Below are 57,671 nucleotides of genomic sequence, written 5' to 3'. Positions count from 1 at the left end.
TAAAAATACTTCATATCTTCATCGATTTTCAATATTAATATCCCATTTCGTAATTTTGCTGTTTTTATTAAATGGAATTTATCAAACTCTTCGGTATCGTCATTTTTCATTTTTATAAACCTTGCCATTAATTTATCTGTGACACGATCTAATTCCCTGTAAATATTTCTTTTATGAATGTTTAAGGTCTTACTTAAATCGGTCGCTAAAAATTGATATTCTTTTAAATCAACATCATCTTTTGTTATCATACTTGCGAGCAATCTAATTAATTTTTGTTCCAATACTGTAAATGAATAAGACGCTTCAATCAATTTATTGCTCTGATATATCCAATTATTATTTGCTTTTGTTAAATCTGTTATCATTTCCCAATCCCCTCCCCACAGGAACTATAACATTTCAATAATTGAGTTGTCAACAACTTTTCATAAAACGAGTTGCACATTCGTAAATAGGTTGCCTTTCAAAATGATTTTGTTCGTAAATAAGTTGCCTTTCAAAAGGACTTATTCGTAAATAAGTTGCCTTTATTCGTAAATAGGTTGCCTTTCGCATACTCGAACATAGTAGTATCAACGACTTGAAGAGTGCCTAAAAGTATTAAAACCTTGTTGTTTATTTAAAACTATCTAGTACAACAACTGTTGTTTAGAATTAGTAGTTAACATATAACTATATTTTTTATATAATTAAGTTTAAGTTGTTCGTAAATAGGTTGCCTTTCACATATGATTTACTATAATTAAATCATCACCTGCGGAGCTGAAACATGTCCTTAAATGTTTATTATGGTTAAGTAGTTGATATTATTAATACTCATTTAGGTTATAGCGGAAAGACTCGTTTATTTGCCATATAAGCTCATTTGGTTGTTTGGTGTTAGTTTGTACCTTTGCGTGAATTTAAAGTGTTACAATTACCATAAAGCATATAAAAACACTATTGTAATAGTTTTAACATAAAAAAATAGAGCCAGTAATTAAACTGCTCCATCGATGAGCATCTCAAATGGTGGGTAAGGAAAAGATTTATTTTAATAAGGAGCTATTTGAAATTGTAAAAGGATTAAATATATACTGAAGTTATCAATTCAGCTCCTCTGGAGATGATTTAACTAAGCTCGTATTTGTAATTTTAACGGTAATGTATTCGTTCTTGGTTACGTGACCGTGAACGTACCCGTACACGTGTCATAGTATGCATCTATATCTGTAGAAGTATCAGTGTTTTCAATGATATGGCAACGTATTAAATGAATAAGGTAAATTATATTAAGAAGAATATTCCAAAAGTTTTAAAACTTTATTATAACTCAAATAATAAGTATTATTTTTGCTATTGCTGGAGGCGTATATTTACAATGTGATCGGATGTTTGAGAATGGTATACAACTAGTTTTGGGGATTGGTTTATTAACATTATTTTATATAGTTATAATGACATTTTTTTTAAAGACAAATTGGATAAATCATCTCCTGCGGAGCTGCACTATTAGTTTTTGTTCCTTATTATTTAGTTTATTCTCCTATAATCATATTTCGAAATCCATTTTATTTCAACACTCATTCCAATCCAAATGATTTTTGCGCTGGACTTTTGGGTCTAGTTATGATGGTATGCGTGTATATAAGTGTAGTAATGGCAAGTACAATTGGCACTGTACTCCGAGTAGCTTATGATGTCCGAATGAAAGATATTTAAAATAGTTCACGTGCATAGAAAAATTCAGATATGATAATTAAGAGGTGACGCCACATTATTTAGTGGAACATCACTTTAACGACATTTCAGAAGGAGATGATTTAATACTCGACCGTAGGGAGATTTTGTTCTTCCTACCCCTATTATAAGGAGGTTTTTCTATGACTGAAACAATATTTATAGGTTTAGTTGTTCTAATTATATATATAATAAACTCAAAACATACTCCCATCATTGTAAAAAACAATGTAAAATCATTTTTAATACAAACAATTTTTAGTCTGGTAGCAATTATGATTGTCTGGTATATACACGGTGAGATATATGAGTGTAATAGTTCAATTATTATTTATGCCACACAGGGATTTCCTGACTATTGGGGCTTATACAATCCTTACTATACTGAATGTATAATTAGAGTTCTATTTATGATTTTATATCTTGTGTTTGGTATGTCATTAACTAAAGAAGAGTCTAAAATCAAAAATTTTTTATCTGTTTTTATATGTTATTTAGTACTTATTATAATAAATCAAGTAGTATCTTCGCAATATTTTGAAAATATATATGTTTGGATACCATATATATTTATTAGTTCCTCTGCACATGATGCACTTAAAACAGCAACACCACTAATATCTCATACTGTTTTTTACGTTATTTTATTTATGCCTACTTTATTTATATTGTTAGGGCCTAAAGTAAAAAGTTTATATTATAAGAAATTTATAATAAAACATAAAATAAATCTAAAGTTTTGTACTTGTTAATAGTACAAAACTTTAGATTTATTAATAATACCTCAGATCTGAAGGCAATGATTTAAATGTAATAAATCCAGTGACAATACTGTGAACGTACTTGGTAGCGGTCACGTAACCAAGTACGTTCTTTATATGGTGTTAGTATAATATTGTAGACACGGAAAGCCGAACACATTAAAATATAAATAAGATAAGGATGTGTTTATAATGGCAAGAGGTCAAAAACAATATACAGATGAATTTAAAAACACAATAGTAGAGCTATATAACTCTGGAAAAAGCTTAGCAGAGTTAAGCAGTGAATATGCCCTTTCAAAATCAACGGTAACAGGTTGGATAAATAAAAATAAGCCAATAGCTGTGGATAAAAATATAACTTTAACTGCAGAAGGATACAAAAACTTATTAAAGAAAAATGCTAAGCTTGAAGAAGAAGTTGAAATATTAAAAAAAGCAATGGGTATATTCGCAAGGAAATAACTACTGTATTTGAATTCATTACTAACAACAAAAAATATCATGATATCAAACTAATGTGTGAGGTTTTAGGTGTTGCACGAAGCTCTTATTACAATTATTTACACAAGAAACCAAGCAAGCGAGAAATTGAAAACAAGAATATAGAAAAAGAAATTATAAATATCCACAGCACAAGCAAAAATCGATATGGGGCTCCTAAAATAAATAAATCACTAAATGCACTGGGGATAACTATTAGTTTAAAAAGAACACAAAGATTGATGAAAAAATTGGGGATAAGATCTTTAATAGTAAAAAAATATAGACCAACTTCATCTAAAAATAAAATAATAGAGCAGGAAAACATTTTAAAGAGAGATTTTACAGCTACTACAGTTAATGAAAAGTGGGTAACAGATATCACTTACATCCATACTATTAAAGATGGTTGGTGCTATTTAGCATCAGTCATGGATCTTTATAGCAGAAAAATAATAGGTCACGCTATGGCTAAATTCATTGATACTACATTAGCCCTACAAGCTGTTAAAAATGGTATACAGCTACAAAAACCAACTAAGCCTCTAATACTTCATAGCGATTTGGGATGCCAATATACAAGCTTCGCTTTTAAAGAATATATAGAGAGCACTAAAATTATTAAACACTCATTTAGTGCCAAAGGTTGCCCATATGATAATGCTTGCATTGAGTCATTTCATGCCTCATTGAAAAAAGAAGAAGTTTACCATGTTAAATATTTTGATTATGATGCTGCAAGATTAGGAATATTTGAATATATAGAAGCTTGGTACAATATAAAAAGGATACATAGTAGTATTGGATATATTACTCCTCAACAGTGTGAAGATTTGGCTAAAAAGGCTTCATAAAAAGTTCGACTTTTTATGTCTAAGATATTGACATAGATCCAATATGAGGACGGTAACGGTCACGTCTACGTGTACGTTACCGTCCTCATATATTTATAGTTCTTTTCAATGATTACCTGAAACGTCGTTAAAATAACAGTTTATAACCAGAGCCTTACCTCGTTACAACTTATTTTTTCACAACCTTCATAAGCATATCCATAGCCATTCTAAATATTTCCGATTCTTTTATTCTCTTCCCTTTGTTTTTCTTTGTCAGTTGTTTTGACAGATCCTTTACGAAATCCGCTTGATCTTTTCTTAAATAAGCTACACATCTTACAAATTGTTCATTGCTACTAAGTAATGAATCTAGCACCGAGTTCGTACCTGAAACTGGGTTCGTATCCGGTTCTGTGTCTGTACTTGGCGACGTGACCGTGAACGTACCCGTTGACGTGTCCGTGAGTGTGTTCACATTCGTAGAATTATCAGGATTTTCAATGCTTTGAACGTCAATTGTACTTGTGAAAAATGCATCTACACCTTGTCCTTTTTTTACTCCTTGTGTTTGCATTGCATTTACTTTTTTCATCTTATCAGCTAGACTTACTTTTCGACTTCCCATGCTATAACCTCCTTAGCTAATTCTTGATAGGAAACAGATCCTTCAAATTTTCGATCATAGGTCATAATGGGTTGTCCTGCGAGCACCGCATCTGGAAATTTTATTGATTTTTTTATCATGGAATGGAAAACAGGATAGCTTTTTCGCAGTTCTTCAACTACATCTTTGTGGTGTGTTGTTCTGTTATCATATAAAGTTATTAGTATTGCCATTAAGGCAAGTTTTTTGTTTAGTTTTTTAACCTTAGCCATTGTTTTTTCAAGCAAATTAAATCCACGTAATGCAAGATACTCAGGTGCCATAGGTACAATTACAACATCACATGCAACTAATGCATTAATAGTTAGTAATCCAAGTGAAGGGGGGCAATCGATTAATACATAGTCGAAATCTTCTCTTACTGGGTCAAGTGCCTCGCGAAGTTTAAATTCGCGACCTACTTCAGATACAAGCTCCATTTCTGCTGCAGAAAGATCTATAGTGGATGGTACGAAGTAGAGAAGTTCATTAAATAAAATTAGTTTTTTTATATCCATATCATCAATCAATGCATTGTAAATTGTTTTTTCTAAATTCTCCGGCTCAAGACCTATTGAAATTGTTAAACTGGCTTGTGGATCCAGGTCAATCATTAATACTTTCTTGCCAAGCTGAGTAAGTGCTACTCCTAAATTTAATGTGGACGTAGTCTTACCAACTCCACCTTTTTGATTACTCACTGCGATAATTTGCGCCATCATATATTCCCTCCTTCTACTTCCTTTTTTATACCTTCTTTAATATATGTAACCACTTGTGCGGACCTGCTCCGTTCGCTTTTTTTTGCCAATTCTTTCAACTGTTTTTCAAGTTCTATACTCAAAACGACAGGTACAATAACATGAGTGTCTTTATTTATTGCCATTGTAGCACCTCCAATTATCGTTAGTATATCATGGTTATTAACTGTTAACAACTATAATTTTAAAACACTGAAGGCTTAGATTTAATGACATTTCAGAAGGGAAGTTGTTAAATAAAATTATTAATTTTTATAAAAAAATTTAATCAAAACTATCTTAAATTTACACAATTAAGCCCATTATAAAATACTATATGGTAACTTTCAATGAATAATTAATATAATATATGTATACAATATATATACACTGTATTTACAAAAATAGCTTTTTGTTATACAATGTGTATAATGTAATGAAAGGAGTGATACTATGGCTCTAAAAACAGTTAATATTCGCATTGATGAAGAATTAAAGAAACAAGCAGAAATCCTTTTTTCAGATTTTGGTATGAATATGACAACTGCATTTACTATTTTTGCAAAAGCAGTTGTTAGAGAACGAAAAATACCTTTTGAAATTGCTGCAAGTGATCCTTTTTATAATGAATCTAATATGGCACACTTGAAAAAATCTATCAATCAACTCAATCAAGGAAAAGGTACAATACACGATATTATTGAGGTAGAAAATGAAGAAAGTATGGTCTGATGAAGCTTGGAGTGATTATGTTGATTGGCAGTCACAGGATAAAAAAACATTAAAGAAAATTAATCAACTTCTTAAAGATATAGATTGCAACGGATATACTGGTATTGGAAAACCTGAACCATTAAAATATGAGTTACAGGGTTTTTGGAGTAGAAAAATTGATGGTGAGAACCGTTTGGTATACCGCATTGAAGATGAACAGATTGAAATAGCTCAATGTAAGACACACTATGAAAAATAAGGGTTTTTAGCAATTTAAAGAAGACTAGGCATAGATTAAATAATATGCCGTGTCTTCTTTTTTTAAAACTTTATTTCAAAACTACAGTTGTTTCATAGTTGTACAGATAAGATTGTGCCTGAAAAGAAATTAACGAGTAAATAAATTATAGGTAATGACATTATTATATAAAAAATAAAGTGAAAGTAGCACAAGTGTAATTGAGTTACTTTCATATTGAGGCTTTAGAATGGATAGAGCCTATCAGGGGGTTAATATGGCAAACAAAGAATTAGCTTTATACATAATGGATCAATTAGAAGGATTGGAAGATATAAAATCTATACCTATGATGGGTGGTTACTTGTTTTATTATAAAGGTAGAATATTTGGTGGAATCTACGGAACAGGCTTTATGGCGAAAATTACTAAAGCAAGTAAACATTATATGCCTGATAGCATTTCAGAAAGTCCATACGATGGAGCAAAGCCAATGTGCATGTAGATATTGCCGATAATAGTGAGATATTAAAACAAATGGTAGTAGCTATGTATGAAGAATTACCCGAACCAAAAGCAAAAAAGAAAAAGATAAAAAAATAAAAGATGAGGATTCCAGATTTACAACTTCATAGCATAAAATAAGCTCTGGAATACACCTAAGCTGAAGCTAGTTAAGAATTTAATTAAGATTTAACTAAATTTAATTAAGATTAGTTAAGCAGTTAATTATATAGTAAAAGAACCACAAAGCAATCGTAGGCATTTAAACACTGTTAACAAATTTATTAGCAGTGTGATTTTCAGTGTTATTTTTTATGTGCCAAATATGAATTGAATATTGAAAGTATCTGTAATGTTAACAATAATATACACGTGACCGTAACCGTGGCCGTACACGTACACGTGTCTTTGTATGTATCTATATCTGTACAATCATCAGTGTTTTCAATGATATGGTCATGATTGAAGAAATTTAGTTCCTTACGAATGACCTTAATAAGGCGTTGGAGGACACTTTAGAATTTAACAAGGATTTATATGCCTCTTACCTGAAAGTGAAATTAGAAGTCAAACTAGACAATCAGAAAAGGCATGGGGAAAAGAAATTAAAACAAAAGGATGTTTTCACTATCAAAAGGTTATATTTAAAAATTCAACGACATTTCAGAAGGAAAGTCTCCCATTTTTATAACTAGGTAACTCGCACTAACAAATAAAAAACTTCAGTGGGGGATAACAATTGAGAATTGGTATCTATTCCAGAGATTCACAAAGGGGTAAATATCCTTCTGAAGTCGTCAATGTAGCTTCTGCGAAGCTATTGCAGCGACCCAGGAGATAATTTAATAGAATTTATCTAAGTATAACCTTTTGATAGTGAGGTTCTTAATTTATTGGAAATAAAGAGAACAAACCCATATTTCATTTTATAAATATGCGTATCAAAATCACTATTAGGTTTGTTAATTAATTCGATAAATCTATTAAAATTATTAAGAAATAACAACCTCATATCTTGTTGTTGTTTTATATATATTTAATAACAACAGTTTTAAATACTTTTACGCATACCTCTAGGCACTGATACAACTGGGGTTGATCACCCCAACTATAACCAAATGATAGTGAAAGGTAACCAAATGATAGTGAAATGGCATTTAAGTATAACTAAAAGATAGTGAAGTATAACCTTTTGATAGTGAACTATAACCAAAAGATAGTGAAGTATAACTTGTTTTTTTTTGGTTATTGATAATTTTTTAAAAAAGGATTATTATTCTTAGGGGGGGTGTTCTAAAATGGCAAATGAACTACAAAATGTAAACAATAATTGGGTATATCAAAGTAACAGACTTGTTGAATCCTCCTACACTTTAACGGTGGTAGAACAAAAATTAATAAGACTACTTGCAAGTATGATAAATAAAGATGACGATGATATTAAAGAATATGAGTTTAAGACTAAGGATTTAATTAAGGTGTTAAATACCAGTGATAGTAGGTTCTATAGGGATATTGATAGTATTACAGATTTACTTATGCAAAGAATTATTAAAATAAAAAATGTAGATACTTCTGAATTTATAAAATATCATTGGGTAGACACTGCTAAATATGTAAATGGCATATTAAAACTTAAAATAAATAAAGACTTAAAACCATTTTATCTAGGACTGGATTGCTATACAAAATATCAGTTGAGAAATATAATGCAATTTAAAAGTACTTATTCTTTTAGATTATATGAACTGTTTAAGCAATATGAGAGCATAGGTCATAGAATAATAACTATAGAGGGTTTAAGAGATTCATTAAATATTAACAAGAATCAGTACCCCAAATATGCTAATTTAAAACAAAAAGTAATCAATGTGGCAGTAAAAGAAATTAATGAAAACACTGATTTGCTTGTTGATTATACTGAGATAAAACAAGTTAGAAAAATTGTAAGTATTCAATTTTCAATCATAAAAAAAGATAATGCTGAAAGTGAAATTGCTGCAACGTGCGTTGTTCCCATTTTTTTTAATGATAATAACATAGAGTTAGTAAGACGAGTTATAAGTCAGGAAATTACAGAGTTAGAAGCTCAGCGAATACTTGATGCTGCCAATTTGGATATTGAGAAAATAAAAGAAAAGTATAATATTATAAGTCAATTAAGCACCGTAAATAACGTAGTTGGGGCGATGATAACAGCATTAAAAGAGAATTGGACAACTACAAGCAAATCAAAAGTAAGTATCTTTAATGACTATGATCAAAGAGATTACAACTTTGATGAATTGGAAAAGAAACTACTAGGGTGGCAATAAGACTGACATACGAATCATGTTTAAAATGCATACAAGCTATTTTAAGCACCTTTTGAACAAAACACATAGAGAAACACTTAATTATTTTAAAATTGAATACAGCGCATTTAAGAGCATTTTAAGGGGGTATATTAATTGTGATATATCTTTTTTGTTATATAGGAAAAAGCTTGCGGAAAACTTCTATGTGCAAAAAACGCAAGGGGACCTTCTTAATGGAAATTCACATTTCAAACTCTTATTTGGAGTAATACAGGAGATGCTTTAATAAGCTATATAGGTTATTAAGTGTTCATTGATACTAATTAATCTAGCACCGAGTACGTACTTGGTTACGTGACCGTGAACGTACCTGTAGACGTTACCGTGTACGTGTATGTACCAAATAAATGGTTATTTGTGGTACTTTAACAAAAAAATAAAATGAGAATAAATTAGAAAATTTCTAAAAATATAACTATTTTTTTGTTTAAATCTGATAATTGAGAGCGATATTAAAAAAAAATTAGAAAAAATCGAAATAAGTTGTGACAAAGTGGAAACACTTATATAATATAAAGTATAAAAAAGATATAAAAAGGAGAATGTAAAATGTTAATTATGTTTAGAGCTAAGAACTTTAATTCTTTTAAGAATGATGTAATCTTAGATTTAAGAAAAACAAAATATAAAGAGCATCTTGGACATACATTTAAGTGTGATGAATTTGAATTGTTAAAAACAGTTGCAATTTATGGAGCCAATGCAAGTGGAAAGTCAAACTTAATAAGTGCATTATCAAGCTTTGAAATATTTATCAAAAGACAATTTTTTAATAGTAAAGATAGTATAGACGATAATGATTTGGAAGATAGTCCTGAAAATAATAAAAGTAAAGTAAGTATAAGACCGTTTTTATTATCTGATTCTATGGATAAGGAAATAGAATTTGAAATCATATTTAAGCATAAAGGTTTTTTAGTTCAATATGGATATTCATTTGAAGATTCTAAAATATGTACTGAATGGCTACTTATTAATAATGAACAAGTTTTTGAAAGAAAAAAAGATAGTTTAGAAATAGAGTTTGGAAATAAATATAAGGATATGCTTAAGGATTATACTAGAGTAAGGGAAGATAGACTATATATATCTATTCTTGATTATTTTGCAACCGATGAAGAAATTAGAGAAAAAATAGATATTTTTAAAGATTATTTTAATAGTAAATTTAATATTTATTTTGAATTAATAGTTGAAACAACAATTAAGGGAAGAGTAGGTTTTTTATCATTAACAAATGATTTTATAAAAAACGATGAATTAAGAAAAAAGGTTTCTGAATATGTTAGAAGGATAGATACTGGCATAAAAGAATTTATCATTGATAAAGAGATTGTAATTAATAAACGTACGGGAGAACAAAAGGAAAAACTTATTCCAAAAGCAGTTCACAACGTTTATGATTTAGAAGGAAATATAGTAAGTGAAAAGATTTTAGAATTAGAATATGAATCAGCTGGAACGTTGAGATTTCTATCAATTATCCAGCAAGTAGTAAAGATGTTTGATAGGGGTGGTGTTTTTATAGTGGATGAATTGTCTGCAAGGTTACACCCACTAGTGTCAAAATTTATAATAGATATTTTTCAATCTAAATTGAATATTAATAATGCTCAGTTAGTATTTACTACCCATGATATATCTTTGATGAATAAGGATCAATTTAGAAGGGATGAGATAGTACTTATAGATAAAAATGCAAAGGGCGAATCCTCCGTTTATACTCTTGCAGATTTAGGAGTAAGGTCAGATGCTTCTTTTGATAAAGATTATTTTAAGGGTAAATTTGGAGCAATTCCAATTGTGCAATATGTAATTGATTCACAAGAGGAGAATTAAAATGGCTAGAGTACGATTAAATCTATATTTACAAAGAGACGTAGAAACGAAAAAGCCATATCTGGGTAAAGTAATACTTTTTTGTGAAGGTACTACCGAATATAATTATTTTGACTATTTTGCTAAGATAATAAGAGCAAATGATGTTAAATATTCTCATATTGAACTAGAGCTTAGCACCGCGGGTGACAATGCACAAACAGTTTTAAATCATGCTAATGATTTTCTTAAACAAGAATGTAATAGTTTTAAATATATTAACTATGATAAATATTTAGTGTTTGACTGCGATGATCCTCCAAATATTAAAGAAGTTATTAGGGCTATGAAAGAATCAGATCATTCATATATATTATTACTTAGCAGTCTATTATTTGAAACTTGGTTATTAATGCACTTTGAAATAGTAGATGGTCCATTAAGAAAGAAAAAGATCTATGAAAAACTAGCGGATATATTGAGTTACGATAAATATGAAAAACATAAATCATCACCAGGGATGATTAGGAAAATTATTGGAAATTGCGATAGTGTAAGAAATGCAATTATAAATGCTAAAGAATTAGAGCGGATATATAGTTCCCAAAAGTATAATTATGAAGAGAATATTACTAGCATGAATCCATATACTACCGTTCACCAATTAGTAGAAAAACTAATTGAAATTGATTAAAATTGATGAGAATGTATACCACATATAGTATACATTGGTATTTATAAAAAAGATTCCACTAAGTTAATTATTAGTGAAATCTTTTTTATTATGCTATGGCAACTTCCTTGCCAGTTAAGCTGCTACCTAGATATGGAATGTCGTAAACTTTTGATTTACATCGTAACAGCCACAACACAGTAGTTCCATTTTGCCTTACAGGCCATTGAAATGGTGAATACTGTCTTGGCATGGAATATATAAGAGAGATGCAGCATTAACTAATTTCTTTATTATTCAAAATAAAATCTAGTATTAGTAATTAGAATAAGACCAAATGGAGTATGGGGCGTAACTTTGACCTTATTATTAATAAGGTTTTTATCGTATTATTAACAAATACCTATTTTAATTTTTTTCATATAATTGATGGAAATTATAGTATAATTAACCATATGCATTATTTACAAGAACACCATAAATCGAAAGGGGGTTAATATGGCAAACAAAGAATTAGCTTTATACATAATGGATCAATTAGAAGGATTGGAAGATATAAAATCTATACCTATGATGGGTGGTTACTTGTTTTATTATAAAGGTAGAATATTTGGTGGAATCTACGGAACAGGCTTTATGGCGAAAATTACTAAAGCAAGTAAACATTATATGCCTGATAGCATTTCAGAAAGTCCATACGATGGATCAAAGCCAATGTTGCATGTAGATATTGCCGATAATAGTGAGATATTAAAACAAATGGTAGTAACTATGTATGAGGAATTACCCGAACCAAAACCAAAAAAGAAAAAGATAAAAAAATAAAAGATGAGAATTCCAGAAATGAGTAGTTTTAGTTGTTGTGGTACTGAATGCAGTTGCATATACTGCTAAAAGCAAGGAAGAAGTATGTGAGGTCATTGAACTGGCAAGAAGGTCAGGAGCGAAAATCGAAAAAGAGCCACAGGATTTATTTTGGGGAGGATATCATGCCTATTTTTCTGATCCTGACGGATACTATTGGGAAGTTGCATGGGGACCTAATTTTACATTTGATAAAAATGATATGTTGGAGTTTTAGTAATACATATTTTTCAAATATTTCGTCTCAACTAACCCCATATCTAATGATATGGGGTTAATTTATTAAGTGTATATTGATATTCTGAAAGTAACACAATACCAATTGAGTTACATTCACTTTGAGGATATTGCTCATTTAAAAAGAATTTTAAATATGCTTAATTTATGGAAATTATGGTATGATTATATATATTATTAGTCGGGATTGTAAAATATTGTGTAACTAATGAATAACTACAAAATATATTTTGTACAGGTTGTTTACAAACCCAGTATAATTTTTTTATTATACTGGGTTTTTTACATGCAATTATGCGATAGCATTTTGAGTTATGGATAAATTTAAAATAACAACTATCTTCTTAGTTAGAAAATCAAAAAACAGTAAAGATAGCAGGCTAGCTATCTTTTTCATATTCTGCACTGCTGCTGTAAGCAGACACTGCTCTTGCACATTTTCTAATCCACGCATATGGCAATAGCGAAGCCCATGCAGTTGTTTTGAATCTGCGAAGCTTCGCTCTATAGTTTCTTTTCTTCTTCTATATATATTTCTGCCTTTATCTGTTCTGGTGAACTTTACAACATCTTCTTTATACGTTTCCCAAACATGTCTTCTAATAGTTTTAAACTTGCTTTTTGCAGAAAAGCATTGAGCTCTATTTGGACATATCTCGCAATATTTTGCATTACCAACATATTCTTTATATCCTTCTCTTGTTGTCGTTTTATAATGTAAAGCCCTTAAGTCAGGGCATACGTAAATGTCCTGCTCTTTAACATATTGGAATTTATTTTTTGTGTACATTCCTTTTGTATGTGGAGACCTACGGTATCCCATTACAGATTTTAATTCCCTCTCATATAGTTCTTTACATATAAGATTTGTAGCATAACCAGCATCTGCACCAACATATTTTGTATTAAAATTAAACTTTTTTATTTGCACATCTAATCTATCGATATAAGGATCAACATCATTTATGTTTCCAGGAGTAACATACACATCAGTAATTATATTATGTCTGCTATCGACAGTTCTGTGATCTAAATATGAGAAGCCTTCCGGCTTGCCATCTCTCATCATATATCCACTGTCGGGGTCGGTTGTGCTAACTTTAGTTTCTTTTATTTTGGTAACAGGTTCTTTTTCTTTTAAAGGTTTTTTACCATGGTTTATTCTATCTTCTTCCACTGCTTTATTAAGTTCAGATACATATTCTTTCGGCGTTTTTTCAACTTCAATTTTCACAAGCTTTCGCTTATTAGCATTTGCTTTTAGGTGTGTAGAATCTGTGTAAAGTATTTTACCGGTTACCATCTTAAGATTTATAGCCTTAAATACTACTTCGTCAAATATTTTTTGAAACACATCTGTACCTTTAAACCGTCTACGTCTATTTTGGCTAATTGTTGAATGATCTGGAATAGGATCAGTAAGACTTAGTCCCAGAAACCATCTATAAGCCACATTTACTTCAATGTCCTTTACAAGTTGTCGTTCAGATTTTATTCCAAATAGGTACCCAATAAACAGCATTTTAAAAAGTATAACAGGATCTACGCCAGGTCTTCCATTATCTAAGCAGTAATATTTTTTAGTCAGTTCTCTTATAAAAGAGAAATCCATGTATTTATCTATATTTCTCAGAATATGGTCTTTAGGAACTAAATCTTCCAAATACACCATTTCTAGTTTTTGTTGTGTGAAGTTCTTTTCATTAATCATAATAATGCCCTCCGAATTATAAAGTTTGTATACTATATATATTCGACATCGATGTCCTAAAATCCTTTTTGAATATGAAAAAAACACTCCAATTTTAAAGAGGCCACTGAAAAACTATATGAAAAATCGTCATCTAATTAAAGATGGCGATTTTTTTATATAAAAAACTAAAAAACAAAAAGGAATTTTAAAAGATATGTCGAATTAGTATAGTAGAATAAAATAAAAGGGGCTAAACTATTATGCTAAAAGGACAATTGGAAATAAAAATAAATACATACCATAGCTTATATTCGTTAATTATTCCGAAAGATAACATTTTAAAGCAAATTAATGACCTTGTTGACTTTTCATTTGTTTATGACGAATTGATGATTAACTATAGTTCATCTATGGGTAGAGGTGCTATTAACCCCATAATGCTATTTAAATATTTACTTTTGAAAGTAATATATGAATTGTCTGATGAAGATGTTGTTGAAAGAACTCTTTATGACATGTCCTTTAAATATTTTCTAAATTTAGCCCCAGAAGAAACAAATTTAATAAACTCAAGTACACTAACTAAATTTAGAAAGCTTCGCCTTAAAGACATGAATTTATTGGATTTATTAATAAACAAGACTGTAGAACTTGCTATAAAAGAGGGAGTTTTAAAAAGTAAAGCAATAATAGTTGATGCTACGCATACCAAGTCACGTTATAACCAAAAGTCAGCAAGCGAGGAATTATTGAAACGTGCAAAAAACTTAAGAAAAACATTGTACGGAGTACATCCTGGTATTAAAGAAGAGTTACCTAATAAAGTTACAACTGGAGTACTTGAAGATATTCTTGAGTACTGCAAATTATTAATTGATACCATAAACGAGAAGCCAGAAACTGCAGCAAATCCAGCTGTGAAAACTAAATTAAACTACTTAATGGAAGCTATTAATGATGACTTAGAAAATCTAAAAATATCAAAAGATGAGGATGCAAAAGTGGGGCATAAAACTGAGGATAGTTCTTTTTTTGGATATAAATCACACCTTGCTATGAGTGAAGAACGTTTAATTACAGCAGCTGTTATTACAACTGGCGAAAAAAGTGATGGAAAGGAGCTCATAACCTTAATAGAAAAAAGCCGTGAGGCTGGTATAGATGTAAATGAAGTAATTGGAGATACAGCTTATTCTGAAAAGAAAAACCTAGAATATACAAAAGAAAATAAAATTGCATTAATTTCAAGACTAAATCCTGTAATTTCACAAGGAATGCGAAAAAAAGAAGATGAATTTGAGTTTAATAAAGATGCTGGTTTATTTGTATGTCCGGCAGGTCATATGGCTATTAAAAAAGCAAAACAGGGAAAGAAGAATGTTGGTAAAAATCAAGTGCTAACCTACTATTTTAATGTAGAAAAGTGTAAAAATTGTGTTCATAAAGATGGGTGTTATAAAGAAGGCGCTAAATCTAAAACTTATTCAGTTTCAATAAAGTCAAATACTCACAAAGATCAAATAGAGTTCGAAAAAAGTGAATATTTTAAAAAACGAGCTAGGGAACGTTATATGATAGAGGCTAAAAACAGTGAACTTAAGCACCAACATAGCTATGATGTAGCAATATCGTCAGGCTTAATTAGTATGCAAATTCAAGGTGCATTATCAATCTTCACTGTGAATCTAAAGAGAATAATTAAGTTGAAAAGCATGAAATAGGGCTTTTAAAACTTAATTATAAAATAAAAAGCATGAGATATCCAAAATATGAATATCTCATGCTTTTTATTTTCAAGCTTGAAAACTCTACTAAATAAAGAGTGCTTTTTTCAGCGGCCTCATTTTAAATTAGAGTGTTTTACATTTTATGTTTGTCAACGGTCTGTACAAAATATATTTTGTAGTTATCAAAGGGAGGTATCAATAATGAAAATAGTTTTTATGGGAACTCCTGATTTTGCAGTTCCCTCATTGAAGAAAATGATAGAGAAATATAATGTAAGTGCGATTGTAACACAACCTGATAAACCAAGTGGAAGAGGGAAAAAGGTAGCAATTTCACCAATCAAAGAGGTCGGACTATCGAATCAAATTCCAATTTTTCAGCCCGAAAAAATAAAAACAGACTCTGTAATTATTGATAAATTAAAAGAAATTAAACCTGATTTTATTATTGTTGTAGCATATGGTCAAATCATAACTAAGCATATACTTGATATACCAAGACTCGGATGTATTTGTCTACATGCATCTCTCCTCCCAATGTATAGGGGGTCAGCACCAATAAATTGGAGTTTAATAAATGGGGAAATAACAACTGGAAATACAACTATACTAATGGATACTGGTATAGATACGGGTGATATGCTTATGAGAAGTGAGTTTGACATATCTGAATCTATGACAGCAGGAGAATTGTACAACTTATTAAAAATAAACGGTGCTGAACTGTTAGAGGAAACAATAAATGGAATTATCACAGGTAAAATTTGTGGGGTAAAACAACAGAGTGATGGAAGTTCTTATGTACAGATGTTAAACAAGCAAATGGCAAAGATTAATTGGAATGACAGTAGTATTAACATACATAATTTAATAAGAGGATTGAGTTATTGGCCATATAAAAATATAAACTCATGGCCAACTGCTCATACTTATTATAAAGATATTCCAATTAAAATATTCAAATCCAAGTCATTAGAGGCAAATATTATTAAACCACCTGGTTATATCATAGATGCAAATAATGAAGGAATTACAGTCGCTACCAATAACGGTATTCTGATTATAGAAATATTACAGGTTCCAGGGGGGAAACCTCTTGAGGTAAAAGAATTTTTAAAAGGAAATAAAATAGAAAAAGGCATTGTATTATCATAATCATAATTGATTAATAGTCTATATAGGACTACAATATTATGATTATTGGTTCGTAATATGAATAGGTTTGGATTCAGATGTTGAGCCGATAAAAACTATCACCTTAAGTATATACTTAAAAGATGATAGCCACTAAAATTGCTCAATTTCTGAAACAAGCTATAGAACGATGCCGCGTTAGCACTGCTATGGGGATTCAATCTTCTCCCTCTTTCTGAAATTAGCTTTAACATTAAGGTTATTAACTGTAATTTCCAGAAATGTATCTGCACTCCTTTTAAATTTTGATTATTTTCTAAAAATAGACGTACTTTCCCCCTCCCCTAAATAGAGCTTTCACGGAAACTCCTTAGCTCCTGTGATTACTCATTTTTAGTATCATTAATTTTTGTTGATTCCCCCACTTTTTTTGCATAAAACACTTGACAAGCCTGTAAAATTTTGCGGTCCTCCTCTTAAAGACATGTTTTAATAGGAGGATTATTTTATGCTTAAAAATTGGAGCTCTCATGCTGATTATCAGCAATTTATTATTTTAAATCTCTCATGTTTCTACAAAGCTTTTCCTAAAAAAATTATAGAACTTGAACCTTCTATCTCTAAGTTGTATTGCTTAGACTTAGATATTCTTAGAGAGATATTAAAACCTTATTATTCTAATATTGGTAGACCTGCAACTCTTCAACCTGAGATATTTCGTTCATTTTCTTTAATGCTTTTTCAAAAGGAAACAAGCATTACCAACTGGGTTAAAAAGATTCATGCCTGTGAGTTACTTGCAACCTGTATAGGCTGCACTAAAAATAATGTCCCATCACTTGGTGCTCATTATGATTTTATCTCTAGATTATGGCTTTCAAATCTGTCTACCGACAGGGTAAACCTAAAAAAAATATATTCGTATAAGAAGAAACCCTCTAAAATTAAGGCACCCGGGAAAAATAAAAAGCTTCCTAATAAAAAAACTGGTGTTGTTAAGAGAATTTCAGATTTTTTTGAAGCTGGTCGCTCATTTTCCCTAAGAGCCGAAAGGCTGCTTCAAAAAATATTCTCATTAGTTGCTGTAGAACCCTCTTTTAATCTTAACTTAATAGAAAAAGATAACCTTACAGTTGGCGGCGATGGTACTTGTGTTCACTGTAAGTCTTCTTACTATGGTTCTAAAGTTTGTGACTGCCGTGAAAATGGAATTTACGATTGCAAATGCCCTCGTAGACTTTCTGACATAAATGCTAATTGGGGTTGGGACAGCCATGAAAATCGTTGGTTTTATGGCTACACTCTCTATGCTTTATCTGTCTATAATAAAAAATATAAGATAGATCTACCTATTTATCTACGATTTGTAGAGGCAAGCAGACACGACAGTGTCACTGGAATAGTAGCATTAGCTGAATTTAGAGAACTGTTACCGCAGTTCACTATATCAAATTATGTTCTTGACTCAGCTAATGATAACTACCCTACATATGAATTATGTTCTAAATGGAACATTAATCCCTTTATTGATCTGAACTCCAAAAACAAAGGAAATTCAAAATATCCAGTTACTCTAGATATTAATGAAAAAGGATTTCCTATCTGTATTGGTGGCCATGAAATGGTCTATAACGGTTATGAAAAAAGTCGTTCACGCCTTAAATGGCGTTGCCCTTTAGTTTTAAAAAAGGTTGCTAGTTGCTCTTGCTGTGAACAGTGCTCACCTTCACCTTATGGGCGAGTAATCTACACTAAACCATCATGGGATTTGCGGTTGTTTACTCCTGTGCCTCGCGGCTCAAAACAATGGAAAACTATTTATAAAACTAGAACCTGCTCAGAACGTATAAACAATCGTATTCTAAATGATTATAAAATTCATACTTTACGAATACATGGTAAAAAACGTTATTCATTTATGACTATGATTGCTGGAATTAATATTCATCTAGATGCAAGACTTAAAGTTTCAGGTTTTAGTATTTTAAATTTATTAGAGTAGCTGTTTGACAATTAAGTACTTTTTTCTGAAAATTCCTGCATCGTGTAGGCTTGTTTGCTATACCTATTTTTATTCCTAACTGCTCTCTGAACATAAAATTTATAGCACTATAATGACTCTATACATAATTAAGTTTTACATATTAGTTTCCGTGACTACTCAAATAAACACTTTATGCTATTCTATTTGTTTCTCCTGGCGGAGAATAGTTTTGGCGAATTAACTTCTCTTTTGTCATCATTTTACCTTTACCACAGCATGAACAAATATTTATATCTATTCCTGTGAGCTTAAGAAGAAGCTCCGCTGCATTTAATTTAACCTCTGAGTCTTGTTTTTTACTTTGTACTCCACCTATAAGCTCTTTGCATTTTTGAAGCTTGGTTGACCTATTTCTGTTACTTAATATCCCGTAGTGTCTAATTTTAACAAACTTTCTTGGCAAAACATGCATTAGAAATCTTCTAATAAATTCATCTACTGTTAGAGTCATAAACTTTTCCTTGTTATGCTCTTTATAATCTCTCCACTTGAAAGTGACATAGCCATTTTCTAAATTTACAATCCTATGATTAGATATAGCTACTCTATGAGTGTATCTTCCAAAATATTCAAGCACGTACTCCGCACTACCAAAAGGAGGTCTACAATAAACAATCCATTCTTTTTTATATAACTTATCTATGAAACCCTGAAATATATGTTTTTCTGTTAATTCCTCAATACCAGTTGTGTATTTAAGGGCATTACTATAATATGCTCTTTTAAGGTAAAATAAAAATTTACCTCTAAATTTTCTTGAAAGCACTTTAACTGGGATAAAAAAATCTTTCTTCGAGTTTATCCATCGGTTACCATCTAAAGTTAACCCACCACTTGGAACTATACAATGTATATGTGGATGGTTCATTAAGTTCTGACCCCAAGTATGTAAAATTGCCATAAACCCAATTTCGGCTCCTAAATATTTTTTATCTCTTGAAAGTTCAAGCAGTGTTTCTGAAACAGCTTTAAAGAGAATAGAATACATCTCCTTTTGGTTAGTTAGAGTTATATAGTTAAGTTGCTCAGGTATAGTGAAAACAATATGAAAATACCCTACGGGTAATAAATCTTCTTTTCTTTTTTCAAGCCATCTTTCCTTAGCTAAAGTTTGGCACTTAGGACAATGCCTATCTCGACAAGAATTATAAGAAATTCTCATGTGACCACATTCATCACACTCATCTACATGACCACCAAGCTCCGCTGTTCTACAGGCTTCAATAGAAATCATAGTCTTTTGAATATGTAGTGGAAGCTTATGATTTCTTCTGTATTCATCACCATATTTATTAAATATATCTTGAATTTCAATCATCCTGTTCACCTTTATTATCTAAGAGTATATCCAATGGACTCCTTATATTAAGTAAATCCATTCTCCTAAGATGTAAATAAATAGTGGAGTTATTCGAGTATGTCCTAAAAGCCTTTGAATATAACAAATATCTGTACCAGCATCTAGCAAATGAGTTGCAAAACTGTGACGAAGGGTATGAACCGTTGCATTCTTAGTAATTCCAGTTTTTTTTATAGACTTCTCCAACATTTTTTCAACACTACGTGATGTTATTGCATCTGTACGACCCCTTCCAGAAAATAAAAATTCTTTAGGGTGATATTTTTTCCAATACTCTCTAAGAATTTCAAGATTTGAGTTTGATAACAATGAATATCTATCTTTTTTACCTTTACCTTGTCTTATTAATATTTGCATATTTCCACTATCAATATCTGTTACTTTTAAATTACAAACTTCACTAACCCTTAATCCTGCGGAGTAAACTGTCATAAGAATTGTTTTATGCTTAAGGTTTTCAGTAACATCAAAAATGGATTTAACTTCCTCAGGGGACAAAACAGCAGGTAATTTTGTTGGTTGTTTGACTCTTGCTAGCTTATCCATATTCCAGTATCTATTAAGAATTTTTGTATAAAAAAATTTTAAACTTGCATTAATATAATTAACTGTACCTTCACTTAATCTTTTTTTCATGATACAATAATGCAGATAGTCACGTATTTCTTTTTCTCTTAAAAGCTCTGGTGATTTGTTGTAAAATTTAGCGAAACTACTGACGTTATTGATATAATTTTTTATTGTACTTGGGCTATAACCACGTAGTTCCATATCCATTTTCATTCTTTTTCTTAATTCTGACATAAATAATAACACTTCCTCATTTTTTATTTCAACAATAAAAGTTTAAAGGAAGTGTACATTATAATAAAGAAGTATCTTAGTCAAATAGGATACTTCTTTCTATTTTATTTAAGCAAAAATTAAATTAATGTAATTAGCACTCGTCTACCACCGTTTTTAGCGGTTTAGTTCTTTTCATATATTTCGTTGCAAGTAACCCCCTATCTAATGATGTGGGGTCTAATATATTTAGATTATATTAATATTTTGAAAGTAACACAATATTAATTGTGTTACAGGTTGTTTACAAACCCAGTATAATTTTTTTATTATACTGGGTTTTTTACATGCAATTATGCGATAGCATTTTGAGTTATGGATAAATTTAAAATAACAACTATCTTCTTAGTTAGAAAATCAAAAAACAGTAAAGATAGCAGGCTAGCTATCTTTTTCATATTCTGCACTGCTGCTGTAAGCAGACACTGCTCTTGCACATTTTCTAATCCACGCATATGGCAATAGCGAAGCCCATGCAGTTGTTTTGAATCTGCGAAGCTTCGCTCTATAGTTTCTTTTCTTCTTCTATATATATTTCTGCCTTTATCTGTTCTGGTGAACTTTACAACATCTTCTTTATACGTTTCCCAAACATGTCTTCTAATAGTTTTAAACTTGCTTTTTGCAGAAAAGCATTGAGCTCTATTTGGACATATCTCGCAATATTTTGCATTACCAACATATTCTTTATATCCTTCTCTTGTTGTCGTTTTATAATGTAAAGCCCTTAAGTCAGGGCATACGTAAATGTCCTGCTCTTTAACATATTGGAATTTATTTTTTGTGTACATTCCTTTTGTATGTGGAGACCTACGGTATCCCATTACAGATTTTAATTCCCTCTCATATAGTTCTTTACATATAAGATTTGTAGCATAACCAGCATCTGCACCAACATATTTTGTATTAAAATTAAACTTTTTTATTTGCACATCTAATCTATCGATATAAGGATCAACATCATTTATGTTTCCAGGAGTAACATACACATCAGTAATTATATTATGTCTGCTATCGACAGTTCTGTGATCTAAATATGAGAAGCCTTCCGGCTTGCCATCTCTCATCATATATCCACTGTCGGGGTCGGTTGTGCTAACTTTAGTTTCTTTTATTTTGGTAACAGGTTCTTTTTCCTTTAAAGGTTTTTTACCATGGTTTATTCTATCTTCTTCCACTGCTTTATTAAGTTCAGCTACATATTCTTTCGGCGTTTTTTCAACTTCAATTTTCACAAGCTTTCGCTTATTAGCATTTGCTTTTAGGTGTGTAGAGTCTGTGTAAAGTATTTTACCGGTTACCATCTTAAGATTTATAGCCTTAAATACTACTTCGTCAAATATTTTTTGAAACACATCTGTACCTTTAAACCGTCTACGTCTATTTTGGCTAATTGTTGAATGATCTGGAATAGGATCAGTAAGACTTAGTCCTAGAAACCATCTATAAGCCACATTTACTTCAATGTCCTTTACAAGTTGTCGTTCAGATTTTATTCCAAATAAGTACCCAATAAACAGCATTTTAAAAAGTATAATAGGATCTACGCCAGGTCTTCCATTATCTAAGCAGTAATATTTTTTAGTCAGTTCTCTTATAAAAGAGAAATCCATGTATTTATCTATATTTCTCAGAATATGGTCTTTAGGAACTAAATCTTCCAAATACACCATTTCTAGTTTTTGTTGTGTGAAGTTCTTTTCATTAATCATAATAATGCCCTCCGAATTATAAAGTTTGTATACTATATATATTCGACATCGATGTCCTAAAATCCTTTTTGAATATGAAAAAAACACTCCAATTTTAAATTAGAGTGTTTTACATTTTATGTTTGTCAACGGTCTGAAGTAAACCCATATCATTAGATATGGGTTTACTCTATTAAGCTAGTATTGATATTCTGAATGTAACACAATGCTAATTGAGTTACTTTCACATTGAGGCTTACTACTGATTTTTTAAATTGTAAATATATTTAATTTATGGTAATTATGTTATAGTTAAATATATATTTTATGATGAACTTGTAGATTATTGCGTTTTAGATAATAAAATAATAATTAATCGTATTGGAGGTACAATGGGAAAAGTGAGAGGTAGTTGGAGTAAAAAACAAACAGATGAAAAAGTGCTGTCTGTACTTAGCAATGGTAGCTGGAGTAAAAAACAATGGAGTAAAAAACAAACAGATCAAAAAGTGCTGTCTGTACTTAGCAATATTTGTTCTATAAGCATAATAATATTTGCATGTACGCAGATTTTAGGTATTTGGAAAATTGAAACAAATGTATTTGAGCCATTGGTGGGTGTGTCAATGTTAATTCAAGTCATTCAGAATTGGAAGAAAAATAAAGAGGTTGCTAAAGTTAGTTTATTTGCTGCGATACTTGCTTTGGGGGTTTCAATTTTTAAATTTGTAATAAGATAAAATCAAATTTGTAAAATGGATTGGATTAGCGAAAGTAACACAAATGTAATTGTGTTACTTTCACATTGAGCCTATAGGCTAGATGTGCATAAACAACAAATGCCGTGAAATTTTATTATTTCACGGCATTTGTTGTTTACTTATTATGTTGAGTGTTTTTAATTTTGTTTATATCCAATTTAAGGTATAATATGATTTTGCCTTGACCTTTGTATACTCGGGGGTTGTGTAGTAACGGAACAGAAAACCGGTATAAGAACCGAAAATAATGATATCCATATTTTTCGAATTTAAAATCTCCAATATTACACAATGTACTTATTTAACTTTTCTTTTCCTAACTTCTCGAATTAGTGTTGACTTACTTATTCTAGTTATCTCTGTAACTTCTGTATATGAATTGTTTTTTAGCATCTCAATCGCATTATTTATTTGTTTTGATGTATATAGCTTAGGTCTACCTTCTTTAAATCCTTCTTTAGTTTTTGCAATTGCTTTACCTGTTTGGGTACGTTCAATAATTGTGTAACGCTCCATCTCGGCAACTGCTAATAGTGTAGTTAAAAAAAATTTACCCATACTTGTATTCTCTAGCAATCCAACATTAATTACATGGATAGATATTCCTTTATTAAATAGATCTTGAACTATGCTAATGCCTTCTACAGTATTTCTAGCCAATCTGTCTAGTTTAGTAACTACTAAGGTATCCCCCTGTTTTAAATCCTCTATCAATTTATTGAATATAGGTCTATCAGTTGTAGTACCTGTGTACTGTTCTACTCTTATTTCCGCACCATTATATCTATCTAGTATATCCCTCGTCTGAACCTCTATGGAATGACCTTCTTTTAATTGTTTTTTTGTACTTACCCTTGCATAACCTAGTATCACAATTTATAACTCCATTTTAGCATATCGTTTTGACTGTAAGTTTTGACACCGTCCAATCCTTTGATTATACGTAAGTGTTTTATAGGTGTCAATACTGTTAAGTTATGACATTAAGATTTTATACATTTTCTTATATATTAGAGTTATAGCCACTATTTAATATTAAAAATAAAAAGAGCAGAAATTTCTTCTCTTGATGTTGCACAATAAAACAAGATAGCGAAATAATTTTGTTGTGTATTACCTCATATTCTTACCAAATTAAATACTTTAAAATTGAAAAGCATATCACTGCAATAACACTCGAACCAATTGCTGATATTACAATCCCCTTTAAGAAACCGATAAAATGGAATTTATAATCTTTGTACAATTTATTTCATTCACTACCAGGAAGTACAATAAACTTCGGCTGCCAAGTACAAAAAATAAACCAATCCATCACGATTAAATCAAATAGATTCCAACACATGCACAGTATAAGTATATGTTCAAAAATTATCCAATAACTGACTGAATTCAAGTCATATGTATAAATCCCACTCCAAAATATAAAAGCTACGATTAAAATCATCGTTATCGTTTCAAACATATAGGCAGCTTTTTTATTTGTAAATGGAGGAAGTTTAATAACCTCTTGTAGTTTTTTAGGATAATCATGTAGAAATAAATGAGGCCATTTTATTTCAATAAATGTAACCATACTGCACCACATAATTGACCAAATTAATCCATGTATCAATGCTGCTTCCAAATTCACTAACATACATCGCCTTTCATCTTCACATTATATAATCTTTAGTTGGGCTAGTTAATATAATAACTTAAAAATTCAAGAGGTATTAGTAAATATAGAAAACTTCAAGGGCCTCTCTAAAACCCATAATTAGTCCTGGTAAAAAATTTGCCATAAATATAACATTCTTTTCATTAAGATGATATTGATTATTATTATCAACGCAATTATAAGATACATCATGATTTTTGTCAACAAAAATCACGATGTGTGCTTTTTTATTTTTAGGGGTAGGTGGTTGTGTAGTAATGGGACAGAAACGGCAATAGAATTACCGTTTATTACCAAATAGTTTTTTATCCATTGGTTGCAATGGTCTCAGCTTACCTATCAGTATCTTACTCACTGCCTAGAAGTAAACTACTCTATTAAGGTCCTAACCATTTATCATTCTATTTAATCTTAGCTGCAGTCAGTAAACTAGCCCAAAGCAAATAAAATAATCCCCCTTCCCCCAGGGGAAACAATTCCTACTGTTATGCAGTAGGAACTGTTTTTATCTTTGTGATATTAACATTTAAAAAATTCCGAATATTTAAAATATAGAACCTCGCGACCCTCGGGTGAAAAATGGACAGGTTTGTCACCTCAGATTAGCAGAGCAGTGACGTTTATTCTGAAAATTTAGAGTTTCAAAAAACAAATTTATTATAGAGGTCATAAACTCATCCATTTGCCAGCATCCTACAGGTTTTTTAAAAATAATTAGTCATCATATTTTCATTCTTGGATATCGAAATTTATTATAGTAAATAGATTTTATTGAATCTTATTATAATAATTATTTTGGTTTATATCTATTGTAGTTACTATTACTAGTAGTATAAAGATTTTGGAAGGACAAGTTACGGGCACGTATACCGTCACCCAAAAAGAGAACAAGCTTCAACATAAGCATCTCTAAGCGTACCATTGTTTTCGTCCCTCAAACCCTGGTAAACTAAGAAATTCTAATGAAAAAGCTGGTCCTTTTTTGGGTACCCGACGGCGTGCATCGATTCTAATTAAATTTTAATTAAATTTAATTCAATCATTCTATATAAATAATCAAAAAACCTAAGTCTACGCACGCATATATAGTTTAATCATACCTTTAAATCTAAATACGCATACCGCCGGTGGACAAGCACAAGATGGCTGAGTATTCCAAATATAGGGGTTCTACTACCCGAAACCCGCCTGCTTCTAAATTTGAATATATTAAATTTCTTGTGTTATTTATCAAAAACATTCCCGGAAGTACTCTATTTCAGGAATGTTTAAACTTAGTTTATAGACATTACTCGGGTACAGCCGACATATGGGTAAAAATAGGCCACATGTTGGAGTTAATATCCAACATGTGGCTATGTATTGTTTTATAGGTGTTGCATCAAGTCTATTTATATTTGAAACATTTCATATATTCTTTTTATAACCCCAATGAAGCATATTCTGATAGTGTCATTAGGGTGTACCTCATTGTGACAGTTTTCATATAATGTTATAATATTCCTAAATAGTTAGGTCGTAACCGTATTTTAAGACGAAATAAAGATCTATATAATGGAGGTTATAATGATAAAGACTTAGGCAGAGTTATGGAGCTTTGGCTTCAAACTAATTTAGAAGCACATAACTTTATCCCAAAACAATATTGGATTAGTAATTATGATATGGTTAAAAATATATTACCGAAATCTGAAGTATATGTTTATGAAGAGGAAAATGTGATTCAGGGATTTATTGGAGTTGATAATGGTTATATTGGGGGGATATTTGTATCAAGTAGTCAACAATCGAAAGGTATTGGTAAAATGTTGATTGAAAAATGCAAATCATTATATACAGCATTGCAGTTAAGTGTGTATGTAAATAATAGCAGAGGTGTTAGGTTTTATCTGAGAGAAGGATTTGTAATCGAGAAAGAACAATCAGATGAAAATACAAAAGAATTAGAGTACTCTATGAGATGGAGAAAATAAGCATATATACATGTCGTAATGTTCTTATATTGTTTAACAATTAAAGCCACATGTTGGAATTAATATCCATTATGTGGCCTATTTTTACACGCATGTCGGCTGTACCCGCTAATGTTTTGAAATACCGATCGTGCCTCAAGTTGTGGTGTTTGGTTTCCATTTGCAACGCGTTCAATTGCAAGAATTAAAACGTCTAGAATTTGAAAATATTTACTGTCTTGTGAACTCTTTTCCAAAATCAACCTTTATAAATGGCTTAAAACCAATTAATAAAAGAAGGGAAACCTCTATATTTACATGCAACATTAGCTATATTATTATATAAATTTAAAACTGATTTAGGAGCTTTAAACCTATTTGTGTTTAGGTATAATGTTATAGCATTACTTAGTTTTGTGCAAATAAGGTTATACTCTTCGCCATGTTCAAGTTTTATTTTAAATGGAATAAGAACATTAGTTAAATCTTGATTATTTTTAACTTCAGAATCATTCAAAACATCTTTTAATTCATTTAATAACAGATGATTTTCATTCATTTATGCAACACCTCCTTAATAAAGAATAATAGAAGATTTTAAAATCTTCTATTATTCTTTATTAATATTAAAGATGAGAGAATGGTCCGTTTTGAATCCAACCATTTACAACAATTTGACCAATTGCACCCCGAGCTTCTCCCCAATCTACCCAGCAGTGAGTCTTGTCACAATGAACGCCATTAGCGTAATACACACCACCATTAAGTAATTCTAATTCGTTTTCTTGTAAAGTGTTCATAAAAATACCTCCATAATATATTTATTTTTAAATTCTTATAATAAGAAATTCAAACTATATAAAAGTAGCCCAAATAATATATGATATTATCTATAATTATACATAATATTATATATTATGTCAATATGTATATATAATACAATATATTGCCATAATATATGATATTATGTATTATGGGGTAGGGCTCGCAACTTGTGCAAAAGTACCGTTAAGAAAATTTGACTAGCATTTAAGTGAATATACACCAAATGTAGTGGGTTACCTAAGATTCTAATGTAATAAAATACAATAAATATTATATTAGTTAATCGGCTCTTAACCCTTGATAGTACTTGATTATCAAATAATTTAAAACTAATTTAAATTTATAGTTTTAATGTAAATGGTTTAGTCCAAACTATCACTAAAATATTACATTAATAATTTACTACAAAAAAATATTAAAAACTTAATGTTTTTATGTTAAATATATCTTGGAACATATTAAAAAGCTTTATTCAGCATTGAGTTTTACAGTAACTTGAAAATGTGTTAATTAATTTTTCTTGACGTGACTTTCGCACGAAAAGAGAGCACTACCCCATTATATATATACGTAACAAATACAAATTAAATTTTTTAAAAAATAAAATACAAAGGAGAAATTAAATTTGATGAATATATTTAAAAAGTATTATTGTGTAAAGCAACATGACATGAAAGATTGTGGTTGTGCTTGTTTAGCAACAATATGTAAGACAAATGGATTAAAATATCCAATATCTAAAATAAGAGAGGCATCTGGTACAGATAAAAAGGGGACAAGCGCTTTAGGAATAATTAAAGCATCAGAACAATTAGGATTTTCGGCTAAAGGGGTTAAAGCTAATAAACCAGAAGACATATTTAGTGGAATACCATTGCCAGCTATAGCACATGTAGTCATAGATAAAACACTCTTGCATTATGTTGTTATACATAAGATAAGTGAGACAGAAATTTTAGTTGCAGATCCAGCAAAGGGGATAGTTAAATATAAACCAGCAGATTTTTTCAATATATGGACAGGCATACTTATTCTTATGACTCCAACTGTTAAGTTTGAAAAAGGAAATGAACTTAAGGGAGTATTTTCAAGATTTTTTGATTTGATAAAACCACAAAAGGGATTATTAGTTAATATATTTTTATCATCTGTATTAATAACCATATTTGGTATTTTAGGTTCGTTTTATTTTAAGTTGTTATTAGATGACATAGTACCAAATAATCTAACTCAATCATTACATATGTTTTCAATTGGATTTATTATTTTAATTACGTTTAAGGTTATTACAAATGCTTTTAGAATTCACCTTTTAATTTATCTAGGTCAAAGATTAGATATACCATTAATGCTTGGATATTATGATCATGTAGTTAATTTACCAATGAACTTTTTTGGAACTAGAGAAGTTGGGGAAATAATATCTAGATTTAATGACGCTTCTAAAATAAGAGATGCTATTTCAGGAGTAACACTTACTATGATGATAGATGTCTTTACGGTTATAATAGGAGGATTAATATTATATTTCCAAAGTCCGTTATTGTTTGAAATTACTTTAGTGCCACTGGTTTGCTATGGAATAATAGTTGTTGTATTTAAAAATCGCATTGAAGAAGTTAATCGGGAGACAATGGAGAGCAATGCAAAATTAACTTCTTATTTGGTTCAATCATTAAGTGGGATAGAAACTATAAAAGCGTTTAATGCAGAAAGGGAAGTTAACGCAGAAACAGAAAAAAGGTTTATAAAACTTATAAGAGCTGTATTTAAAAATGGTTTTATAAATAATTTCCAGGTATCGTTAAAAGGTTTTGTAAAAGGAGTATTTTCAATTGCTATACTTTGGATAGGAACATTACAGGTATTAAGTGGGAGAATAAGTTTTGGTGAATTACTAACCTTTAATGCCTTATTAGTATATTTCTTAGACCCAATAGAAAATATTATCAACTTACAACCAACTGTTCAAACAGCAATAGTGGCAGCTGAAAGACTTGCAGAAATATTAGATTTATCATTAGAAAAATCTATTGATGAAAATAAAAAGATAGAGCCTGAAACATTAAAAGGTGATATAGAATTTAAGAATTTAGATTTTAGATATGGGACAAGAAGTATTACATTAAAAAATATAAATCTTAAAATTAAACCAGGAGAAAAGATAGCATTAGTTGGTGAAAGTGGCTCTGGAAAAACTACATTAGCAAAATTACTAATGAACTTCTATCAATGTGAAAAAGGTGAATTACTTATAAATGGATACAACATAAAAGATATTAATGTTGAATCATTAAGAGATAAAACAGCTTATATATCACAAGAAACATTTTTATTTAATGGAACAATAATTGAAAATTTATCACTTGGAAATCCATATTTAACGTATGAAGAAATTATAAAAGCTTGTAAAAAGGCACAGATACATGATTATATAAACTCAATACCCTTAAGATACAATACTTTAGTTGAAGAAAATGGTTCTAATCTCTCGGGAGGACAAAAACAAAGATTATCAATAGCAAGAGCCATACTTAGAAAGCCTGAAATTCTTATTATGGATGAAGCAACAAGCAATTTGGATTCAATAACTGAAAGGGCTATTGAAAAAACAATATACGAATTTAGCAAAGATATAACTACTGTAATTATTGCACATAGATTAAGCACTATTATGAGGTGTGATAATATTTATATTCTAGAAAAAGGAGAAATTATAGAAAGGGGTTCTCATATTGAACTTATAAAACAAAAAGGTAAGTACTTTAATTTATGGAGAGAACAACTTCCAGATAGTTATGACGGAGAAGTGGCAGCAGCTAAGGAGGTAGAAACAAATGAAGTTTAAAATAGAAAATTTGGATGAACTTAGTGACAGTAGACAAGTCATGGAGGCGGAACCGCATAAGTTCACAAGTATATTTGTTTACATTTTATTAGCAGTAATTATTTCTTTCATACTATGGGCGTGTTTTAGTGAAAAAGAAGTTGTAGTTAACGTAACCGGAATGGTAAAACCAAGTGGACAATCTTATGTAGTTTCTAACCCAATAGCTGGAGAAATAAAAGAAGTATATATGAAAAATGGACAAACAATAAAAAAAGATGAGGTTTTATATAAAACAGATGATACCCCCTTACAAATGCAGAAAAGCAAAGTTGAAGGTCAAAAAAAAGTCTTAACAAATGATATTAATAATTTAGGTAAGCTAAAGAAAAGCATTGCTGATAATACTAACTATTTTAAGGGTAGTAAAGAAGAAAAAGAGTATTATTATAAATATGAAAGTTATATTCTCGGTAATAAGGTGTCAGTTGAAGATAAAACTAATTTAATAAACTCTAAAAATGATTCTGTTAATCAAATAAATCATTTAGAAAAGTTAATTAAATCAATTGAAGATAATAAAAATTATAATGCAAAAGGCAGTATTTATAATGAGCAGTTTAATAATTATCAAATTTCAAGAAAATCTATAGATGATAAAATACAACAATTAGTAATAAGCAAAAAAGTATTACAAAATAAAATAGGGTCTGATGATGCAATAGCACAAATTGATGCTGAAATACAAGATAATAAGAATGGGTTAAGTAAATTAGAGAGTGATATTAAGTTGGAGGTTGGGAAGTCAACCAATGAATTAAGAGGACAACTAAAAACTACTAATAGCAATGTAATTAAATTTGATGAAGGAGTAGATTTATCAAAAGAAAAAAATAAAATAACATTACTAGCACAAATAGAAGAAGGATTAACTTCAAATGATGAAAAGTTAAAAGAAGTAGATGCTAACTTGAAGGAAATTAATGAAAATATAGAGAAGTGTAAAGTTAAATCTATTATTGACGGAAAGCTTGATATTCAAGCTAATTTAGAACCTGGAATAATAATTCAAACTGGAGCAATAGTTGCTAATATTTTGCCTAAATCAAATGCTTATAAAGTTGAATTAATTATACCTGATAAAGATATTGCAAATATAAAGGATGGACAGGAGATTAAATATAGTTTCACTTCATTACCATATAATGAATATGGATTATTAAAAGGTAGTATGGAAAGCATAAGTGTTAATTCTCAAATGGATAGTGAAAAAGGTGTTGTTTTTTATAAAGGAGAAGGAATATTAAAAAATAATATTCTATATAGTCATAAAAATGAAGAAGCAGTAATAAAATCAGGCATGACATGTGAAGCAAGAATAATTATACGAAGAGAGAAGATGTTATATTATTTACTAGAAAAATTAAATCTTAAAGATTAATTTTTATAGTTAAAAGTTCTTCTCATTAAATGATAATTGTATTTGTCATTATCGTTTTGGTACCATTACCCTTAATTTAGCTTGTGTAATTACAATATATAAATTTACGGAAAATAACATGCAATATTTTTAATTAATGTAATTAAAATCCTTCTAGTATAGGAAGTTTGGAAGGTCAAGTTTTGGGCACGTATACCGTCACCCAAAAAAGAACGAGCTTCAACATAAGAATCTCTAAGCTTCCCATTGTTTTCGTCCCTCAACCACTTGGAAACTAAGAGCTTCTAATGATAAAGCTGGTCCTTGTTGGGGTACCCGACGGCGTGCATCGATTCTAATTAGATTTTAATTAAATTTAATTCAATCATTCTATATAAATAATCAAAAAAACTAAGTCTACGCAGCCCTGTAGGTATTGCTCGCTCCTGCCACCACCACCGCGACTTTTACGACATTTCAGAAGGCAAGTCTCCCACTTCTACAAGTGGAGGTTAACTACCCTCACAAAAATAAAACTTCGGTGGGAGTATATGGGGTCGAACTATGACTTGAACCGTATCCTTGCTTATGTAGCACCATTAATTTTTGTTTTTGTTGTTTGTTTATTTTTAGGAAATATTACTATTATTGAATTTCATAAAAAAGGCATTGTCACAGGTGTCTTGTTTGGATGGCTTATTATTGCTGATGGTGTGTATGGGTTTGTGTTATCATATGTTAGTTTTGATAAAAGCAGCATTTCCTTTCCGAGTATGCAAAAAATAATCTTCTTTACCTTGGTAATGCTTTTGGTAGGTATATTTGAAGAAGTACTCTGCCGAGGTGTTATACTAAATAATATGCTAAATAAATGGGGCCACACTAAAACTGGTATAATAAAATCAGTAATATTATCTTCACTAATTTTTGGATTGCTTCATTTAGTAAATTTAATTGTAGCTCCAACTCTTATTATGGCAACCGTAAGCCAGGTAATATATTGCTTTTTACAAGGTATTTTGTATGCTTGTATTTATCTTAGATGTAAAAATCTATGGGGGGTTATTATTCTTCATGCTCTATATGACGGACTTGGGTTCGCATCAGGTATTTATCATACAGCGGCTGCTTCTGGAGCACCAGTTGATATTTCTGTTGTATCAGGGTTAACTACCAGTATGCTGTATATACCTTTTGCTTTAGTCGGTTTTTTCTTGCTTAGAAAAGTATTTGTTGAAGATATATATCAGACTGTAAAAGACATAAAACCAATGTAATTGAAAGTTATTTCTGATTCTTCTTATATTGTTTATCAACAAGGGTAGAAATTTATTATTGTTGATTTTTTTTGTTAAAGAACTATAAACTACCGTTTATAGTTCTTTATTGCTAATTAGGTAGGTAAAGCCTATTAATGCTATATTAACGGGTTCTATAATTCAGTACCATAATCAAAGTATTGATATATCTATAATTTAACGTTTATGGTACTTTGGAAATTCAATAATAATTTCAAAATAATGTAAAATAGCCCTAAATTACAAGAATGGTAAATAAAAGTAGTGAAAAAATAAACTATAGTAAACCATTGAAAAATCAAGAGGAAAACCTAAAAACTACTGAAAGTAATCTAAAAGAAACTAAAAGAATACCAATGAACACTTTTGGGCTACCATCTGAATTTAAAGAGATTTTATCTTTAACAGGGGATCTGAAAGAGATGTTAGGTTGGTATAGAAAACAAACTAACACAAACATAATTGAGCTCCCAGAGCTTAATATAAACAACCCTAAATTAAGTGGAGAAGTAGTTACTAGAAGTTTCAAAATGTATAAAGAAATAGCAGAAGAATTTTCAAAGTTTGCGGAAAATAGAAAGGAAACACAGAAAGATCTTATTTCACTTGCATTAGTGGAGTTTATAAATAAATATAAATGATAATTTGATAAGAGATGGTTACATATTATTAAACTTGAAATTATAGGTAATTCATAGTAGAATTAAAATATATAAAATTACAAAAAAACGAAATAATAATACAATTATTTGCAAATAAAAAGTAATCAGGGTTTATATATATCCAAAAAATAAAACAACTCTTGAATATCAAAAGTTTGGACGACTTCATTCAAGAGTTTCATAAAACCTGATAACTTCCCAAATAGGAAAGTTATATCTTTAAATATTTAATTTATATACTTAGTTTAATATATCTTTTACAAATAGTCAAGATATGTATAGGTTAAATAAAGTTAGCACCGAAGGTGATAATTAATTGGTATAATGCAGCACTCTTATTTGGGTTACAGTAAAATAGGAGGGCTTTTTTATGTTGGCCGAGAAAATACACATTGAGGGCTTAAGTGAGATTATAAGAAATCTAACTATAGTACCAATAGATGCTGTGGTTAATAGTTCAGAGGTATCACAAGCACAAATGCAAATAGATCTTTTACATAAGAATGATGATGGATACATAACTATAGCCCTTAAAAAGGATAGTACATGGATACAGCATCACTACAAAGTGGACGAGCTTAAAGAAAATATAGGCAAGGTTATAGGGGTAAATGATGCAAATATATATGTAAGTCCCAATAGTTTTTATAAACCTATGAGACGTATAGAAAATATAAGAAAATTAAATTCACTATTTATAGATTTAGATTATTACACATTAAAAGAATACAAAGGGTTAAGTTCAGAGCAAATTATATGGCTACTAGAGAAGGATTATTTTAAGAAGTCTGTTCCACCGCCTAGTTTTATAGTTATTTCAGGTCAAGGGATAGTTATTTATTGGCTTATAGAGCCAGTACCATATATGGCTCTTCCTCTTTGGAACGCAGTACAAAAATTCTTTTTAGAGAAGCTAAAAGAAATAGGTGCTGATTTTAAATCAATTGATGCAGCCAGAGTATCGAGGCTAACAGGTACTATCAACCAAAAAAACGGACGAGCTACAGAATTAGTAGTTTTTAATGAAGAGACATATTCGCTTAGAGGTATTCAAGAGAATTATCTTCCAGAGCTAACTGACTATGTTAAAAATCCAAGTGTAAAAAAACGTGGAAGAAAATCAAAGGTTGTAAAATTATTCAATCTTTATAGTCTTCACCATGCAAGACTTACAGACATCGTCGCGATTCAGAACTTTAGAAAAGGATGCTGTAGAGACGAAAAAGGAGAGCTAGTAGAAAAAAGTCAAAGAGAGCTTATGTGCTTTTTATATAGATACTGGGCCTGTTGTTTTACGAGTGACCTTAATAAGGCGTTAGAGGACACTTTAGAATTTAACAAGGGATTTATATGCCCACTACCTGAGAGTGAAGTTAGAAGTCAAACTAGACAAGCAGAAAAGGCATACAAGGCTTGGATTGAGAATGAATTTGATTCACGGCCTAAAAAAGATATAGAACAATTAAAAATTGAGATTAAAGAAAATGAAAAGAAAAATAGATCTGGATGGAACTGAAACGTCGGATAATAGTGTAACCTGGATTCTTTTTTTCTTTCCTGCTGGAAGGTATTTAAATGGGGGTTGTACTATGTTATATGTGAATTTAGAACGAAACTGGAAGCTTAGTATCAGTGGTAGTATAAATAATTTTTTAACTGATATTTCGGAGAATAATACTTTTTCTCTTTTATTTAAGTGCTGGTCTAGGGATAAATTTGAAGATGTAGACGGAAAGTTTCAGTATGTTAAAAGAATTACTGATGAAAGAGTTGATGTAGATAAGGAGCTATTAGATGATATTAAAAGGGTGTTTGAAGAGAGATTTTATAAAAAGATAGAAAAAGAAAAGGCTAAAACTATAGAGCGAATTAAAAAGCAGAAAGTGGAATCAGCTACAAATAAGCAGATGAAGTATGCAGGGAAGCTTTACAAAAAGGTTTATGGAGAAGTAAAGGGGTTTGATGATAAAGAATATAGTAAGCATGAGATGGTATTGATAATAGGGGATTTGGCGGATAGATTAGATAATATAGAGCAAGAGAATTGTGACGAGTGTGAAGTTATAGAGTTGAGTGATTTTAGAAAGTAATATAGCGCGTTTAAAATTACACCAAATGTAGTTTAGGGTATGGGTTTTGCCCTAAACTACGTTTGGTAGTAAGGAAAGGGTTAAAATAGTCGTGTATACACCAAGGCATATATATTCCTAATACAGTAATAATACTGAAAGAAAAGGTGGAAATATGGATTATGATAAAGTACTAGAAAAGGTCGATTACTTACAAAGCGCAATGATATCATTTGCTACAAATGATACTTGTGATAATGAGGAATACAAACAGTATAGAATAGATATTATAAAGGAAGTTACGTTAGATCAATTGCTACCTTCAATATTGAAGAAATATAGAAAATATGGAGAGTTTTGGACTTTTATAAAAAATAAATTCTCACATTATGAAGAAAGACGAGTTTTCATTCATGAAGAGTTTAGTCCGTTAATTGCTTTTTTAGAAACAAGTAAAATATCACCAGCAGATACTGTTATTTCGATAACAATTGAAAATTTGGGGCAAGGTTATGTTACTGAAGAATGGAATAAAGCATTGCTAAGAAGAAGTATAGATCCAAAAGGAGCTATTACGATATCAAGAACTTTATTGGAATCGCAAAGCTACTATTATAATTTATTCACCTCTGCTTTAGGAATAATACAAATGACGTCAAAATAGACTTTCACGACATTTGCTCTGATTTGCTTGTTGATTATACTGAGATAAAACAAGTTAGAAAAATTGTAAGTGTTCAATTTTCAATCATAAAAAAAGATAAGGCTCGAAGTGAAATTGCTGCAACCTGTGTTGTTCCCATTTTTTTAAATGATAATAACATAAGTTTAGTTAGGCAAGTGATTAAGCAGGAGCTTACAGATTTAGAAGTTCAGCGCATACAAGCCGATTTAAACTCGATTGGCATGGAATACATAGAGAAACGTATACCCGTTTCAAAGTTCGATACAGTGCATTTAAGAGCATTTTAAGGGGGCGTATCTTTTTTGAGTATACAAATTTAACTAGAATTTAATTAATCACTTAACTATTATATTTAATAATGTGCTGAAAGCATTGGTTCTTATAGAATTTGGTTTTAGTTAATCATGTTGTTAAGGTTAATTAAATTTAACTAGGGGGACGTTTCTAAGATTCATAAATTTTTTATGTGAAATGTAAAACGGTTCTATAAGAGATGGGAAAATGGCTATAATTTATAAAACCTTGAAATTTTAGGTAATACAATGTAAAATTAAATCAAATCAAATTACAATAAACACAGAAAATACAATTATTTACAACAAAGGAGATAATCTGAGGTTATATGCAAAAAATAAAATAACTCTTGAATATCAAAAGTTTGGCGACTTCATTCAAGAGTTTTCATAAAACCGATATCTTCCCCAAATAAGAGAATTATATCTTTAAATGTTTTATTTTATTTATATATTTAGTTTAATATAATTGGTTACAATAGTCAATATGTGTGTAGATTAAATAAAGTAATTAATAGGTATAATTCGGCACTCTTTATTTGGGTTACAAAAGAATAGGAGGGCTTTTTTATGTTGGCAGAAAAAAAATACATTGATGCTGTAAGTGAGATTATAAGAAATTTAACTACAATCTCATTAGAAGAAGTAGTTAATAGTTCACAAGTATCACAGGCACAAATGCAAATAGATCTTTTACATAAAAATGATGATGGATACGTAACTATAGCAGTTAAAAAATATAGTACATGGATACAGCATCACTATAAAGTGGACGAGCTTAAAGAAAATATATGCAAGGTTATAGGTGTAAATGATGCAAATATATATTTAAGTCCCAATAGTTTTTATAAACCTATGAGACGTATAGAAAACATAAGAAAATTAAATTCACTATTTATAGATCTAGATTATTACACATTAAAAGAATACAAAGGGTTAAGTTCAGAGCAAATTATATGGCTACTAGAGAAGGATTATTTTAAGAAATCTGTTCCACCGCCTAGTTTTATAGTTATTTCAGGCCAAGGGATAGTTATTTATTGGCTTATAGAGCCAGTACCATATATGGCTCTTCCTCTTTGGAATGCAGTACAAAAGTTCTTTTTAGAGAAACTAAAAGAATTAGGTGCTGATTCTAAATCAATTGATGCAGCTAGAGTATCGAGGCTAACAGGTACTATCAATCAAAAGAATGGACAAGCAACTGAAATATTAGTTTTTAACGAGGAAAGATATACGCTTCGCGATATTCAAGAGAATTATCTTCCAGAGCTAACTGACTATGTTAAAAATCCAAGTGTAAAAAAACGTGGAAGAAAATCAAAGGTTGTAAAATTATTCAATCTTTATAGTCTTCACCATGCAAGACTTACAGACATCGTCGCGATTCAGAACTTTAGAAAAGGATACTGTAGAGATGAAAAAGGAGAACTAGTAGAAAAAAGTCAAAGAGAGCTTATGTGCTTTTTATATAGATACTGGGCCTGTTGTTTTACGAGCGACCTCAATAAGGCGTTAGAGGACACTTTAGAATTTAATAAGGGATTTATATGTCCGTTACCTGAAAGTGAAGTTAAAAGCCAAACTAGACAAGCAGAAAAGGCATATGAGGCATGGGGCGAAAACAATTTTGGGGCTATCCCAAAAGAAGATGATCAACAATTAAAAATTGATTTTGAAGAGAGTACGGTTAAAAAGAAAAATAGAACTGGATATAAATATAAAGGATATAACTATAAAAACACAACACTTATAGGGCTTTTAAACATTATTGAAGATGAGATGAATCTTCTTAAGACTATTATTAATACGAAAGAAGTTAAGAGAAGAAATAATGAGAATCATAAGGTTAAGCGGCGAGATGAAGAGGGATTAACGAAAAAACAACTAGAAAAATTAAATAAGATAATAGCAGTAAAAGAATTAAAAGATAAAGGGTTAAGTCAAAGTGAAATTGCTAAAGGGTTAAATATATCAATAGCTACAGTTAAAAGATATTATAAGAAAATAAAGGAAAATTTTCAAAAAAGTTTGGTATCAAAAAACGTCCGCTAATATTATGGGTGTAACCTGGTTCCTTTTTTTTTTTTCTTGCTGGGGGTCTTACTATGTTATATGTGAATTTAGAACGAACATGGAAGCTTAGTATCAGTGGTAGTATAATAATTTTTTAACTGATATTTCTGAGAATAATACTTTTTCTATTTTATTTAAGTACTGGTCTAGGGATAAATTTGAAGAGGTAGAAGGAAAGCTTCAGTATGTTAAAAGAATTACTGATGAAAGATTTTATGTAGATGAAGAGTTTTTAGATGATATTAAAAGGGTGTTTGAAGAGAGATTTTATAAAAAGACAGAAAAAGAAAAGGCTAAAACTATAGAGCAAATTAAAAAGCAGAAAGTGGAACCAGCTACAGCTAAGCAGATGAAGTATGCGAGGAAGATTTACAAAAAGGTTGGAGAAACAAAGGGATTTGATGATAAGGAATATAGTAAGCATGAGATGGATTTGATAATTGGGGATTTGGTGGATAACATGGAGCAAGAGGATTGTGAAAAGTGTGAAGTTATAGAATTGAGTAACTTTAGAAAGTAGTATAGAGGTGTACGGATATTAAGGAGTTATTAGCAGATACATTTTTGTATTCAGTTAATAAACAAAATACTTTAGATTTATTTAACAGATGTGTTAATATACCTAATGTATTATTAAAAAAAATAAAATTAACTCAAACAGTTAAAGGTGTATTAACGAAATGGGAATTAATTATAGGTACTACACATCATTACATAAAGTCAGGGAATTTAAAATTATTTGAGTTTTCAGATAGAGAGCCAATAGCTGAATGTATATGTTATGAGATAGTTTGTTTATTAGGTTTTAATGTTACAGCGTATAACCTGAAAAAAGTTACGTTAAATAATATATCACCACTTGAATGGAAGTATATAAATTTTTTAGGCGAGTATAAATTTAATTTAAATCAAAATGGAAATTTAAAGGAGCTAAATCTTTAAATAAAATACCCCCAATCATAGTTTTATTATCCTACGATTGGGGGTATTTTTACAATGTCCGTATTTAGTGGTTCAGTTCACTTTAAGGGGAGCATATCAGAGTCCGGTCTATAGGGGGTAGGGCTCGCAATTTGTGCAAAAGTACCGTTAAGGAAACTTGATTAACATTTAAGTAAATATTTAGTAAATATAGCGGGTTCCCTAAAAATTCTAATGTAATAAAATACACTAAATATTACATTGTTAAATATATCGTTACCTATTGATACATCTAAGCTTCAGTTAATTTTTATAACGAAGCTTTTTTTCTTTTGCATTTTTATGTAATGTTTAATACTATATAAGTAGTAAATATTACATAGAACAAAAGAGAAAGTGAGTGGAAAAATTTGATAGTAGAACCTATACGAGATAAAAAGAAAATAAATGATTTACTTATATTTTTAAAAGGTAAAATTGATAGAGACTGGCTGTTATGTAAATTTCAATTGAATACTGGATTAAGAATTGGTGATGTAGTTAAAGTTAAAGTTTCTGACATATTCAATGAGAATATAAAATTTAAAGAATATTTCACATTAAATGAGCAGAAGACTGGTAAAGAAAAGAAAATAAAATTGAATAAAGAAATAAAATGTGCGTTAAAAAATTACATTATAGACTCTAAACTTACACTTAATGAGTATATATTTATTAGTAAAAAAGGTGGTCATATAAGTACTGTACAAGCATATAGGATATTAAAAAATGCTGCTAATTCATTAGGGATAGAGAATTTTGGAACACATTCTTTAAGGAAAAGTTGGGGGTATTGGACATATAAGGCGAGCAGTTACAATATTGGTCTCATAATGGATACATTTAACCACAGTAACCAAACTATTACTTTAAAGTATATAGGAATAAATCAAGAGCAAAAGGATGAACTATATTCTATAGTTCAATTCTAGAAAGGATTTTATTATGTACTTAAACAGAAGAGAATTATTAACAACTAACCAAAGAGCTGAATTAATGAAGATTTCAGATAATATAACAGAAAAGGAACTAGTGTTAGCGGTAAACTAAAAGGGTGATATTTCGGCAAACAAAAAAGGAGAATAATTTCCAGTTAAGTACAATAATAATTCCTTCTCTGATACAATTAGAGATATATTTGAGTAGTCACGGAAACTAATATGTAAAACTTAATTATGTATAGAGTCATTATAGTGCTATAAATTTTATGTTCAGAGAGCAGTTAGGAATAAAAATAGGTATAGCAAACAAGCCTACACGATGCAGGAATTTTCAGAAAAAAGTACTTAATTGTCAAACAGCTACTCTAATAAATTTAAAATACTAAAACCTGAAACTTTAAGTCTTGCATCTAGATGAATATTAATTCCAGCAATCATAGTCATAAATGAATAACGTTTTTTACCATGTATTCGTAAAGTATGAATTTTATAATCATTTAGAATACGATTGTTTATACGTTCTGAGCAGGTTCTAGTTTTATAAATAGTTTTCCATTGTTTTGAGCCGCGAGGCACAGGAGTAAACAACCGCAAATCCCATGATGGTTTAGTGTAGATTACTCGCCCATAAGGTGAAGGTGAGCACTGTTCACAGCAAGAGCAACTAGCAACCTTTTTTAAAACTAAAGGGCAACGCCATTTAAGGCGTGAACGACTTTTTTCATAACCGTTATAGACCATTTCATGGCCACCAATACAGATAGGAAATCCTTTTTCATTAATATCTAGAGTAACTGGATATTTTGAATTTCCTTTGTTTTTGGAGTTCAGATCAATAAAGGGATTAATGTTCCATTTAGAACATAATTCATATGTAGGGTAGTTATCATTAGCTGAGTCAAGAACATAATTTGATATAGTGAACTGCGGTAACAGTTCTCTAAATTCAGCTAATGCTACTATTCCAGTGACACTGTCGTGTCTGCTTGCCTCTACAAATCGTAGATAAATAGGTAGATCTATCTTATATTTTTTATTATAGACAGATAAAGCATAGAGAGTGTAGCCATAAAACCAACGATTTTCATGGCTGTCCCAACCCCAATTAGCATTTATGTCAGAAAGTCTACGAGGGCATTTGCAATCGTAAATTCCATTTTCACGGCAGTCACAAACTTTAGAACCATAGTAAGAAGACTTACAGTGAACACAAGTACCATCGCCGCCAACTGTAAGGTTATCTTTTTCTATTAAGTTAAGATTAAAAGAGGGTTCTACAGCAACTAATGAGAATATTTTTTGAAGCAGCCTTTCGGCTCTTAGGGAAAATGAGCGACCAGCTTCAAAAAAATCTGAAATTCTCTTAACAACACCAGTTTTTTTATTAGGAAGCTTTTTATTTTTCCCGGGTGCCTTAATTTTAGAGGGTTTCTTCTTATACGAATATATTTTTTTTAGGTTTACCCTGTCGGTAGACAGATTTGAAAGCCATAATCTAGAGATAAAATCATAATGAGCACCAAGTGATGGGACATTATTTTTAGTGCAGCCTATACAGGTTGCAAGTAACTCACAGGCATGAATCTTTTTAACCCAGTTGGTAATGCTTGTTTCCTTTTGAAAAAGCATTAAAGAAAATGAACGAAATATCTCAGGTTGAAGAGTTGCAGGTCTACCAATATTAGAATAATAAGGTTTTAATATCTCTCTAAGAATATCTAAGTCTAAGCAATACAACTTAGAGATAGAAGGTTCAAGTTCTATAATTTTTTTAGGAAAAGCTTTGTAGAAACATGAGAGATTTAAAATAATAAATTGCTGATAATCAGCATGAGAGCTCCAATTTTTAAGCATAAAATAATCCTCCTATTAAAACATGTCTTTAAGAGGAGGACCGCAAAATTTTACAGGCTTGTCAAGTGTTTTATGCAAAAAAAGTGGGGGAATCAACAAAAATTAATGATACTAAAAATGAGTAATCACAGGAGCTAAGGAGTTTCCGTGAAAGCTCTATTTTACAGAGGGGGAATTTAAAATTGAAAGGATGGAATATGTTTAGTGAAATAAAACAATATAAAGCACTTGGATTTAATAAATCACAGGTTGAAAGAGCTCTAAATATAAATTACAAAACAGTTCAAAAGTATTGGGACATGGATCCTGGTGAATATGCTAAAGTCACTATTCAATCGAAGAATAGACATAAAAAAATTGATATCTACAAAGATGATATTTTAGAATGGATTACTGATTTCAGAGATATGTCAGCAGCACAAGTACTTGATTGGATAAAGGAAAGATATGGTGATGTAAAATTTAAAGAAAGGTCTTTAAGGCTTTATATTAGTAATTTAAGGAAAGAATACAATCTGCCTAAGGCTTCGCCAATAAGACAATTTGAGGAAGTACATGAACTTCCCATGGGCTACCAAGCTCAGGTTGATATGGGTCAAATATGGCTCAAAAGATTAAATGGAAACAAAGTAAAAGTGTATTGCTTTGCAATGGTTTTATCACATTCAAGGTATAAATACATACTTTGGACAGACAAACCATTTACTACCGCCTCTTTTATTGATGCTCATAATCGAGCTTTTGAATATCTTGGTGGTATGCCTATTGAAATAGTGTATGACCAAGATCGTGTGCTTGCAGTAGCCGAGAATTCTGGAGACATTATTTATACCGAAGGTTTTCAAAATTATATTAATACTATGAAATATAAAGTTAGGCTTTGTAGAGGTTTTGATCCTCAAAGTAAGGGGAAAATAGAATCTGTGGTAAAATACTCAAAATATAACTTTGCTATAAACAGAGTATTTATAGATGTTGATTCCTTTAATGAAGACTCATTCAAATGGCTAGATAGAACAGGCAATGGTAAAAAACATGAAATAACGAAAAAAATACCGGCAGAAGTGTTTGCTCTCGAAAAGAAACACTTGCTACCAGTACCTGAACTCTTTGAAAAAAATTCATCTAATACTAGTTTAACTTATGCTGTACGAAAAAACAATGTAATTTTGTATAAACAGAACAGGTATCAAGTGCCCAAAGGAACTTATAGCCCAGGTAAAGAACTTAAATTAATGATAAAAGGCTCCAAAATGAATATAGTTGATTTTGATACAGGTGTATTAATAGCAAGTCATCAAGTAAGTACAAGGCAGGGTGAACTTATAAAAATAATTCATCCCGAAAGGGATATTCACAGTTCTATTGACCAAGTTTATGAAAGATTGTTTTTTGCTCTCGGTAAAACTGAAAATGCAAAAATGCTACTAGATGGCATAAAACGTGAAAAACCAAGATACTGCAAAGATCAATTTGGTTCAATACTAAATATAGTACATTCATATGAAGCTTCGCTAATAGAACAAGCATTTAATTATTGTGTTATACGAAACTTGTGGAGTGCTGGAATGTTTAAAGAAACCCTTGAATATCTTGCGATACAGGATATTGCAAAAGTTGATAAAAAATCTGTAATTGACAAGTTATCTATACCATCAAAGTATAGAGGGTTAAAACCGGAAGTAAGAAGTATAAGTGACTATATTAATGCTTTGAAGGAGGACAAGCAATCATGGAGAAATTAGAATTAATCAAAGAGTATGCCAAAAATCTTAAGCTAAACTATTTAAATGTAGATGCAGATAAAATTATTGAAAAAGGTGAGTTAGGTAATGTTTCCTATCAAGACTTTCTATTATCAATACTTAAAAATGAGGTTGTTTTGAAAGATCAGAAAACACAAGAAAAAAGACTTAAATATGCTGACTTTCCAGTTAAAAAGACAATGGAGGAATTTGATTTTCTATTTCAAAAATCAATAACAAAGAAACAAATAAACAGACTCATGGAAATGGAATGGATAGATAGGATGTATAATCTTATATTTTTAGGCCCACCGGGCGTTGGGAAGTCTCACACAGCTATTGCCTTGGGTTATAAAGCCGTTGAGGCAGGTTATAAGGTAAGTTTTGTAACTATGGATAATCTGATGCATGTTTTGAAAACTCAGCAGATATCAAGAAAAAGCAAAGGTAAACTAAATAGAATCCTTTCTTCAAGCCTCGTTATAATTGATGAGGTCGGATATCTTCCTATAACTAGAGATGAGGCTAATTTGTTCTTTCAATTAATATCATCCCTTCATGAACAGGCATCACTAATTATAACTTCTAACAAAGGATTCGAAGAATGGGTAGAGCTTTTAGGAGACCCAGCATTAACAACAGCTGTATTAGATAGAATATCTTATAGGTGCGAACTTTTTAACATGATTGGAAAGAGCTATAGGTTGGAGCACAGAAAATCTATATTTTAGCAGTTAAATGGGAAAAATATACTGGGATAAATTCAGTAAAATAGTTTGCCGAAATTTCTCCAAAAGTACTTGCCAATAACAACTAGTTTATCACTATACTTTAAGTTTTGAGGATATTGATATAATAAGTACTTATAGGCTTGATTATAATAAACTTGGGTTTGCATTACAATTAACTATTTTAAGACAATCGGGATGGCCATTGGTTGAATTCACAAATATACCTATGAAAATAGTACATTATGTTGCTAATCAATTAGATTTGGATTCAAAGGATTTTTATAAATATTTTAATAGAAAAAATACTAAATATGAGCATTTAGAAACTATTTGTAGATTATTTAATTATAAAAAATATGATAAAAACACAGAAATTTTTTTATTTGAGGAACTCTTACAAATAACTCAAAGTGAAACTAATTCTTTTAAGCTTGTAAACTATGCCCTTGATATATTAAGAAAAAACAGAGTAGTAATTCCTTCAATAAGAAGTATTGAACAAATAGTTTGGCAAGCTAAAGAGAATATTCAAGATTCTATTTTTAATTTAATAAATAATTCAGTAACTATGGCAAACAAACAGCAATTAGATAATTTAGTAACAGTTCAAGAGGGAGATATAAAAACTAAATTATCATGGTTACGTGAAGTACCAGGCAAGTCATCGTCAAAAACTTTTAATGCAATTGCTGATAGAATTGAATACATTCGTAGTCTAGAGTTAGAAAATATTGATTTAAGGAATATCCATAATAATAAAATTGAAGAATTATGTAAATTGGGTTCAAAATATGAAGCTTATGATTTTAAAAGGTTTGATGCTAAAAAAAGATATTCTATTCTTTCAATATATTTAATTCTATTTTGTGAAAAGCTTATAGATCAAGCGATTCAAATACATGATATTCAAGTACAAGACATTCAATCATTTGGTAAAAAAGAGCAAGAAAATCTTATTAAAAAAAATGGAAAAAAAGCAAATTTAGGTCTTCACAATTATGTGGAGCTTGGAAATTTGATAATTAAAACTAAAGAAGAAGGGCAAACTTCAGTTGATTTTAAGAATATCGAAAATATCATGCCCTGGGAAGCATTTGTACATTCAATAGCCGAAATTACTAGACCTAAAGAATATAACACTTTAGATTTAATAGCTAAAAAGTATAGTAATCTTAGAAGGTATACTCCTAGATTATTAAAGGTGCTTGAATTTAAAGCATCTAAGTCAGGAACCCCTATATTAAAAGCATTAGAAACTATAAAAGAAGTTAATAATACAAGCAAAAGAAAGATACCAAATGATGCTCCTTTAGATTTTGTAACTAGTCAATGGGAAGAATATGTTTATGACCAAGAGGGAAATATAGATAAAAAATATTATGAATTAGCAGCATTTACTGAACTTAAAAATGCCATTCGTTCTGGAGATATATCTATTATCGGAAGTAAGCAGCATATTCCATTTGAAGAATATCTTATGAATGAATCAGAATGGCTAAAATACAAAGAAGAAAGTATTGATTTTAAAGTACCTTTAGATGTTGAAGAATACTTAACTGATAGATTGGCCCTATTAAATAACAAATTAAAATACGTATCTGATAATATAAAAAAACTTAAAGGTGTATCAATAGAAAATAATAAATTTGTATTATCAAAATTAGAGAAAGCAGTTCCAGATGAGGCAAAAAAAATATCTGCTAAAATTTACAATTTAATGCCTAGAGTAAATTTATCAGATATATTAATAGATACTTGCAAACATACAATGTTTGATTTAAAGTTAATACATACTTCAACTAATAAAGAACCTAAAGATACTGAAAGAAGTTGTATAATAGCGACTCTTATGGGGCTTGGTGCTAATATAGGTCTCAAAAAAATGGAACAAGCAGTAAAAGGATTAACATATAAACAGATGAGCAATGTTGCTAATTGGAGAATGAGCGATGATAATTTAGATAAAGCTATGGCAGAGATTATTAACTGTCAGCATAAGCAACCTTACGCTAGATATTGGGGTGATGGTACTACTTCATCATCTGATGGTGTAAGGGTTATAACAGGTGTTGAAACTTTAAATGCATCTTATAATCCACATTATGGATTTGAAAAAGGCGTAACTATGTATTCAGCTGTAAGTGACCAATATTCTAGATTTGGAGTTGGAGTTATAAATACAAATTCAAGGGATGCAATTCATGTAGTTGATATACTTCTCAATCATAATACAGAGCTTGAAATTGAAGAACACTATACTGATACCGCGGGATATACAGACCAAGTATTTGGATTAACTCAATTGCTTGGGTTTAGATTTGCACCAAGACTTAGAGATATATCAGATTGCAAATTATATTATATTGAAAAAAAAGAAGAGTTTAAAAATATCCAATCAGTTATAAAAGGTAAGATAAATATTAATATTATAAAAGAGAACTTTGATGATATATTGAAACTTGCCCATTCAATAAAACAAGGTAAAGTATCAGCATCATTGATAATGAGTAAATTAGGCTCCTATTCAAGACAAAATAGTTTAGCGAAGGCATTAAGTGAAATTGGAAAGATAGAAAAAACAATTTTCATATTAGATTATCTTTCGGATGAGAATTTCAGAAGAAAAATCAATACTGGATTAAATAAAGGTGAAGCGATAAATGCTTTGGCTAGAGCTTTATTTTTTGGAAAGCACGGAATGCTTTATGAGAAAGATATTCAAGGACAAGTACAAAGAGCTACTGCCCTCAGCATGATTATAAATTCAATAACTCTTTGGAATACATTATATTTACCTAAAGCTATTGAGAAACTAAAAGAAACAGAAGAAGTTAATGAATTGTATATGAAGCATATTTCTCCTTTAGGATGGGAACATATAAATTTTATTGGACAGTATAATTTTGATGATAATTGTGATTATGATTTAGTAAATAATATGAGACCATTAAAATCAATCTAATAAAAAACAGTTACCTATTTCAATTAAATTGAATTTATGGTAACTGTTTTTCCTTGATGGCACTTTTGCACAAATTGCGAGCACTACCCCTATAGGTACCAGTATATTACGTAATATATACTTTTTTTGCGCATAAAATGTTTCCTCTATATTTTATAAATATAAATATTTAAATAAATACCAGCTATGATTTACTCTTGTTTTAAAAGAATTACTGTGATGAAACCCACTAATAAATACTCGGTTAAGAGTTAAAATTCCATTAGATATATTTGTCCATCTTACATTCGGTGTAAATGCCATTTTATAACCTGCAGCATTTAGTGCTTTTAATGTATCTAAATTATAGCTTCCAAAAGGATAGGATATATATCTAACAGTTTTATTTAAAGTCTTTTCAATATACTCCTTGGATATTTTCAAAGGTTTTAGCTGAGCATCATAAGTGTATGCCCCTAGTTTGTCATGTAAATTAGTATGACTTTCTATATCTATTCCGTTCTTCTGAATTTCTTTTAGCTGCACTGAGGATAAAAACTGCTTACCCTTGTCCACATCACCTGTTATTACAAAAATGGTTGCTTTAAAATTATATTTTTTTAAAATAGGAAATGTATTAGTATAATTATCTACATAACCATCATCAAAGGTAATTAGAACTGATTTTTTAGGAACGATCTTGTTTTTAACCATAAAATCATATAATTCATCAGTACTTAAGTTAACCATATCATAAGTTATTAATCTTACGTTTTAACTATATCATATTAAAATCATTTACTTTAGCATGAAATTTCTTTGATGCTGTTTTCCATTTTGATTTAAAGTTTGGGTAGTTTTAACTTTTCCTCCAAAATGGTATATTAGGTAATGAGTATTTTAAATCAAGTCTCAAATTATGAGTTTATATGAGTCAGTAGTCTTCTTTAATTTCTAAGCTCAATTTTCATTATTTTGTTTATTCATACAAAGTGTTTTATTAGTAAATTCTAAGCCTTCTTCTTGATGAGATATAACAATCATGATATTAGCAATATCTCTTTCATTAAGTATTCCATGAATAACCTCTCTGGTTTCTTTATCCAGATTTGAAGTAGCTTCATCCAATATAATGATATCTTTTTTAGTTATAGTAGCTCTTAAAAATGCAATAATTTGAGTTTGCCCACCTGACATTCCTGTACCATTTTGACTAATTTCAGTTTCCAAACCTTTATCAAAACTGTCTATGTACTTTTCTAAGTTATATTCTTTAATTAAATTAATTATATCCTCTTTGTTTTTATCAACTTGTCCATATAAAATATTCTCCCAAACACTTCCTTTAAATAAAAATATACTTTGAGACACAACTCCTATTCTTTTTCTTATACTTTTTTTGTCTAACTTAGAATATTTCTTATCATTAATAAAGATTTCTCCTTCTGACGCGTCATATAAACCTAAAATGATTTTTATTAATGTAGATTTACCTGTGCCATTTTCTCCTTTTAAGAAAAGCTTATCCCCTTTATTAATGATAAAACTCAAATTATTAATAATGTTTTGTCCATTAGACTCATATTTAAAGCTTAAGTTTTTAATATTAATTGTTTGAATTGATTCATCTATTATGTCAGATCTATGGTCATTTTCATCTGTTAAATCTAAAAATTCTTGAAGTCTTTCAATGCTAACACATATTGGTTTTAGTGTCATTCCAAGATTAGCAAAAGCCATTGTACTCCCAAACACCCTACCCATATAGGTAGCAAAAGCTGTATATATTCCAATAGTTAGTTCACCTCTTAAAATTAGCAGCCCTGAAAATAACAATATTAGCACTGTAGCTAAATTATCTACTAAAGTAATATTCTCCATAAAAAGTAGAAATTGCTTGCTTTGCTTAATTCCGCTTTTTATCACAGCTTCCAGCTTGTTTTTAAATTTAATTAATTGAGTTTCTTTACCGTTTAGTATCTTTATTTCTTCTATACCATTTAAAACTTCGAAAGTTTCTCCACTTAAAATTGCTGCGTTTTCTAGTAATACTTTTGTACTATCAGTCAAGTGTTTTAATGAAGATTTGACTGTGTAATAATATATTGGGATTAAAAACAATACTACAATAGTTAACTTGTAATTTAAAGCAGACATCATTATAAGTGCAAATATCAAATCGAAAACGGTTAAAAAAGTACTTACAAATGTAGGAGAAAATAATGTTCCTATATTGGAACATTCATTAATTCGGCTTAATATATAACCTTTTTCAGTTTTAGATAAAAAACTCATAGGTAAATCAATTATTTTATCCATCAGTGACATTCTTATTTCATTTACAATAAAATTCTCGATTTTTATAAAAAGTTTTTTAGAATATAAGGATATCACATAGTTCAATATATAAAGTAAAGCCAAAATAGTTATGAATTTATATAAATTATTATAACTTCCACGCTTTAATAAAATATTATCTATTATATACCCTGTCAAATAGGGTATAGGTACATAAATACCTGAACAAATAATCATTCCTACGATACCACTCCAAAACCAAATCTTGCACTTTCTAATATATGGTTTTAATTTAAATAAGCTAGTATAGCTACCCATTTTTTTACCTCTTTTCAATGTTTAATATTATCCTATGAATTACAAACTCATCGTAACCTTCTATATTATGTTGTCATCATATACCATAATATATAATGAATTTATACCGTTTTTATTTCTTTACAGCCAAACAATAATTCACATTATTGTTTGGCTGTTATAGGATGTTCTTTATTTGAGTGATTATATTTTTTGAAAAATGTTTAATTAAGATAATGCTTAGAAGTGGCTATAATCCCATAGACTAAATTTTCATTTTTGCAATAATTTAGAATAAAACTATTCCGCTTCATCTTCACAAAATATTCTTAAAATGTATTCATAAAATAAATTTAAATCTTTGTAGCTAAATATTGTATAACCCAAATAAGCATATTCCTTAATTTCGCATTGAGTCGTTATAATTAAAGGAGCATCTGTACATATATCTTCTATATCTCTCTTAACTTTATATGTAAAATTATCAATCAGGAATATAGTTTTATCAGGATGTAAAGATACATTAATATCCTTAATTTTATCTGTATCTTCTATATGAATCCTTAATCCTAAAATAATAATATCGTAATCATAAACTTTATATAATGCTTCAAGTTTATCTTTTATTTCTGCAAAATTTCTTTCCTCACTTACAGGAATGTATTCCAACATATATAAAATACCTAATGGTTTTGTACATATACCTGCAGCATAGTATCCATCATCTCTAAATTTATCAATTAATATTTTTAATAATTCTACCAATTTACTATCTGTATAACCATAAACTATTATTAATGGCACATCGATCTTTTTTTTTGTTAAGCATCCTTCATAAAAATGATTTACTACTGAAGCATTCAAAAACTTTACATAGTCATTATTATGCTTAGCTTCAGAAATTTTATATTGGGGATCATCAATTATAGCAATAATGTTTTTTTGTTTTTTTTCAAATTGGTATATAAGTGGGTTCAACTTTTCATAATCATCTATTGTATTATAGAATAAAATTAATGTATCAAATTGGTCAACATTAATACAATTAAATAGTTTAAAAGTCTTAATTTTATTTGTATAAGAAAATTGAGGGATTTCTTTTTTTTTATTCATATTTATTAACGCAGCATTCCCAATCCAATCTATACTTTTAAAATTATTTACATTCAATGTATTATTTATATAATTAATTGAATGTTTATATAATTCTTCCTTTATTTTTTCTAAAGTTATATTTGGGAACTCGTTTATTATTTTACAAACTTTAGCAGTGATCATCGGTGCTGCATAGCTATTACAATTATTTATAATTTTTGATTTTAAGTTGTTCTTTAATACTTTATGCTCACTACAAGACGTTATTTCAATACCATCAATAGGATATATATTAAAAATATGTTCTCCTTCTTTTAAACTATCAATTTTACAACATTTTACACCAATTACATTAGTATAAGAGGCAGGATAAGTAAATATATCTTTATTATTGCATGCCGCCACAATAATAAGACCTTTGTTATATGCTTTATCAATTGTTTCTCTTATATGTTCAAAATCTTTATAATTTATAGTACCAACACTAAGATTAATAACTTGAACATCATTATATATACACCATTCAATAGCTTTTATAAGTTGCTCTGTTTTGCATTTATGACTTTTACGATTAAGTATTTTTATACTAGTAAGTACAATTTTAGGATAATATTTCATTATTATAGCAGCACAAATAGTGCCATGGCTAATAGTGCCATGGCTAATCTTACGTTTGCTAACATACTGTATTATTAAATCAGAAGTTATTTCTATACTATGTGCAATTTTATTTGTACCCAAGAGCCCATTACTAATTCCATCATCGACTACCGCAACACTTATCATTTAAATAGCCTCAATCTCTTTTTGTTGTAATGCTTTATTAATAATATAGATAATATTATCAATTGTATTAAATTTAATATTATCTATATCATCATCAGAAATAGTTATGTCAAATTCTTTTTCAACATCATCTAATAAACACATAAGATCTCTTGCCCTTAATGATAATTTATTACCTAGTAAATTATCATTAATATATATATCTTGCTTATTATTAAATAAATCTTCATCAAATCTATTTTTAAATATATTATTCAATTTTATATTTATATCATTATCCTTTGAAAAATTTTTCACAATAATTCCCTCCAATTAAATATTTTTAATATCACCATACTCTTGCAGATTACTAATTAAAAATTCACACATTTTTTTAGCATCGTCTGTATCTAAAGTATTATATACAGGTATATTTGAACTACTATACGTATTTTTCTTTTCATTAATAAAGTTATAGTCCATAGTAATATATTGTAATGATCCTGTTATCTGGCTTGCTTGAAGATTTAAAGATTCATTCCCAATATTATAACAATCAACACTATATCCAAATTTATATTTATTAGATTTTGATGTTGACTCAAAAAAATCTAATGGGACATTTCCATATGGTATACTAAGCACAGCAACATCTGGTGTAACAGCTTGTGAAATTTCATAAGCTAAAATCCCAAATTTATTTGTAAATTTATTATTAAAAGGGATTGTTCCACCAGGTATACCAATTATTATTACATCTGGTTTTTCCATAATTGATATACTCTTAATATAGTGATTAAATAAAGTTACTTTTTCTGATTCGGTAAAAGATTTACTGTACATAAATTGGGGAAATGAATAAAACCCCATTAGTTCACAATAATGACGTGTTCCTACCTGCGATACCTTATATCCCATTTCTTTTAAGTGTTTTCTTAAATTCAATTGTATTTCAAACTTATTCGTTCTTTCAGCCAAACCAACTACAAAAATTACAGGTGTATCAATTTGATAAATTTCTTCAGCTGGAGGACTAATAACTTTATCTAATTTATCTGTAAAATATTCAAAGGATTTATTATTTTCATGACAAATACGAGATATTTCATCAATCATTCTATTTTCAATTTCTATAGTGCATATTATATGTTTTGAATTTTCAGCCGCTTTAATTATTTTGGGATATATAACTTTATCTAAGTCTACTTTTTTACTGGGTGTATTAAAAAAAACTGCATCACAGTTTGATAATGCTTTATCAAAATCATTCTCTACAATTATACCTATAGGTTGTCCGTTATCAGCCTCCCCTGCATCTTTACCGACAAGTCCCCACCCATTTGGAGATATAACATGTGTAATAAGATAATTATTAATAAGATTATTATGCCTTATTAAGGGTACAGACTCTACATCAAACGGATATATCATTGTTTGGTACTTATTTTTCATTTTATTATCCTCATTTCAATTTAATTTTCAGATAGACGTCTTTTTCTATCTTCCTCAGAAAAGCTATGACCAAATTCTTTTAGAAAACAATAATCTTTAAGTGTTTCTTCTGTTGCTGATTTAAGATTTTTACAATATTCTTCTTTCAATTCCTTTGAAAATTCGTTTTTTGTATTATCTACTGAACATGCACATATACCACAAAATCTTATTGCCCAACAATTTTTACAATCATCTTCCTTTAGCTTACAAATATTTAGATTTTTTCTTATCTTATTTATATCAAAACCAGTATCTATATGACCTATTTTCATAATTTCAGAAGATTCACTAGCTTTCTCACATGGATAGAAAAATCCATCTACATTCATAAATAATCTCTGACAACCCGGAATACAAGTTCCAGAAGGATGTGCTTTTTCTGGTAGCGGTTTTTCTGGTAGCAGTTTTTTTGAAAATGCTGATATCTCATCATATATTGGTACTGCTATCTTAGAACAATTTTTAACATTCTTTTTTCTTATCAAGTAATAAAAAACTCTAAATACCTCATACTCATATTTTAAATAATAATCCTCATCCATTTCAATATGAGTTTTACTGTAATTATCGCTTATTATTGAGGCATTCAGTGGTATGTTTTTTACAGTATCATCATTAAGAAAAAATTTATCTATACAACAAAAATCATTTTGAGTGTCAATAACTGCATTAAATGAAATGTTATTAAGATAATCCGGAAATTTTTTTTCTATATTAATAACATTGCTAATTACTTTATCGAAACTTCCACTCTTATTTGAAGCAAATTTTCTATGAACATCGTGTATTTCTTTAGGACCATCTAGACTAATTGTTAATGATACATTATGTTTATAGAAAAATTCTATAATTTCATCAGTAAGAATTGATCCATTTGTAGTTAGGCTAAAGAACACATTTTTACAATCTGCTTCTTTCTCACAATACTCTATGCACTGTTTAATAAGATTAAACTCAAGAATGGGCTCCCCACCATAAAATGCTATATAGATTTCATCATTATTCTTCGAGTGATTAATAATAAAATCAATGCCTTTTAACGCTGTTGAAATATCCATTTTTTTATTTGCATGACCTCTATTCAAATAACCACCCGAAAAACCACAGTATTCACATCTTAAATTACACTGCTGAGTTACTTGCAAAATTAGCATTTTTACGTTATTTTCTAAATAGAAAGGTAGCACCTCATCAGCAGGATGAATTATCTCTTTTACTCTATTTGAAGATAAAAACCCTTCTTTACAAAGGTTACTTATTTCTTCTGATTCTATGTAATTATCATTACATTCTAAATGTTTTTTTATAATACCATATTGAGTATTACTAATATTTAAAATAGTATTTTTATTCACATCATACATGTAATATTTACCACTTGTTTTAAAAAGTTTAATAAACGGCTTATTATTCATATACCTCACCTCTACATTCAAAAAAATTTTTATTATAATACCATGTTGTGGATGAATTTTATGCAGAAAGAGTAGGATAAAGTTCTTTATCCTACTCTTTCTTAAATTAAAGTGTAATACTAGTGATTCGCTCTCATAAATCTATACTGAGTATTATTTGTTGTCTGATAAGCGTTAGACGCGTCACCACAAACACATAGAGCTAGACCTGAACAACCCCAAAAATCATATGCTTCAATAGTTTGAATATCTTTTTGCATTTTTTTTCCTAATACTTTCATTTTATAATCCTCCCCCGTAATAAAAAAATTTACAATATATATTAACATCCACTATTTCTCTCTAGAACTGAAATAAGGATTTTAATAACAAATATACAATTAACTTGTTGTAATGTTAAATCATATGATGATTGTCTTATTTTAGCTTATAATGTTCAATTTGTCAATAAAGTTGTCGCAATTTTTACTTTTGTTCTATTATTTATAATATTTTTATCCAAGCTATAATGCCTCTGGTATGGGTCAAATATTTGATGCCACTATGCATATGAATATGGTTATGCCAGTATACGAACTTTATTACCTACTTACGTGCGTCAAAAATATCGACAAATCCACTATTTCTCTCTAAAACTGAAATAAGTATTTTAATAACAAATATACAATTAAATTGTTATAATGTCAAATAATACGATGATTGTATTATTTTAGCTTATAATGTTCGATTTGTCAATAAAGTTGTCGCAATTTTTACTTTTAATCTTTATGACGATCCATTTTCAATATAAAGAAGTTCTTATTCCTTTATCGGCTTTAAAGATACATATTTGGGCAAATCTTAATTTCTGATTTCTCTACTCCATCTTTCAGGATGATTCTTTTTTGCCATTGAATACACTTTTGTTCTATTATCTATAATATCTTTATCCAAGCTGTAATGCCTCTTATATGGGTCAAATATTTGATGCCACTATGCATATGAATATGGTTATGCCAGTATACAAACTTTATTACCTACTTACGTGCGTCAAAAATATCGACAAATCCACTGTTAGGAAATGAAGGCACATACTTCATTGTTTTGAATATTGATTCTGGTTCTAGGCCACATTATGTAATTAATATCCCAAAATAGCTATATTGTTTTATTTATCAAGCAATTTTAATGTACTAATAATAAACTGAAGCATTACCAAATAAATTGAAACGTGCTTTTAATTCTTTTTCAAAGTATTCTTAATAATACTTTGCACTACTTTTAGTTAATTCATCATCCTTATTTATTATAGTTATTAGGTTATTTTACATTTTTTTTGTTGTTTCTTTCCTTATGAAGAAAATTTACAAATATGCTAAAATAAAGAGTTGCGGCGCAGCTGTAACTTATGGCGAAGCAAATTAATAGTGGTTTTATTAGTTGCTTACTTAAACAGAGGATAATGTTAACTATGTTGGGGTAAGGCAACATAGCCATCAAGCTAAGGGAAGTCTATAAAAATAAAGCCCCCCATTTGTAAAAATGG

49 protein-coding genes and 2 pseudogenes (1 of these 51 running past the window's edge) are annotated in these 57,671 nt (G+C 29.5%); 30 read left to right on the top strand and 21 right to left on the bottom strand.

Annotation, left to right across the window (positions count from 1 at the left end; genetic code table 11):
* Nucleotides 1–368: the 5' portion of a replication initiation protein gene (locus ACWJKS_RS19455; RefSeq protein WP_462961110.1), read on the bottom strand. 808 nt of this gene lie to the left of the window's left edge; 368 of the gene's 1,176 nt are visible here — the first part of the coding sequence; its start codon is at nt 366–368; its stop codon lies beyond the left edge, outside the window.
* A 1,497-nt stretch (nt 369–1,865) separates the two neighbouring features.
* On the opposite strand from ACWJKS_RS19455, the gene ACWJKS_RS19450 reads away from it, so the two are divergent.
* Complete coding sequence (locus ACWJKS_RS19450; RefSeq protein ID WP_462961109.1) at nt 1,866–2,474, top strand: hypothetical protein; 609 nt, start codon at nt 1,866–1,868, stop codon at nt 2,472–2,474.
* A gap of 201 nt (nt 2,475–2,675) precedes the next feature.
* Nucleotides 2,676–3,820 (top strand): IS3 family transposase gene (locus ACWJKS_RS19445; protein ID WP_462959637.1). Its coding sequence is split into 2 segments (ribosomal slippage): nt 2,676–2,925 and nt 2,925–3,820, totalling 1,146 coding nucleotides; the frame shifts between segments, so codons are not numbered across the junction.
* Between the two features lie 169 nt (nt 3,821–3,989).
* Here ACWJKS_RS19445 and ACWJKS_RS19440 read toward each other — a convergent pair.
* The 3 genes from ACWJKS_RS19440 to ACWJKS_RS19430 are packed head-to-tail and all read right to left on the bottom strand — an operon-like array spanning nt 3,990 to nt 5,331.
* Nucleotides 3,990–4,427 carry a hypothetical protein gene (locus tag ACWJKS_RS19440; RefSeq protein ID WP_462961108.1) on the bottom strand — a complete coding sequence of 146 codons (438 nt, stop codon included), beginning with the start codon at nt 4,425–4,427 and terminating at the stop codon, nt 3,990–3,992.
* Complete coding sequence (locus tag ACWJKS_RS19435; protein WP_462961107.1) at nt 4,409–5,167, bottom strand: ParA family protein; 759 nt, start codon at nt 5,165–5,167, stop codon at nt 4,409–4,411. The genes ACWJKS_RS19440 and ACWJKS_RS19435 overlap by 19 nt, the downstream gene beginning before the upstream one ends.
* Nucleotides 5,164–5,331, bottom strand: a complete 168-nt coding sequence (locus tag ACWJKS_RS19430; RefSeq protein ID WP_462961106.1) for a hypothetical protein — start codon at nt 5,329–5,331, stop codon at nt 5,164–5,166. Before ACWJKS_RS19430 ends, ACWJKS_RS19435 begins: the two co-directional genes overlap by 4 nt.
* A 307-nt stretch (nt 5,332–5,638) precedes the next feature.
* Here ACWJKS_RS19430 and ACWJKS_RS19425 point away from each other — a divergent pair, with 307 nt between their 5' ends.
* From ACWJKS_RS19425 to ACWJKS_RS19390, 8 genes and pseudogenes are all read left to right on the top strand, one after another.
* Nucleotides 5,639–5,917, top strand: a complete 279-nt coding sequence (locus ACWJKS_RS19425; RefSeq protein WP_462961105.1) for a type II toxin-antitoxin system RelB/DinJ family antitoxin — start codon at nt 5,639–5,641, stop codon at nt 5,915–5,917.
* Nucleotides 5,898–6,158 carry a Txe/YoeB family addiction module toxin gene (locus ACWJKS_RS19420; RefSeq protein ID WP_462961104.1) on the top strand — a complete coding sequence of 87 codons (261 nt, stop codon included), beginning with the start codon at nt 5,898–5,900 and terminating at the stop codon, nt 6,156–6,158. The genes ACWJKS_RS19425 and ACWJKS_RS19420 overlap by 20 nt, the downstream gene beginning before the upstream one ends.
* A 256-nt stretch (nt 6,159–6,414) precedes the next feature.
* Entirely contained in the window at nt 6,415–6,642 is a 228-nt protein-coding gene (locus tag ACWJKS_RS19415; RefSeq protein WP_462961103.1) for a TfoX/Sxy family protein, read from the top strand.
* Nucleotides 6,643–7,939: 1,297 nt separating this feature from the next.
* Complete coding sequence (locus ACWJKS_RS19410) at nt 7,940–8,956, top strand: replication initiation protein (RefSeq protein ID WP_462961102.1); 1,017 nt, start codon at nt 7,940–7,942, stop codon at nt 8,954–8,956.
* 591 nt (nt 8,957–9,547) lie between these two features.
* Complete coding sequence (locus ACWJKS_RS19405; RefSeq protein WP_462961101.1) at nt 9,548–10,837, top strand: AAA family ATPase; 1,290 nt, start codon at nt 9,548–9,550, stop codon at nt 10,835–10,837.
* Between the two features lies 1 nt (nt 10,838).
* Nucleotides 10,839–11,510, top strand: a complete 672-nt coding sequence (locus tag ACWJKS_RS19400) for an RloB family protein (RefSeq protein ID WP_462961100.1) — start codon at nt 10,839–10,841, stop codon at nt 11,508–11,510.
* A gap of 477 nt (nt 11,511–11,987) precedes the next feature.
* On the top strand, nt 11,988–12,314 hold the full coding sequence (locus ACWJKS_RS19395) for a TfoX/Sxy family protein (RefSeq protein WP_462961099.1): 327 nt from the start codon (nt 11,988–11,990) through the stop codon (nt 12,312–12,314).
* Nucleotides 12,315–12,366: 52 nt separating this feature from the next.
* A pseudogene (locus ACWJKS_RS19390) lies at nt 12,367–12,570 on the top strand (VOC family protein); the annotation flags it as partial.
* 312 nt (nt 12,571–12,882) lie between these two features.
* Here ACWJKS_RS19390 and ACWJKS_RS19385 read toward each other — a convergent pair.
* On the bottom strand, nt 12,883–14,301 hold the full coding sequence (locus ACWJKS_RS19385; protein WP_462959617.1) for an IS1182 family transposase: 1,419 nt from the start codon (nt 14,299–14,301) through the stop codon (nt 12,883–12,885).
* Nucleotides 14,302–14,543: 242 nt separating this feature from the next.
* On the opposite strand from ACWJKS_RS19385, the gene ACWJKS_RS19380 reads away from it, so the two are divergent.
* The 3 genes from ACWJKS_RS19380 to ACWJKS_RS19370 all read left to right on the top strand — a co-directional run bounded on the left by ACWJKS_RS19380 (nt 14,544) and on the right by ACWJKS_RS19370 (nt 19,146).
* Nucleotides 14,544–16,004: an IS1182 family transposase gene (locus ACWJKS_RS19380; RefSeq protein WP_462952569.1), complete on the top strand. Its 1,461-nt coding sequence runs from the start codon at nt 14,544–14,546 to the stop codon at nt 16,002–16,004.
* 207 nt (nt 16,005–16,211) lie between these two features.
* Entirely contained in the window at nt 16,212–17,165 is a 954-nt protein-coding gene (gene fmt / locus ACWJKS_RS19375; protein WP_462961151.1) for a methionyl-tRNA formyltransferase, read from the top strand.
* Nucleotides 17,166–17,652: 487 nt separating this feature from the next.
* Nucleotides 17,653–19,146 carry a hypothetical protein gene (locus ACWJKS_RS19370; RefSeq protein ID WP_462959674.1) on the top strand — a complete coding sequence of 498 codons (1,494 nt, stop codon included), beginning with the start codon at nt 17,653–17,655 and terminating at the stop codon, nt 19,144–19,146.
* 172 nt (nt 19,147–19,318) lie between these two features.
* Here the strand turns inward: ACWJKS_RS19370 and ACWJKS_RS19365 are convergent, their stop codons facing one another.
* The 3 genes from ACWJKS_RS19365 to ACWJKS_RS19355 form a co-directional block, all read right to left on the bottom strand.
* The gene (locus tag ACWJKS_RS19365; protein WP_462959520.1) at nt 19,319–20,506 is read right to left on the bottom strand and encodes an IS91 family transposase; all 1,188 of its coding nucleotides are present in this window, start codon (nt 20,504–20,506) and stop codon (nt 19,319–19,321) included.
* Between the two features lie 42 nt (nt 20,507–20,548).
* On the bottom strand, nt 20,549–21,352 hold the full coding sequence (locus tag ACWJKS_RS19360) for a site-specific integrase (RefSeq protein ID WP_462959521.1): 804 nt from the start codon (nt 21,350–21,352) through the stop codon (nt 20,549–20,551).
* A 332-nt stretch (nt 21,353–21,684) separates the two neighbouring features.
* Nucleotides 21,685–23,103 (bottom strand): IS1182 family transposase, encoded by a 1,419-nt coding sequence (locus ACWJKS_RS19355; RefSeq protein ID WP_268064117.1) that lies wholly within the window; start codon nt 23,101–23,103, stop codon nt 21,685–21,687.
* Nucleotides 23,104–23,474: 371 nt separating this feature from the next.
* Here ACWJKS_RS19355 and ACWJKS_RS19350 point away from each other — a divergent pair, with 371 nt between their 5' ends.
* On the top strand, nt 23,475–23,822 hold the full coding sequence (locus tag ACWJKS_RS19350) for a hypothetical protein (protein WP_462961150.1): 348 nt from the start codon (nt 23,475–23,477) through the stop codon (nt 23,820–23,822).
* A gap of 318 nt (nt 23,823–24,140) precedes the next feature.
* On the opposite strand, the gene ACWJKS_RS19345 is transcribed toward ACWJKS_RS19350, so the two are convergent.
* On the bottom strand, nt 24,141–24,716 hold the full coding sequence (locus ACWJKS_RS19345; protein ID WP_462961149.1) for a recombinase family protein: 576 nt from the start codon (nt 24,714–24,716) through the stop codon (nt 24,141–24,143).
* A gap of 379 nt (nt 24,717–25,095) precedes the next feature.
* Nucleotides 25,096–25,482 carry a hypothetical protein gene (locus ACWJKS_RS19340; RefSeq protein ID WP_462961148.1) on the bottom strand — a complete coding sequence of 129 codons (387 nt, stop codon included), beginning with the start codon at nt 25,480–25,482 and terminating at the stop codon, nt 25,096–25,098.
* Nucleotides 25,483–27,092: 1,610 nt separating this feature from the next.
* On the opposite strand from ACWJKS_RS19340, the gene ACWJKS_RS19335 reads away from it, so the two are divergent.
* Nucleotides 27,093–27,476, top strand: a complete 384-nt coding sequence (locus tag ACWJKS_RS19335) for a GNAT family N-acetyltransferase (RefSeq protein WP_462961147.1) — start codon at nt 27,093–27,095, stop codon at nt 27,474–27,476.
* Between the two features lie 59 nt (nt 27,477–27,535).
* On the opposite strand, the gene ACWJKS_RS19330 is transcribed toward ACWJKS_RS19335, so the two are convergent.
* From ACWJKS_RS19330 to ACWJKS_RS19320, 3 genes are all read right to left on the bottom strand, one after another.
* Entirely contained in the window at nt 27,536–27,712 is a 177-nt protein-coding gene (locus ACWJKS_RS19330; RefSeq protein WP_462961146.1) for a bacteriocin immunity family protein, read from the bottom strand.
* 20 nt (nt 27,713–27,732) lie between these two features.
* The gene (locus ACWJKS_RS19325; protein ID WP_462961145.1) at nt 27,733–28,014 is read right to left on the bottom strand and encodes a bacteriocin immunity protein; all 282 of its coding nucleotides are present in this window, start codon (nt 28,012–28,014) and stop codon (nt 27,733–27,735) included.
* A 67-nt stretch (nt 28,015–28,081) separates the two neighbouring features.
* A complete protein-coding gene (locus ACWJKS_RS19320) occupies nt 28,082–28,255 on the bottom strand; it encodes a class II bacteriocin (RefSeq protein WP_462961144.1) in 174 nt (57 codons plus the stop codon).
* Nucleotides 28,256–28,908: 653 nt separating this feature from the next.
* Here ACWJKS_RS19320 and ACWJKS_RS19315 point away from each other — a divergent pair.
* The 12 genes from ACWJKS_RS19315 to ACWJKS_RS19260 all read left to right on the top strand — a co-directional run bounded on the left by ACWJKS_RS19315 (nt 28,909) and on the right by ACWJKS_RS19260 (nt 41,502).
* Nucleotides 28,909–31,128: a peptidase domain-containing ABC transporter gene (locus ACWJKS_RS19315; RefSeq protein WP_462961152.1), complete on the top strand. Its 2,220-nt coding sequence runs from the start codon at nt 28,909–28,911 to the stop codon at nt 31,126–31,128.
* Complete coding sequence (locus ACWJKS_RS19310) at nt 31,118–32,548, top strand: HlyD family efflux transporter periplasmic adaptor subunit (protein WP_462961143.1); 1,431 nt, start codon at nt 31,118–31,120, stop codon at nt 32,546–32,548. The genes ACWJKS_RS19315 and ACWJKS_RS19310 overlap by 11 nt, the downstream gene beginning before the upstream one ends.
* 530 nt (nt 32,549–33,078) lie before the next feature.
* Entirely contained in the window at nt 33,079–33,804 is a 726-nt protein-coding gene (locus tag ACWJKS_RS19305) for a lysostaphin resistance A-like protein (RefSeq protein WP_462961142.1), read from the top strand.
* A gap of 269 nt (nt 33,805–34,073) precedes the next feature.
* Nucleotides 34,074–34,466 carry a hypothetical protein gene (locus ACWJKS_RS19300; RefSeq protein WP_462961141.1) on the top strand — a complete coding sequence of 131 codons (393 nt, stop codon included), beginning with the start codon at nt 34,074–34,076 and terminating at the stop codon, nt 34,464–34,466.
* 391 nt (nt 34,467–34,857) lie between these two features.
* On the top strand, nt 34,858–36,003 hold the full coding sequence (locus ACWJKS_RS19295) for a DNA-binding response regulator (RefSeq protein WP_462961140.1): 1,146 nt from the start codon (nt 34,858–34,860) through the stop codon (nt 36,001–36,003).
* Nucleotides 35,972–36,577, top strand: a complete 606-nt coding sequence (locus ACWJKS_RS19290) for a hypothetical protein (protein WP_462961139.1) — start codon at nt 35,972–35,974, stop codon at nt 36,575–36,577. The genes ACWJKS_RS19295 and ACWJKS_RS19290 overlap by 32 nt, the downstream gene beginning before the upstream one ends.
* Before the next feature lie 154 nt (nt 36,578–36,731).
* The gene (locus ACWJKS_RS19285) at nt 36,732–37,220 is read left to right on the top strand and encodes a hypothetical protein (RefSeq protein ID WP_462961138.1); all 489 of its coding nucleotides are present in this window, start codon (nt 36,732–36,734) and stop codon (nt 37,218–37,220) included.
* A 23-nt stretch (nt 37,221–37,243) separates the two neighbouring features.
* Entirely contained in the window at nt 37,244–37,528 is a 285-nt protein-coding gene (locus ACWJKS_RS19280; protein ID WP_462961137.1) for a hypothetical protein, read from the top strand.
* A 576-nt stretch (nt 37,529–38,104) separates the two neighbouring features.
* A complete protein-coding gene (locus tag ACWJKS_RS19275; protein WP_462961136.1) occupies nt 38,105–39,589 on the top strand; it encodes a DNA-binding response regulator in 1,485 nt (494 codons plus the stop codon).
* 271 nt (nt 39,590–39,860) lie between these two features.
* Nucleotides 39,861–40,130, top strand: a complete 270-nt coding sequence (locus tag ACWJKS_RS19270) for a hypothetical protein (RefSeq protein WP_462961135.1) — start codon at nt 39,861–39,863, stop codon at nt 40,128–40,130.
* 44 nt (nt 40,131–40,174) lie between these two features.
* Nucleotides 40,175–40,552 carry a hypothetical protein gene (locus tag ACWJKS_RS19265; protein ID WP_462961154.1) on the top strand — a complete coding sequence of 126 codons (378 nt, stop codon included), beginning with the start codon at nt 40,175–40,177 and terminating at the stop codon, nt 40,550–40,552.
* 389 nt (nt 40,553–40,941) lie between these two features.
* Nucleotides 40,942–41,502, top strand: a complete 561-nt coding sequence (locus ACWJKS_RS19260; RefSeq protein WP_462961134.1) for a tyrosine-type recombinase/integrase — start codon at nt 40,942–40,944, stop codon at nt 41,500–41,502.
* Between the two features lie 369 nt (nt 41,503–41,871).
* Here ACWJKS_RS19260 and ACWJKS_RS19255 read toward each other — a convergent pair whose 3' ends face one another.
* Entirely contained in the window at nt 41,872–43,365 is a 1,494-nt protein-coding gene (locus ACWJKS_RS19255) for a hypothetical protein (RefSeq protein WP_462959674.1), read from the bottom strand.
* A gap of 182 nt (nt 43,366–43,547) precedes the next feature.
* On the opposite strand from ACWJKS_RS19255, the gene istA reads away from it, so the two are divergent.
* The 3 genes and pseudogenes from istA to ACWJKS_RS19240 form a co-directional block, all read left to right on the top strand.
* Nucleotides 43,548–45,110, top strand: a complete 1,563-nt coding sequence (gene istA / locus ACWJKS_RS19250; RefSeq protein ID WP_462960359.1) for an IS21 family transposase — start codon at nt 43,548–43,550, stop codon at nt 45,108–45,110.
* A complete protein-coding gene (gene istB / locus ACWJKS_RS19245; RefSeq protein WP_220320588.1) occupies nt 45,098–45,841 on the top strand; it encodes an IS21-like element helper ATPase IstB in 744 nt (247 codons plus the stop codon). Before istA ends, istB begins: the two co-directional genes overlap by 13 nt.
* 91 nt (nt 45,842–45,932) lie before the next feature.
* Nucleotides 45,933–48,803: pseudogene (locus ACWJKS_RS19240) on the top strand (Tn3 family transposase); the annotation flags it as partial.
* A 153-nt stretch (nt 48,804–48,956) separates the two neighbouring features.
* Here the strand turns inward: ACWJKS_RS19240 and ACWJKS_RS19235 are convergent.
* The 7 genes from ACWJKS_RS19235 to ACWJKS_RS19205 all read right to left on the bottom strand — a co-directional run bounded on the left by ACWJKS_RS19235 (nt 48,957) and on the right by ACWJKS_RS19205 (nt 56,427).
* Nucleotides 48,957–49,532 (bottom strand): polysaccharide deacetylase family protein, encoded by a 576-nt coding sequence (locus ACWJKS_RS19235; RefSeq protein ID WP_462961133.1) that lies wholly within the window; start codon nt 49,530–49,532, stop codon nt 48,957–48,959.
* A gap of 210 nt (nt 49,533–49,742) precedes the next feature.
* The gene (locus ACWJKS_RS19230) at nt 49,743–51,398 is read right to left on the bottom strand and encodes an ABC transporter ATP-binding protein (RefSeq protein ID WP_462961132.1); all 1,656 of its coding nucleotides are present in this window, start codon (nt 51,396–51,398) and stop codon (nt 49,743–49,745) included.
* 279 nt (nt 51,399–51,677) lie between these two features.
* Nucleotides 51,678–53,258 (bottom strand): S8 family serine peptidase, encoded by a 1,581-nt coding sequence (locus ACWJKS_RS19225; RefSeq protein WP_462961131.1) that lies wholly within the window; start codon nt 53,256–53,258, stop codon nt 51,678–51,680.
* Complete coding sequence (locus tag ACWJKS_RS19220; protein ID WP_462961130.1) at nt 53,259–53,555, bottom strand: peptide maturation system acyl carrier-related protein; 297 nt, start codon at nt 53,553–53,555, stop codon at nt 53,259–53,261.
* Nucleotides 53,556–53,570: 15 nt separating this feature from the next.
* Nucleotides 53,571–54,689, bottom strand: coding sequence for a TIGR04066 family peptide maturation system protein (locus tag ACWJKS_RS19215; RefSeq protein ID WP_462961129.1), 1,119 nt, complete (start codon nt 54,687–54,689; stop codon nt 53,571–53,573).
* A gap of 20 nt (nt 54,690–54,709) precedes the next feature.
* A complete protein-coding gene (gene ccpM / locus ACWJKS_RS19210) occupies nt 54,710–56,146 on the bottom strand; it encodes a Cys-rich peptide radical SAM maturase CcpM (RefSeq protein WP_462961128.1) in 1,437 nt (478 codons plus the stop codon).
* Between the two features lie 119 nt (nt 56,147–56,265).
* Nucleotides 56,266–56,427, bottom strand: coding sequence for a CLI_3235 family bacteriocin precursor (locus ACWJKS_RS19205; protein ID WP_462961127.1), 162 nt, complete (start codon nt 56,425–56,427; stop codon nt 56,266–56,268).
* Nucleotides 56,428–57,671: the final 1,244 nt, after the last annotated feature.

It is taken from the genome of Clostridium sp. CM038, assembly GCF_055081105.1.
The sequence above is the reverse complement of the archived record's forward strand: the minus strand, read 5'-3'. Positions and strand labels throughout refer to the sequence as shown.

What these genes read in the sequence shown, in the direction of transcription:
- ACWJKS_RS19225 (WP_462961131.1), bottom strand. Translation starts at nt 53,258, where the DNA reads ATGATAAGTGTTGCGGTAGTCGATGATGGAATTAGTAATGGGCTCTTG.
- ACWJKS_RS19325 (WP_462961145.1), bottom strand. Translation starts at nt 28,014, where the DNA reads ATGAATGAAAATCATCTGTTATTAAATGAATTAAAAGATGTTTTGAAT.
- ACWJKS_RS19205 (WP_462961127.1), bottom strand. Translation starts at nt 56,427, where the DNA reads ATGAAAGTATTAGGAAAAAAAATGCAAAAAGATATTCAAACTATTGAA.
- ACWJKS_RS19230 (WP_462961132.1), bottom strand. Translation starts at nt 51,398, where the DNA reads ATGGGTAGCTATACTAGCTTATTTAAATTAAAACCATATATTAGAAAG.
- ACWJKS_RS19290 (WP_462961139.1), top strand. Translation starts at nt 35,972, where the DNA reads ATGAAAAGAAAAATAGATCTGGATGGAACTGAAACGTCGGATAATAGT.
- ACWJKS_RS19400 (WP_462961100.1), top strand. Translation starts at nt 10,839, where the DNA reads ATGGCTAGAGTACGATTAAATCTATATTTACAAAGAGACGTAGAAACG.
- ACWJKS_RS19350 (WP_462961150.1), top strand. Translation starts at nt 23,475, where the DNA reads ATGGGAAAAGTGAGAGGTAGTTGGAGTAAAAAACAAACAGATGAAAAA.
- ACWJKS_RS19405 (WP_462961101.1), top strand. Translation starts at nt 9,548, where the DNA reads ATGTTAATTATGTTTAGAGCTAAGAACTTTAATTCTTTTAAGAATGAT.
- ACWJKS_RS19395 (WP_462961099.1), top strand. Translation starts at nt 11,988, where the DNA reads ATGGCAAACAAAGAATTAGCTTTATACATAATGGATCAATTAGAAGGA.
- ACWJKS_RS19430 (WP_462961106.1), bottom strand. Translation starts at nt 5,331, where the DNA reads ATGGCAATAAATAAAGACACTCATGTTATTGTACCTGTCGTTTTGAGT.
- ACWJKS_RS19420 (WP_462961104.1), top strand. Translation starts at nt 5,898, where the DNA reads ATGAAGAAAGTATGGTCTGATGAAGCTTGGAGTGATTATGTTGATTGG.
- ACWJKS_RS19285 (WP_462961138.1), top strand. Translation starts at nt 36,732, where the DNA reads ATGGATTATGATAAAGTACTAGAAAAGGTCGATTACTTACAAAGCGCA.
- ACWJKS_RS19300 (WP_462961141.1), top strand. Translation starts at nt 34,074, where the DNA reads ATGGTAAATAAAAGTAGTGAAAAAATAAACTATAGTAAACCATTGAAA.
- fmt (WP_462961151.1), top strand. Translation starts at nt 16,212, where the DNA reads ATGAAAATAGTTTTTATGGGAACTCCTGATTTTGCAGTTCCCTCATTG.
- ACWJKS_RS19320 (WP_462961144.1), bottom strand. Translation starts at nt 28,255, where the DNA reads ATGAACACTTTACAAGAAAACGAATTAGAATTACTTAATGGTGGTGTG.
- ACWJKS_RS19410 (WP_462961102.1), top strand. Translation starts at nt 7,940, where the DNA reads ATGGCAAATGAACTACAAAATGTAAACAATAATTGGGTATATCAAAGT.
- ACWJKS_RS19380 (WP_462952569.1), top strand. Translation starts at nt 14,544, where the DNA reads ATGCTAAAAGGACAATTGGAAATAAAAATAAATACATACCATAGCTTA.
- ACWJKS_RS19435 (WP_462961107.1), bottom strand. Translation starts at nt 5,167, where the DNA reads ATGATGGCGCAAATTATCGCAGTGAGTAATCAAAAAGGTGGAGTTGGT.
- ACWJKS_RS19310 (WP_462961143.1), top strand. Translation starts at nt 31,118, where the DNA reads ATGAAGTTTAAAATAGAAAATTTGGATGAACTTAGTGACAGTAGACAA.
- ACWJKS_RS19385 (WP_462959617.1), bottom strand. Translation starts at nt 14,301, where the DNA reads ATGATTAATGAAAAGAACTTCACACAACAAAAACTAGAAATGGTGTAT.
- ACWJKS_RS19315 (WP_462961152.1), top strand. Translation starts at nt 28,909, where the DNA reads ATGAATATATTTAAAAAGTATTATTGTGTAAAGCAACATGACATGAAA.
- ACWJKS_RS19255 (WP_462959674.1), bottom strand. Translation starts at nt 43,365, where the DNA reads ATGCTTAAAAATTGGAGCTCTCATGCTGATTATCAGCAATTTATTATT.
- ACWJKS_RS19215 (WP_462961129.1), bottom strand. Translation starts at nt 54,689, where the DNA reads ATGAAAAATAAGTACCAAACAATGATATATCCGTTTGATGTAGAGTCT.
- ACWJKS_RS19450 (WP_462961109.1), top strand. Translation starts at nt 1,866, where the DNA reads ATGACTGAAACAATATTTATAGGTTTAGTTGTTCTAATTATATATATA.
- ACWJKS_RS19425 (WP_462961105.1), top strand. Translation starts at nt 5,639, where the DNA reads ATGGCTCTAAAAACAGTTAATATTCGCATTGATGAAGAATTAAAGAAA.
- ACWJKS_RS19295 (WP_462961140.1), top strand. Translation starts at nt 34,858, where the DNA reads ATGTTGGCCGAGAAAATACACATTGAGGGCTTAAGTGAGATTATAAGA.
- ACWJKS_RS19305 (WP_462961142.1), top strand. Translation starts at nt 33,079, where the DNA reads ATGGGGTCGAACTATGACTTGAACCGTATCCTTGCTTATGTAGCACCA.
- ACWJKS_RS19235 (WP_462961133.1), bottom strand. Translation starts at nt 49,532, where the DNA reads ATGGTTAACTTAAGTACTGATGAATTATATGATTTTATGGTTAAAAAC.
- ACWJKS_RS19360 (WP_462959521.1), bottom strand. Translation starts at nt 21,352, where the DNA reads ATGTCAGAATTAAGAAAAAGAATGAAAATGGATATGGAACTACGTGGT.
- ACWJKS_RS19365 (WP_462959520.1), bottom strand. Translation starts at nt 20,506, where the DNA reads ATGATTGAAATTCAAGATATATTTAATAAATATGGTGATGAATACAGA.
- ccpM (WP_462961128.1), bottom strand. Translation starts at nt 56,146, where the DNA reads ATGAATAATAAGCCGTTTATTAAACTTTTTAAAACAAGTGGTAAATAT.
- ACWJKS_RS19415 (WP_462961103.1), top strand. Translation starts at nt 6,415, where the DNA reads ATGGCAAACAAAGAATTAGCTTTATACATAATGGATCAATTAGAAGGA.
- ACWJKS_RS19370 (WP_462959674.1), top strand. Translation starts at nt 17,653, where the DNA reads ATGCTTAAAAATTGGAGCTCTCATGCTGATTATCAGCAATTTATTATT.
- ACWJKS_RS19440 (WP_462961108.1), bottom strand. Translation starts at nt 4,427, where the DNA reads ATGGGAAGTCGAAAAGTAAGTCTAGCTGATAAGATGAAAAAAGTAAAT.
- ACWJKS_RS19335 (WP_462961147.1), top strand. Translation starts at nt 27,093, where the DNA reads ATGGAGCTTTGGCTTCAAACTAATTTAGAAGCACATAACTTTATCCCA.
- ACWJKS_RS19340 (WP_462961148.1), bottom strand. Translation starts at nt 25,482, where the DNA reads ATGTTAGTGAATTTGGAAGCAGCATTGATACATGGATTAATTTGGTCA.
- ACWJKS_RS19275 (WP_462961136.1), top strand. Translation starts at nt 38,105, where the DNA reads ATGTTGGCAGAAAAAAAATACATTGATGCTGTAAGTGAGATTATAAGA.
- istB (WP_220320588.1), top strand. Translation starts at nt 45,098, where the DNA reads ATGGAGAAATTAGAATTAATCAAAGAGTATGCCAAAAATCTTAAGCTA.
- ACWJKS_RS19355 (WP_268064117.1), bottom strand. Translation starts at nt 23,103, where the DNA reads ATGATTAATGAAAAGAACTTCACACAACAAAAACTAGAAATGGTGTAT.